This window comes from Fructobacillus tropaeoli, from assembly GCF_016860625.1.
In the GTDB taxonomy this organism is placed as follows: domain Bacteria; phylum Bacillota; class Bacilli; order Lactobacillales; family Lactobacillaceae; genus Fructobacillus; species Fructobacillus tropaeoli.
This window is the reverse complement of record NZ_BOJU01000004.1, coordinates 1-55629: the sequence shown is the minus strand read 5'-3', so window position 1 is coordinate 55629 and position 55629 is coordinate 1. Positions and strand designations below refer to the sequence as shown.

Annotated in this window: 63 protein-coding genes, 14 tRNA genes, 1 rRNA gene and 1 pseudogene (1 of these 79 only partly in view); 7 read left to right on the top strand and 72 right to left on the bottom strand. The window is 44.6% G+C overall.

The window, feature by feature from the left end:
* From FT12353_RS05925 to FT12353_RS05910, 4 genes are all read right to left on the bottom strand, one after another.
* Window positions 1-222, bottom strand: the 5' portion of a protein-coding gene (locus FT12353_RS05925) for a PadR family transcriptional regulator (RefSeq protein WP_168778939.1). The gene continues 90 nt to the left of window position 1, outside the view; 222 of the gene's 312 nt are visible here — the first part of the coding sequence; its start codon is at window positions 220-222; the stop codon falls past the left edge of the window.
* A gap of 214 nt (window positions 223-436) precedes the next feature.
* Window positions 437-2098 (bottom strand): zinc ribbon domain-containing protein, encoded by a 1662-nt coding sequence (locus FT12353_RS05920; protein WP_203619053.1) that lies wholly within the window; start codon window positions 2096-2098, stop codon window positions 437-439.
* Between the two features lie 21 nt (window positions 2099-2119).
* Window positions 2120-3094: a hypothetical protein gene (locus FT12353_RS05915; protein WP_203619051.1), complete on the bottom strand. Its 975-nt coding sequence runs from the start codon at window positions 3092-3094 to the stop codon at window positions 2120-2122.
* Window positions 3095-3436: 342 nt separating this feature from the next.
* Window positions 3437-4036, bottom strand: a complete 600-nt coding sequence (locus FT12353_RS05910) for a TetR/AcrR family transcriptional regulator (RefSeq protein WP_203619049.1) — start codon at window positions 4034-4036, stop codon at window positions 3437-3439.
* Window positions 4037-4146: 110 nt separating this feature from the next.
* Here FT12353_RS05910 and FT12353_RS05905 point away from each other — a divergent pair, with 110 nt between their 5' ends.
* Together FT12353_RS05905 and FT12353_RS05900 are read left to right on the top strand one after the other, a co-directional pair.
* Window positions 4147-6114, top strand: a complete 1968-nt coding sequence (locus FT12353_RS05905; RefSeq protein WP_203619047.1) for an ABC transporter ATP-binding protein/permease — start codon at window positions 4147-4149, stop codon at window positions 6112-6114.
* Window positions 6115-6342: 228 nt separating this feature from the next.
* Complete coding sequence (locus FT12353_RS05900) at window positions 6343-7392, top strand: Fic family protein (protein ID WP_239061188.1); 1050 nt, start codon at window positions 6343-6345, stop codon at window positions 7390-7392.
* 186 nt (window positions 7393-7578) lie between these two features.
* Here FT12353_RS05900 and FT12353_RS05895 read toward each other — a convergent pair whose 3' ends face one another.
* The 5 genes from FT12353_RS05895 to rplM form a co-directional block, all read right to left on the bottom strand.
* Window positions 7579-8607, bottom strand: coding sequence for a hypothetical protein (locus FT12353_RS05895; protein WP_203619039.1), 1029 nt, complete (start codon window positions 8605-8607; stop codon window positions 7579-7581).
* A 67-nt stretch (window positions 8608-8674) separates the two neighbouring features.
* Complete coding sequence (locus FT12353_RS05890; protein WP_203619037.1) at window positions 8675-11386, bottom strand: SEC10/PgrA surface exclusion domain-containing protein; 2712 nt, start codon at window positions 11384-11386, stop codon at window positions 8675-8677.
* 300 nt (window positions 11387-11686) lie between these two features.
* Entirely contained in the window at window positions 11687-12943 is a 1257-nt protein-coding gene (locus FT12353_RS05885; protein ID WP_203619029.1) for a hypothetical protein, read from the bottom strand.
* A 495-nt stretch (window positions 12944-13438) separates the two neighbouring features.
* Window positions 13439-13834 (bottom strand): 30S ribosomal protein S9, encoded by a 396-nt coding sequence (gene rpsI, locus FT12353_RS05880; RefSeq protein ID WP_059393905.1) that lies wholly within the window; start codon window positions 13832-13834, stop codon window positions 13439-13441.
* A gap of 18 nt (window positions 13835-13852) precedes the next feature.
* On the bottom strand, window positions 13853-14296 hold the full coding sequence (gene rplM / locus FT12353_RS05875; RefSeq protein WP_059393906.1) for a 50S ribosomal protein L13: 444 nt from the start codon (window positions 14294-14296) through the stop codon (window positions 13853-13855).
* Between the two features lie 308 nt (window positions 14297-14604).
* Here rplM and FT12353_RS05870 point away from each other — a divergent pair, with 308 nt between their 5' ends.
* Window positions 14605-14838 (top strand): hypothetical protein, encoded by a 234-nt coding sequence (locus FT12353_RS05870; RefSeq protein WP_203619027.1) that lies wholly within the window; start codon window positions 14605-14607, stop codon window positions 14836-14838.
* Between the two features lie 344 nt (window positions 14839-15182).
* Here the strand turns inward: FT12353_RS05870 and FT12353_RS05865 are convergent, their stop codons facing one another.
* From FT12353_RS05865 to FT12353_RS05825, 9 genes are all read right to left on the bottom strand, one after another.
* Entirely contained in the window at window positions 15183-15590 is a 408-nt protein-coding gene (locus tag FT12353_RS05865) for a pyridoxamine 5'-phosphate oxidase family protein (RefSeq protein ID WP_059393908.1), read from the bottom strand.
* 84 nt (window positions 15591-15674) lie between these two features.
* Complete coding sequence (gene truA, locus FT12353_RS05860; protein ID WP_059393909.1) at window positions 15675-16448, bottom strand: tRNA pseudouridine(38-40) synthase TruA; 774 nt, start codon at window positions 16446-16448, stop codon at window positions 15675-15677.
* A 27-nt stretch (window positions 16449-16475) separates the two neighbouring features.
* On the bottom strand, window positions 16476-17276 hold the full coding sequence (locus FT12353_RS05855) for an energy-coupling factor transporter transmembrane component T family protein (protein WP_059393910.1): 801 nt from the start codon (window positions 17274-17276) through the stop codon (window positions 16476-16478).
* The gene (locus FT12353_RS05850) at window positions 17269-18168 is read right to left on the bottom strand and encodes an energy-coupling factor transporter ATPase (protein WP_059393911.1); all 900 of its coding nucleotides are present in this window, start codon (window positions 18166-18168) and stop codon (window positions 17269-17271) included. Before FT12353_RS05850 ends, FT12353_RS05855 begins: the two co-directional genes overlap by 8 nt.
* Complete coding sequence (locus FT12353_RS05845) at window positions 18144-18965, bottom strand: energy-coupling factor transporter ATPase (RefSeq protein ID WP_168778925.1); 822 nt, start codon at window positions 18963-18965, stop codon at window positions 18144-18146. The genes FT12353_RS05850 and FT12353_RS05845 overlap by 25 nt, the downstream gene beginning before the upstream one ends.
* Before the next feature lie 191 nt (window positions 18966-19156).
* Window positions 19157-19549 (bottom strand): DUF3021 domain-containing protein, encoded by a 393-nt coding sequence (locus FT12353_RS05840; protein ID WP_203619025.1) that lies wholly within the window; start codon window positions 19547-19549, stop codon window positions 19157-19159.
* 8 nt (window positions 19550-19557) lie between these two features.
* Window positions 19558-20172, bottom strand: a complete 615-nt coding sequence (locus FT12353_RS05835; RefSeq protein WP_239061187.1) for a LytTR family DNA-binding domain-containing protein — start codon at window positions 20170-20172, stop codon at window positions 19558-19560.
* 19 nt (window positions 20173-20191) lie between these two features.
* Window positions 20192-21058 (bottom strand): ABC transporter permease, encoded by an 867-nt coding sequence (locus tag FT12353_RS05830; protein WP_203619023.1) that lies wholly within the window; start codon window positions 21056-21058, stop codon window positions 20192-20194.
* The gene (locus FT12353_RS05825; RefSeq protein ID WP_059393915.1) at window positions 21058-21924 is read right to left on the bottom strand and encodes an ABC transporter ATP-binding protein; all 867 of its coding nucleotides are present in this window, start codon (window positions 21922-21924) and stop codon (window positions 21058-21060) included. Before FT12353_RS05825 ends, FT12353_RS05830 begins: the two co-directional genes overlap by 1 nt.
* 243 nt (window positions 21925-22167) lie before the next feature.
* Between FT12353_RS05825 and FT12353_RS05820 the strand changes: the two genes are divergently transcribed.
* Both FT12353_RS05820 and FT12353_RS05815 read left to right on the top strand, forming a co-directional pair.
* Window positions 22168-22992, top strand: coding sequence for an NAD(P)/FAD-dependent oxidoreductase (locus FT12353_RS05820; protein ID WP_203619021.1), 825 nt, complete (start codon window positions 22168-22170; stop codon window positions 22990-22992).
* 38 nt (window positions 22993-23030) lie between these two features.
* A complete protein-coding gene (locus FT12353_RS05815; protein ID WP_203619019.1) occupies window positions 23031-23390 on the top strand; it encodes an NAD(P)/FAD-dependent oxidoreductase in 360 nt (119 codons plus the stop codon).
* Between the two features lie 146 nt (window positions 23391-23536).
* On the opposite strand, the gene rplQ is transcribed toward FT12353_RS05815, so the two are convergent.
* From rplQ to rpsL, 35 genes are all read right to left on the bottom strand, one after another.
* The gene (rplQ, locus tag FT12353_RS05810) at window positions 23537-23920 is read right to left on the bottom strand and encodes a 50S ribosomal protein L17 (protein ID WP_047975003.1); all 384 of its coding nucleotides are present in this window, start codon (window positions 23918-23920) and stop codon (window positions 23537-23539) included.
* Between the two features lie 36 nt (window positions 23921-23956).
* Entirely contained in the window at window positions 23957-24901 is a 945-nt protein-coding gene (locus FT12353_RS05805) for a DNA-directed RNA polymerase subunit alpha (RefSeq protein ID WP_047975004.1), read from the bottom strand.
* Between the two features lie 46 nt (window positions 24902-24947).
* On the bottom strand, window positions 24948-25334 hold the full coding sequence (rpsK, locus tag FT12353_RS05800; protein WP_047975005.1) for a 30S ribosomal protein S11: 387 nt from the start codon (window positions 25332-25334) through the stop codon (window positions 24948-24950).
* Between the two features lie 176 nt (window positions 25335-25510).
* A complete protein-coding gene (gene rpsM / locus FT12353_RS05795) occupies window positions 25511-25882 on the bottom strand; it encodes a 30S ribosomal protein S13 (protein ID WP_047975006.1) in 372 nt (123 codons plus the stop codon).
* A gap of 78 nt (window positions 25883-25960) precedes the next feature.
* Window positions 25961-26080, bottom strand: a complete 120-nt coding sequence (gene rpmJ, locus FT12353_RS05790) for a 50S ribosomal protein L36 (protein WP_074717856.1) — start codon at window positions 26078-26080, stop codon at window positions 25961-25963.
* Window positions 26081-26130: 50 nt separating this feature from the next.
* A complete protein-coding gene (infA, locus tag FT12353_RS05785) occupies window positions 26131-26346 on the bottom strand; it encodes a translation initiation factor IF-1 (RefSeq protein ID WP_010691205.1) in 216 nt (71 codons plus the stop codon).
* Between the two features lie 99 nt (window positions 26347-26445).
* Entirely contained in the window at window positions 26446-27012 is a 567-nt protein-coding gene (locus FT12353_RS05780; RefSeq protein ID WP_059393917.1) for an adenylate kinase, read from the bottom strand.
* Between the two features lie 23 nt (window positions 27013-27035).
* Window positions 27036-28334 carry a preprotein translocase subunit SecY gene (secY, locus tag FT12353_RS05775; protein WP_059393918.1) on the bottom strand — a complete coding sequence of 433 codons (1299 nt, stop codon included), beginning with the start codon at window positions 28332-28334 and terminating at the stop codon, window positions 27036-27038.
* 1 nt (window position 28335) lies between these two features.
* On the bottom strand, window positions 28336-28770 hold the full coding sequence (gene rplO / locus FT12353_RS05770; protein WP_047975009.1) for a 50S ribosomal protein L15: 435 nt from the start codon (window positions 28768-28770) through the stop codon (window positions 28336-28338).
* A 30-nt stretch (window positions 28771-28800) separates the two neighbouring features.
* Entirely contained in the window at window positions 28801-28983 is a 183-nt protein-coding gene (gene rpmD, locus FT12353_RS05765; RefSeq protein ID WP_047975010.1) for a 50S ribosomal protein L30, read from the bottom strand.
* Window positions 28984-28994: 11 nt separating this feature from the next.
* Window positions 28995-29501: a 30S ribosomal protein S5 gene (rpsE, locus tag FT12353_RS05760; protein ID WP_047975011.1), complete on the bottom strand. Its 507-nt coding sequence runs from the start codon at window positions 29499-29501 to the stop codon at window positions 28995-28997.
* Window positions 29502-29521: 20 nt separating this feature from the next.
* On the bottom strand, window positions 29522-29875 hold the full coding sequence (gene rplR, locus FT12353_RS05755; protein WP_047975012.1) for a 50S ribosomal protein L18: 354 nt from the start codon (window positions 29873-29875) through the stop codon (window positions 29522-29524).
* Between the two features lie 88 nt (window positions 29876-29963).
* A complete protein-coding gene (gene rplF / locus FT12353_RS05750; protein ID WP_047975013.1) occupies window positions 29964-30500 on the bottom strand; it encodes a 50S ribosomal protein L6 in 537 nt (178 codons plus the stop codon).
* A 24-nt stretch (window positions 30501-30524) separates the two neighbouring features.
* Complete coding sequence (gene rpsH / locus FT12353_RS05745) at window positions 30525-30923, bottom strand: 30S ribosomal protein S8 (protein WP_047975014.1); 399 nt, start codon at window positions 30921-30923, stop codon at window positions 30525-30527.
* Between the two features lie 127 nt (window positions 30924-31050).
* Entirely contained in the window at window positions 31051-31593 is a 543-nt protein-coding gene (rplE, locus tag FT12353_RS05740) for a 50S ribosomal protein L5 (protein WP_047975015.1), read from the bottom strand.
* A 39-nt stretch (window positions 31594-31632) separates the two neighbouring features.
* A complete protein-coding gene (rplX, locus tag FT12353_RS05735; RefSeq protein ID WP_047975016.1) occupies window positions 31633-31941 on the bottom strand; it encodes a 50S ribosomal protein L24 in 309 nt (102 codons plus the stop codon).
* 21 nt (window positions 31942-31962) lie between these two features.
* Window positions 31963-32331: a 50S ribosomal protein L14 gene (rplN, locus tag FT12353_RS05730; RefSeq protein WP_047975017.1), complete on the bottom strand. Its 369-nt coding sequence runs from the start codon at window positions 32329-32331 to the stop codon at window positions 31963-31965.
* Between the two features lie 51 nt (window positions 32332-32382).
* The gene (gene rpsQ, locus FT12353_RS05725) at window positions 32383-32649 is read right to left on the bottom strand and encodes a 30S ribosomal protein S17 (RefSeq protein WP_059393922.1); all 267 of its coding nucleotides are present in this window, start codon (window positions 32647-32649) and stop codon (window positions 32383-32385) included.
* Between the two features lie 22 nt (window positions 32650-32671).
* Window positions 32672-32878, bottom strand: a complete 207-nt coding sequence (rpmC, locus tag FT12353_RS05720) for a 50S ribosomal protein L29 (protein ID WP_059393923.1) — start codon at window positions 32876-32878, stop codon at window positions 32672-32674.
* Window positions 32878-33291 carry a 50S ribosomal protein L16 gene (gene rplP, locus FT12353_RS05715; protein WP_047975020.1) on the bottom strand — a complete coding sequence of 138 codons (414 nt, stop codon included), beginning with the start codon at window positions 33289-33291 and terminating at the stop codon, window positions 32878-32880. The genes rpmC and rplP overlap by 1 nt, the downstream gene beginning before the upstream one ends.
* Window positions 33292-33305: 14 nt before the next feature.
* Complete coding sequence (gene rpsC / locus FT12353_RS05710; RefSeq protein ID WP_047975021.1) at window positions 33306-33974, bottom strand: 30S ribosomal protein S3; 669 nt, start codon at window positions 33972-33974, stop codon at window positions 33306-33308.
* Window positions 33974-34330: a 50S ribosomal protein L22 gene (gene rplV, locus FT12353_RS05705; RefSeq protein WP_010691186.1), complete on the bottom strand. Its 357-nt coding sequence runs from the start codon at window positions 34328-34330 to the stop codon at window positions 33974-33976. Before rplV ends, rpsC begins: the two co-directional genes overlap by 1 nt.
* A 14-nt stretch (window positions 34331-34344) precedes the next feature.
* Window positions 34345-34620 carry a 30S ribosomal protein S19 gene (gene rpsS, locus FT12353_RS05700; protein ID WP_047975022.1) on the bottom strand — a complete coding sequence of 92 codons (276 nt, stop codon included), beginning with the start codon at window positions 34618-34620 and terminating at the stop codon, window positions 34345-34347.
* 16 nt (window positions 34621-34636) lie between these two features.
* Entirely contained in the window at window positions 34637-35470 is an 834-nt protein-coding gene (gene rplB, locus FT12353_RS05695; protein ID WP_047975023.1) for a 50S ribosomal protein L2, read from the bottom strand.
* A 22-nt stretch (window positions 35471-35492) separates the two neighbouring features.
* Window positions 35493-35780, bottom strand: a complete 288-nt coding sequence (gene rplW / locus FT12353_RS05690; protein ID WP_047975024.1) for a 50S ribosomal protein L23 — start codon at window positions 35778-35780, stop codon at window positions 35493-35495.
* Entirely contained in the window at window positions 35780-36403 is a 624-nt protein-coding gene (gene rplD / locus FT12353_RS05685; protein ID WP_047975025.1) for a 50S ribosomal protein L4, read from the bottom strand. Before rplD ends, rplW begins: the two co-directional genes overlap by 1 nt.
* A 28-nt stretch (window positions 36404-36431) precedes the next feature.
* A complete protein-coding gene (gene rplC / locus FT12353_RS05680) occupies window positions 36432-37121 on the bottom strand; it encodes a 50S ribosomal protein L3 (RefSeq protein WP_047975026.1) in 690 nt (229 codons plus the stop codon).
* 58 nt (window positions 37122-37179) lie between these two features.
* Entirely contained in the window at window positions 37180-37488 is a 309-nt protein-coding gene (rpsJ, locus tag FT12353_RS05675) for a 30S ribosomal protein S10 (RefSeq protein WP_047975027.1), read from the bottom strand.
* Window positions 37489-37862: 374 nt separating this feature from the next.
* The gene (locus FT12353_RS05670; protein ID WP_203619018.1) at window positions 37863-38945 is read right to left on the bottom strand and encodes an ABC transporter substrate-binding protein; all 1083 of its coding nucleotides are present in this window, start codon (window positions 38943-38945) and stop codon (window positions 37863-37865) included.
* Window positions 38942-39745, bottom strand: coding sequence for an ABC transporter permease (locus tag FT12353_RS05665; RefSeq protein ID WP_059393925.1), 804 nt, complete (start codon window positions 39743-39745; stop codon window positions 38942-38944). The genes FT12353_RS05670 and FT12353_RS05665 overlap by 4 nt, the downstream gene beginning before the upstream one ends.
* Window positions 39742-40572, bottom strand: a complete 831-nt coding sequence (locus tag FT12353_RS05660) for an ABC transporter permease (protein WP_203619016.1) — start codon at window positions 40570-40572, stop codon at window positions 39742-39744. The genes FT12353_RS05665 and FT12353_RS05660 overlap by 4 nt, the downstream gene beginning before the upstream one ends.
* Window positions 40572-41726, bottom strand: coding sequence for an ABC transporter ATP-binding protein (locus FT12353_RS05655; protein WP_059393927.1), 1155 nt, complete (start codon window positions 41724-41726; stop codon window positions 40572-40574). Before FT12353_RS05655 ends, FT12353_RS05660 begins: the two co-directional genes overlap by 1 nt.
* A gap of 133 nt (window positions 41727-41859) precedes the next feature.
* Complete coding sequence (gene fusA, locus FT12353_RS05650) at window positions 41860-43971, bottom strand: elongation factor G (protein WP_059393928.1); 2112 nt, start codon at window positions 43969-43971, stop codon at window positions 41860-41862.
* Window positions 43972-44096: 125 nt separating this feature from the next.
* On the bottom strand, window positions 44097-44567 hold the full coding sequence (rpsG, locus tag FT12353_RS05645) for a 30S ribosomal protein S7 (RefSeq protein ID WP_047975033.1): 471 nt from the start codon (window positions 44565-44567) through the stop codon (window positions 44097-44099).
* Between the two features lie 14 nt (window positions 44568-44581).
* Window positions 44582-44995: a 30S ribosomal protein S12 gene (gene rpsL / locus FT12353_RS05640; protein WP_047975034.1), complete on the bottom strand. Its 414-nt coding sequence runs from the start codon at window positions 44993-44995 to the stop codon at window positions 44582-44584.
* A gap of 254 nt (window positions 44996-45249) precedes the next feature.
* On the opposite strand from rpsL, the pseudogene FT12353_RS08655 reads away from it, so the two are divergent.
* Both FT12353_RS08655 and FT12353_RS08535 read left to right on the top strand, forming a co-directional pair.
* Window positions 45250-45483, top strand: a pseudogene (locus FT12353_RS08655) (prepilin peptidase); the annotation flags it as partial.
* Window positions 45484-45591: 108 nt separating this feature from the next.
* Entirely contained in the window at window positions 45592-45927 is a 336-nt protein-coding gene (locus tag FT12353_RS08535; protein WP_239061186.1) for an A24 family peptidase, read from the top strand.
* A 144-nt stretch (window positions 45928-46071) separates the two neighbouring features.
* Here the strand turns inward: FT12353_RS08535 and FT12353_RS05630 are convergent, their stop codons facing one another.
* The 19 genes from FT12353_RS05630 to rrf form a co-directional block, all read right to left on the bottom strand.
* Window positions 46072-48555, bottom strand: a complete 2484-nt coding sequence (locus tag FT12353_RS05630) for an ATP-dependent Clp protease ATP-binding subunit (RefSeq protein WP_059393929.1) — start codon at window positions 48553-48555, stop codon at window positions 46072-46074.
* 136 nt (window positions 48556-48691) lie between these two features.
* Window positions 48692-49810: a peptide chain release factor 2 gene (gene prfB, locus FT12353_RS05625; RefSeq protein WP_059393930.1), complete on the bottom strand. Its 1119-nt coding sequence runs from the start codon at window positions 49808-49810 to the stop codon at window positions 48692-48694.
* A 48-nt stretch (window positions 49811-49858) separates the two neighbouring features.
* The gene (gene secA, locus FT12353_RS05620) at window positions 49859-52270 is read right to left on the bottom strand and encodes a preprotein translocase subunit SecA (RefSeq protein WP_203619013.1); all 2412 of its coding nucleotides are present in this window, start codon (window positions 52268-52270) and stop codon (window positions 49859-49861) included.
* A gap of 148 nt (window positions 52271-52418) precedes the next feature.
* A complete protein-coding gene (serS, locus tag FT12353_RS05615) occupies window positions 52419-53729 on the bottom strand; it encodes a serine--tRNA ligase (RefSeq protein WP_059393932.1) in 1311 nt (436 codons plus the stop codon).
* Window positions 53730-54166: 437 nt separating this feature from the next.
* Window positions 54167-54240: transfer RNA gene (locus FT12353_RS05610), tRNA-Ile, on the bottom strand.
* 23 nt (window positions 54241-54263) lie between these two features.
* A tRNA-Gly gene (locus tag FT12353_RS05605) sits at window positions 54264-54334 on the bottom strand.
* 21 nt (window positions 54335-54355) lie between these two features.
* Window positions 54356-54428, bottom strand: a tRNA-Phe gene (locus tag FT12353_RS05600).
* A 21-nt stretch (window positions 54429-54449) separates the two neighbouring features.
* Window positions 54450-54523, bottom strand: a tRNA-Asp gene (locus FT12353_RS05595).
* A gap of 2 nt (window positions 54524-54525) precedes the next feature.
* Window positions 54526-54599, bottom strand: a tRNA-Met gene (locus FT12353_RS05590).
* Window positions 54600-54626: 27 nt separating this feature from the next.
* Window positions 54627-54716: transfer RNA gene (locus FT12353_RS05585), tRNA-Ser, on the bottom strand.
* A 22-nt stretch (window positions 54717-54738) separates the two neighbouring features.
* Window positions 54739-54812 (bottom strand) — tRNA-Ile (locus FT12353_RS05580).
* A 12-nt stretch (window positions 54813-54824) separates the two neighbouring features.
* Window positions 54825-54898: transfer RNA gene (locus FT12353_RS05575), tRNA-Met, on the bottom strand.
* 26 nt (window positions 54899-54924) lie between these two features.
* Window positions 54925-54998, bottom strand: a tRNA-Pro gene (locus FT12353_RS05570).
* A 43-nt stretch (window positions 54999-55041) separates the two neighbouring features.
* A tRNA-Arg gene (locus FT12353_RS05565) sits at window positions 55042-55115 on the bottom strand.
* Window positions 55116-55119: 4 nt separating this feature from the next.
* Window positions 55120-55203 (bottom strand) — tRNA-Leu (locus FT12353_RS05560).
* A 5-nt stretch (window positions 55204-55208) separates the two neighbouring features.
* Window positions 55209-55280: transfer RNA gene (locus FT12353_RS05555), tRNA-Gly, on the bottom strand.
* 7 nt (window positions 55281-55287) lie between these two features.
* Window positions 55288-55360, bottom strand: a tRNA-Thr gene (locus FT12353_RS05550).
* Window positions 55361-55401: 41 nt separating this feature from the next.
* Window positions 55402-55474, bottom strand: a tRNA-Val gene (locus tag FT12353_RS05545).
* A gap of 40 nt (window positions 55475-55514) precedes the next feature.
* A 5S ribosomal RNA gene (gene rrf, locus FT12353_RS05540) occupies window positions 55515-55629 on the bottom strand; the annotation flags it as partial.

Genomic DNA, 55629 nt, shown 5'->3' with positions numbered 1-55629 from the left:
CTGATAGTATTTCCGGGTTCGTTCATCAAAGATTGCCGACCGGGTGGTGACAAAGCCTTTTTGTTCGAGCCGTCGTAAGATGGGATAGGTTGTCGAATCAGAAATCGGAATGACTTCCTGTATTTTTTTTGTGATTACGTAGCCGTAAAGTTCTTCTTCGGCCAGTGTCTGTAAAACAACCGCTTCAAGAACCAGATTCGGAATCTTTATTTTCATCATCATACTCCTTAACATCTAATACTATATGTCATATAATATAGTTTGTCAAATAGGTATTAAAAAAAGCAGGTGCTAATCGAAAGATTGCATTAGCACCTGCTTTTCATTTTGTATTGTCGGTCAATTCCGTTAACTACCAAGTTTGCCTTGATAATGGCATTTACCAGCTTGATTTACCCCCGCCACCACTGGGTTTGGTAGCAAATCTTAAAATAGTTTAGTTAACATTATCATCGTCAGAAAGCTTCTTCTGATTCGAATCGATACTATCAACTAACCACTTGCCCTTCGAACTGTTATAAACCATGTGGGCAATCAACTGGAAGCGTTGCGTCTTTGTTCCAGAAGTTTGCTTGTCTGGGTCGGTGTTGGAAGTGTAGTTAAAGTCTTCCTTAATTTCAAAGATCACAGCCGCATTCTTCTTTGACTTAGCGCTGACCTGGTCAACCGTAATCTCACCGAAGTTAATCGAATCAGCATTCCGCGAAGCAGCATAACGATTACGGTGAATCATCTGGCTAAAGTCTTGATAAGACTTATTGCTTAAACCACCATTGAAGATATCACTCAGCCCAGAAGGCGTGTTATCACTGCTTGCATAAGAAGTCAAAGCAGAGGCCATATCGTCCAGCTGGCCCTTGGCTTCTGACTTACTCAAGATGCTGTCAGAATCCAAATCAACGGTGTCGCCATCATCGATATTTGATAATGGCTTAGATGGTGTCGTCATAGCATTGCTACCATTACCTGACTTGACATAGACCTTGGCACCTTGCGTCACAACAACATTCTTGATGTCGGCCTGACCATTTGAAATAGTGCCCGCCTTGTTGCCGGCAACATAAACATCCCCGCCATCAATATTACTTTCAACCGTGAAGCTGACCGTCTTGATATCCAGGTCAACAGCATCAGAGCTATTACCACCGTAGTAGTCGCTTGACTGGGCATTGACGTTCTGGCCATTCAGGCTACCTTGGGCTGTAAAATTGTACAAACCAGGCGCCTGATGCTTCAACATTTCACTATAGTCTGAGTTACTCTTGTCCGTCAAAACCTTACCGTTAACAGAAAGAGACAAGCCAGATCGGTTGGTATTAACCGTCAAATCAACAGGATCCATTTCCAACGTGTAGTGTGGGAAAATTAGCAATGTTTGACCGTCTTGAACGAAGCGGACACCCTTACCTGTTTTTTTAATCCAATCTTCAGTGTCGCTCTTGCTCATCTTTTGGTCTTGCATATAGTTGGCTAATGGTGTCAAATCAGCCGTCGTCATCTTCTTATGAGTATCTGACCACTCAGTGATGTTGTGATACTTATCTTTATCATATGTCTTCAAGGCTGTGGCTGTCCGGTCCAAGGTATTTGCGTACGAATAATAGTTGTAACCATAGCCGACCAAAACAATCAAAACGACTGCCACTGCCAACAAGAAAATCCCCCACTTATGCTGCTTCAATGACTTATTCGTACCAGAACGATGGTTGCCTACCCTCTTCTGGCCAGCATCATCCGGCTGACTTGGCTTTTGTTGACGACGGCGATCAAATTGCCCCGGCTCCTGTTGGATTGGCTCAGCCTGCTGCATTACTTGGACGGGCTGGGTTGGCTGATTTTCAGGCATTGGTTGCTGGTTGGTCACTTTTGGATCCACCGGATTTTCAGCCAAATTCTTTTGTTGCTTGACTTCTTCAACTGTTGGTCGACGATGATTGGTGCCTTCAAAATCACGAATCCAAGCCTTCAGGTCAGCCTCATTTGGTAAATCAGTCTTGGGCAAGGTGAAGCCATTTTGCTTCGCCTGCTTAAACTCCTCTAAACTAGGTTCACGACCATTTTTGTCTTTAAAGGCATTGCGCCATTCACTTTGTCCCATGCATATCGCCTCTCATTCCCATCAATATGCATTGCTAATAGCACTGGCAATAGTTGAGAACAATGACTGAAACATCGGACTAGCAATCACGTCATAAGCGATAACCAAAATAGCAGCAGTCACAACAAATTGCAATACCTGCCACCAGATTAAGTCGATTTTTGCATTATCTTCCTGGTGCTTTTGCACGAAATAGTATGCTGAATACTGATTAACAGCAATAGCCAAAACAAAAATTCCTAACACAGCAGCAAGAGTTGTTATTACGCTATTCAAAAAAAAGGGCATGTTTGAAATGACCTGAATTGAAGGTACTGAAGTAATAAATGAATAAACAAAACTAGCAGCAGCAAACAAGCTAGCAGTTGGGAACCATAGGAGGTATTGGTTCAACAAAACTTTAAAGTTAACCTTATTGCGGGTTACAATGGCCAATCCAGCTAAAGCGGCCAAAAAAACGATAATGAAAATAATCAAAAAATCAAAGAACACCGTTGGAAGAATTTGACCGCCAATGCCGCTAACCTTGCTAGCAACTGATGAACCAAATGAATTTGAGTTTCTCATGTAGTTTGCGAAAGTATCCACGGAACGACGGAAGATATTCCAAAAAACACCAGCTGACAAAACAACCGTGATGGCAAAACCAAGCCACAAAAAGGCAGTCTGTGGTTTTTCATCATTTAAATGTTTCGTTGGGTGCATGGCACGTTCCCAATACCAGCCAAAGAAGTTATTTGACTGATTTTTAAAATTATTCAAAGCGGGGTTCGGTTGTTCTTCATTGTTAACAGCTTGATCAAAATCATCACTTTCGTTGCTAACTAGAGCCTGTTGTGATTGCTGTGCTTGCTCGCGTACCGACTGCTCGGCCAGTCGCTTCAAATCCTCATCTTGAAATTCACCTTTTTGAAAGGCAGCCACAATTTCATTTTCGTTGGGACGCCGATCATTGATCAACTGAAAATACTCTTCCCACTCTGTTCTACTTGTCATGATATCTCCCGTATTATATAAATTACGTCACTCTAATAATGTTTTCATAATAACAAAGAAGAGTCCGTTTATCCAGAATCCGACTAGAAAAAAGTAGCTTTAAATCGCCCTTGTGTTTATAAAAAATCGTTCTTAATAATTAGGCTGATTTTCCAGACAGTCATTAATCCTCGGCACCTTTTTCATTATCATCGTAAGGAAATAAAATTAACTTAGAATTTTTTCTAAACATACAGGCCAATTTTTCCTGTAAAAGTATATAAAAAATAAGCAGCTTATTACCGACTAAAATTCGATAATAAACTGCCTATTTATGCAACGACGTCTACGTCTTTTATCACATCAGTCTAACGGCTTTTTCCGATCCTCTGGTCGGCCCAACGCCCCGTACTGCAAAAATAATTGGAGGCCCTCAATCTTTTGCTTACTCAAATTTTCTTCCATCTTACCAAGGTAAGTAAAGACCCACGAAGCGACCATCAACATCACATCGTCACTAGCAGGCGTATTGATTTCGCCACTTGCTCGACCCTTTTTAATCAAAGTCGATATCAAAGACATTTGGGTATTATATAAGTAATCGTAAACAATCTTGGAATGCTTAATGACTCGCTGAAATTCATAAAAAATATTCTCGCCCAAAAGCCGTTCACACTCTTTCTTCTCCTTTTTAAAGGCATTAATAATTTTGGCAAAGGTTGCATCTGACCCGTCTGCCATCGCAATAATCGGCTTAAATCGGGTTTTATAAAAGTCCAAAACGACTTGCTCGGTTAGCTCCTCTTTTGTCGGAAAATACTTATACATAGTGACGATTGAAATATCTGCTTTTGAGCTAACATCTTTCATACTGGTAGCTCGAATACCCTGGTGCGTCATCAAGTCTGTGGCGGCAGCTAAGATTTTCTGCCGGTTTAATTGTTTTAATTCTTCTCTTTTCACAGGGGTTTGTCTCCTTAGTCGATAATTTATTTTATTATAGGTTGACTTTATTTTCAATAAAAGGTTTAATATAGCTTAACAATATTAAAGTTTATTGTGAAAGGACACGTATGGCATATTTAGAATTAAAGAACATTAGGAAATCCTATTTCCTCGGAAAGGAAGAATTTCCGGTCTTAAAAGGCATCGATTTAAACTTCGACCTTGGTGACTTCGTTTCCATCCTGGGTGAATCAGGTGGTGGTAAGTCAACATTGATGAACATCATTGGTGGACTAGATCGTAATTTCTCTGGTGAAGTTTTGGTCAAGGGCAAGTTGCTCGACCACAAGCAAGAAAAGGAATTGGATCGTTACCGTCGAGAAACGATTGGCTACATTTACCAGTCCTATAACCTGGTTTCACACCTGTCCGTCTTAGACAACGTCTTAGTTTCATTAGACATGACGACGTTAAACAAGAAGGAACGTGAAGACCGAGCTAAAGAACTCTTGCAAAAGGTTGGCCTAGAAAAGCAAATCAAAAAGTATCCAAATCAGCTGTCTGGTGGACAGAAGCAACGAGTGGCTATCGCCCGTGCCTTGGCCTCTGATCCTAAAGTCATCATTGCCGATGAACCAACTGGTGCCTTGGATGCTGAAAATACGCTCGAAGTATTGGAATTATTAAACGACATCGCCAAAGAAGGTCGTTTGGTTATTACCGTTACCCACTCACAGGCCGTTGCCGATGCCGGTACGCGAATTGTCCGTTTGGCTGATGGTCAAATCGAATCTGACGAGCGTCTCAAGCCCGCCTTTGAAACGGCCGATAAAGAAATGCTCGGTTCCCGCCCATTGCCTTTGATGGCCAGTGTGCGAACAGCCGCTAAGCACTTTAAGTACAATATCAAGCACAACTCATTGATTATCTTGGGAACTGCCATCGGTTTGTTTGCCGTGGTCTTATTCTCAGGACTTGGAAATGGAATTTCCGGCTATATTGGTGATCAGATTGCCAAGGTAGCCAACCCACAGTCAGTCACCGTTTCTCGTTATAATAAAGAAACTGACGGCGAGTCAAACGCTGCCGCTCTTCTTGGTGGTGGTAGCAAGGAAGCCTTTACTGCTGACCAAATCAAGCAAATCAAAGACACTTCCCACGTGTCAAAGGTTGAAAACTCTTATAGTGCTACCAACGTCAATACGACTTATAATGGTAAATCAGCAACCGTTACCTCATTGACGAACTGGACTTCAGAAGACACGACCGACTCAATCAAGGCCGGTAACGCGCCAAAGACTAATGAAGTTCTCTTGGATGAGACAACCGTGACAAAGCGTCTTGGCTTCAGCAACTACAAGGATGCTATTGGCAAGGAAGTCACGATGACTTACCAAGTCCAAAATGGACAGTCAGCTACTCCTGTGACATTCACTGCTAAGATTTCTGGTGTAACAAAGGCAAACAGCCAAGGTATCCCACAAGGATTTACCAGCACAAAGACCATGCAAGCTGCTATGGAAAAGTCTGGCTTATCAACTGCCCCAACTTCATTGAACTTGAAGGTTGATGATATGGACAACGTCAAGGCAACCACGAAGAAGATTGACAAAATCAAGGATGGTTCTTCTAACCGCCTTTACAAGACTTCTTCGGTTATGAGCATCATCGACCAAGCTCAGACTTACGTCAACTTGGCAACTAACGTTTTGGCAACCATCGCCGGTATCTCATTGATTGTTTCAGCATTGATGATTATCGTGACGATGTACATGTCAGTTTCAGCCCGGACCAAGGAAATCGGAATTCTCCGTGCCATCGGTGAATCAAAGGGTGACATCCAATGGTTGTTCATCACTGAATCATTGATCACTGGTCTGATTTCAGCAGTCTTTGCAACTGGTTTGGCATTCCTGGCCGAAGTTGGTGTCAACGCTGCTTTGAAGGGTACTGCCGACTACGCCTTCGTTCAAATTACTGCCGGCAACGTGACAACTGCGTTCGTCTTAGCAATCTTGATTTCATTGTTGGCCGCTATGCTGCCAGCCCGTCGAGCTTCTAAGTTGAACCCAATCGATGCATTGTCAGCTGACTAAATTGAATGGATAAATAAATAATATGAACCTCAGAATTAAAGCAAAATTCTGGGGTTTTTATTATGGGTAAATTTAAGGCTACAACCCTAGACTAGTTTTATATTTTTTATCGATGTTTCTTAATATGAATGACAAATCAGCTAAATCATAATGACGGAATCTATTCGACCCATTAATTGATTTTCGATGTCAAAAAGCATAAAATGACATCGAAAGGAGAAAGTGACATTGAAAAATTTTGATTATCAAACACTCAATCACCTTGTTATTTCTCCAGAAATGATTAACAAAATGAATCAGATTTTTGAATTACGTGGTAAATTCACTGGTTTAAACAAAGTAAAAACACCCATTTTAGATCGTTTAGTCGAAGTTGCAAAAATTCAAAGTACAGATTCTTCGAATCGAATCGAAGGCATCTATACCAGTGATACCCGGCTGAAGCAATTAGTTGAAAAGAAAACCTCACCGCATAACCGAAGCGAGGCTGAAATTTCTGGGTACAGGGATGTTTTAGAACTTATCCATGAAAGTTACCCTTACATTCCGGTTTCTGGGAATACGATTTTAACCCTACACAAACGCTTGCTTAGCTTTACAGAAAGTACTTGGGGCGGTCATTTCAAAGACATCAATAATCAAATCATCACGCAATACGCTGATGGTTCAACAAAAGTCAGGTTTACTCCGCCTGCAGCTCACATGACCCCCACACTGATTGAAGAGCTCTGTACTGACTACAATGAAGCACAACAACTAAATAAATTCCCCACGATTCTCCTTTGCGGTGCCTTTATTTTTGATTTTGTTTCGATTCACCCCTTTAGAGATGGCAATGGACGCATGTCGCGCTTATTAATGCTGTTAACCCTGTATCAATCAAAATTTGATGTGGGCAAATATATCAGTATTGAAGCACTAATTGAAAAAACAAAGGCTGATTACTACGAGTCTTTAGAAAATAGTTCTACAGGCTGGCATGAAAATACTAACGATTATGCGCCGTTTCTCAATTACTTTTTAAGCGTCGTACTGCAAGCATACCGTGAATTAAACGAGCGAATTACTCTTTCAGAACAAGATAAACTCCCTGCAGAAGAGCTCATTCTACAAACATTGCAGGATCAATTAAAGCCCCTGTCCAAATCCGAACTGATTTCACTTATTCCGACGTACAGTAAAAAGACGATTGAAAGAGCCTTACTGGAATTGAGAGAAGCAAATAAAATTCAGATGACTGGTGCCGGACGTTCAACAAAATATATTCTGCTTGGGTAAAAATAATCGTCGCATCCTACCACTGTACAATCATAACGAGAAAAAAACGTGCAGGGGCACGCCCGATATTAGCCGATTGCTAAACAAAGCAAAATTTATTTTTTATCATCCAAAAGGGACCTACACAGTTTTGTGTAGGTCCCTTTTTAAATAAGCTTATAGACTCTGAATAACTAATTAAAAAAATTATTGAATCTGGAAGTTATAAGTATCGAGCATCTTTTTACCGCCAGCTTTATTAGCAAAGTCAAGAATTGTACTAATAGGAAGCAGGGCATCGTTTTCAAATTCTTTTTTCGTCTTACTCATATCATTTTGATCGGGACTTTCAGTCCAAAACGCAAAAGTACTTGGATGCACCATGACACCATTTTCGTAGTGGGCACCTTCATAATGGAAGCGTGCTGCTCCGACACCGCCTGCCTGAGAGAGTGCAACCGTATATTCTGACGCACCATCAAAACGGCAAATAAATGTAGCACCCTTATTATTTTTCAATACATTCTGATAGCTTTGCCAAAGACCGTTAGATTGCGAATTCATAATGCCATAATAAACTGCTGCTTTTAGCGTGTAATTATCATCTGCTTCCGTCACATCATTACTTGAACCAGAAGCCGAAGATGATGCCGTTGAATTAGAGTTCGTATTTCCACTCATTTCATCACTAATATTGATGCCTTTAGCATAATTATCAAGCTGTGACCGATCATAATGTCGGTTAACGTAGTCCAACACATCACTCAGTTGAACGTCTTTAAAGTGTTGTGTTGAACCATCTAAATGAGCAGCATAGAACTCAACGGTATCATGATTTTGACCACTGAGTTCGTAATAACCCACCTGATGAATATCATTCATTAAATCAGTTGTATATTTGTATTGAACATTTTTGTCACTACCATTTGTTACATGTAGTGTTGCTGTTTTATTCGTTAATCCAGCCTTTACCGGTGCCCAATAGGTCGTATCGTGCATATTATCGGCACCATAGAGACCAATGACGGCTGCTGACATCCTAGCGTTTTTCTGTGTTTCCGAAACGGTGATATCCGCTTTTTTGGTTTTAACAACTTGACTGCTACTATTGCTGTCACTTGCCACTTTTTTATTAGTAGCGAATTTTCCAGAAAAGAACAGCACACTCAGCACTAAAATAATCAAAATGATGAGCGTAATCACAATCGTTTTTAATTGAATTTTTTTATGTTTCATCTTTACTTTCCCACTGAAAGAAGCCCCCTAGAGGGGGCTTCTCAATGCACTATTTTAGAAGTTATTCTTAATGGCGACGCTTTGAAGCATAAGCAACACCGAAGAAAGTAGCAATAGAAGCTGCTAACGTTACGGCAATTGCCCCGTTGCTAGTAGTAGCCTTAACACCAGTTGCTGGCAAAGCAGTACCATTCTTAGCAACCCGTGACAACGTTGATGGTGCCACATCGGCACTAATTGACGTAGCTTGCGCAGTATTACCAGTAGCTGCAGTATCCACTGCAACTGCCGCACCATTTGTACCGTTAGCAACGGCAACATTAGTGTTTTGAGTGTTATTTGTGTTTTCGATTGCTGCAATTTGACCCAACAATGCCTTCTTGTGGTTCAAATCATCAGTATCAGTAGCTAATTGCTTTTGTGCATCAGCCAAAGTGGCCTTCAAAGCAACCAATTCATCTTGACCTGCTGCAACTGTCTTCTGTGCATCAGCAACTTGAGCTTGCAAGTTAGCTGAAACCGCTGAGTCGTCAGCCAATTGCTTTTGCAAATCAGCCAACTTGTTAACGGCATCTTGGTGTGCCTGTGTTGCAGTTGCCAAAGCTTGTTCTGCAGCGGCATAAGCTGGATTATCAACTTGAACTGGTTGACCGTCTGCCTTTGCTGCAGCCTGCAACTTATTGTAGGCGTCAGTTGCTGCTGCTGCTGCGTTGTATGCAGCAGTATAAGCGGCATTCGCATCGTTCATTGCCTTATTGGCATTGTCCAACTCTGCTTGTTGGTCAGCAGTCAACGTGGTGTTAGCAGGAATAGCTGCCAACTTGTTTTGCAAATCAGTTAACTTACTTTGTTCAGTGCCCAAAGTTGTCTTGGCAGCTGCCAAGTTAGCATTGGCAGTATCAAGAGTTTCCTTAGTTGAGGCAACCTTTGATTGATCAACCGTTGTAGTTCCAGCTGCATTTGAAGCATCATATGCTGACTGAGCAGTATTCACTTGGTTCTGCAAATCAGAAACTTTGTTGTTTGTTGCATCAAGCGTTGACTGAGCACTATCCTTAGCAGTTTGAGCTGCGTTGACTTGGTTTTGCAAAGTAGCATAGGCAGGATTGTCAACCATAGTTGGCGTCGTAGGATCATCAGTAAATGTTCCACTTGGTGTTCCATTTACATTGCCTTGAGCACCAATTGATGAATCAATAACCAAATTGAACACTTGTTTTGCAGGGTCGTAGAACTGAACTGCAGCATATGTCAACTTTGAATTATAAGCCAACAACATATCACGATGACCAAAGTGTGAATCAGAATCATCATTAATCATTCCATCCAATTGATAATCAAAAATTACCTTAGCTTGCGCCATCGTTGTAGCACGTCCTGAGCCGTCACTGAAGCTTGATACTTGTCCAAGCGATTCTGAAGCATAATTTCCAGCACCAGGCGTATTTGCAAAGTGAGCTGTAGTAGATGATGCTTCGTGGTGCATGTCCAACACTGATGCATCAGTACTACGAGCATTAACTGCGTTAAGCGCGTTTTGATTTGGTGCAAGTGTAGAATAATCGAATCCAGAAGCTTCACGATACTTCTGAATTTGTTGCAATGCATAATTATTGAATTCCCGCAATTGGTCATCAGTCATACGGTCGCCAGTGATTTTATCTGAATCACTTGCAGCGGCATTCCAAGCATTATACAATGCCGTAGTAGCATCTTGACCTGTTGGGTCAGAAGCATACTTTGAAAAATCAATCGCAGTACCAGAAATATAAATTTGTTTGTTGTGGTCTGAAGCAGCTGCAATTCCAGTTGTTGTTCCAACTTGATTTGCAGCCGTATTGTACTGAGCGGGTGTACCAGTTGAAGTTGATGTGGTTGATGATCCTGAAGCAATTTGCTTTGGCGTGTTGCTCAACTGATTTTGCAAGTTAGTCAAATTAGTAATTGCTGTTTGCAAAGCTTGTTGTTGTGTTGCTAAATCACCACTCTTCAATGATGCCAACTGTGACTTCAAATTGTTCAAGGTATTCAACTGTTGAGCAATAGTCGCTTGCTTTGATGAGTCAGTTGTTCCAGTTTGAGCAGCTTGGTAAGCAGCGTTGGCTTCATCCACAGCTGTTTGGGCTTGTTGAACAGCAGTTTGTGCGTTCGTAACAACGCCTTCTTGTGCGTTAACTGCTTGCTGGGCTGAGGCGCGTTCCATATCATGGTTGCCAGCATCAGCTTGCTTTTGCAAATCAGCTGCGTGTGCTTGCGCATTTTGCATATTCGTCTTGGCTGTATCACTCGTTGCTTGGGCATCTTGTGAAGCCTTGGCAGCATCATCCAATTGTTGTTGGGTTGGCTTTGCTACTGTTTGTTCAACAGTCTTTGGTGTGTTGTTAACAGTTGTTTGAGCAGCATCAGCAGTTGCCTTTGTTGAATCAACAGTCTTTTGTTGATTATCAACAGCTGTTTGGTCATCAGCAACCTTTTGCTTAGCAGCGTTCGCATCATCAACCGTCTTTTGTGCTGTGGTCACAGCGTCTTGCTTATTGTTGACGTTTGATTGCGCTTGGTTCACGTTTGTTTGGTCGTTGTCCACCACTTTTTGTTGGGCATCAACAGCTGCTTGCGCTTGATCCTTCGTTTGAGTAGTCGTAGTTGTTTGACCGGTCGTTGTGCTAGCCGCCTGTTGGTTTGTATCATCGGCATGAGCTGTTGTGCTTGTCGCAGCAACCCCAGTCAAAGCAGCAGTAGCGGCAGCAAGTCCAAAGGCCTTCGTCGTGTTTTTACTCATCTCAATCCTCTCCCGAAAAATATCGAATAATTTTTTGTTACTCTAGCGAAACATAAAAAACAATTCGGATTCTTCTCTCAAAAACATTTTTTAACTTTACATAATCATCATTATCATAAGTAGTTACTCTAAATCACGAATGATTAGCTTCTTTTTATGACAATATTGATTAAACAATCTCATTATACGATAACAAATGTAATTTTGCACTAAAAAAGACTCCTTTTTGTATTAAAAGAGTCTTTTTATTACTAAAATAAATAATTTTGTCTGCATTTAGTAACTTAAAATAGAATGAATTTAATTTTTGTTTAACTTTTTAGTTTCTTTACTAGCTGCTTTAAATTCGCCTAAACGATATGTCCGAACAACGATAATATCACGATCACCTAATTTTTCCCATTCGACCTTTTCTTGATTTTCATTAAAATGTATGTGAAGAGTATTCAACACTGTTTTAATATTATCATTACCAAAATTTTCATATTGATTAGTCACTTTCAAATAACGAATATAATATAAAACTGGATTTGACGCAGTCCACTTCTCTAATCCAGGAAGCTTTATCTTTTCACCATTAGTGTAATTATCCGTTATACCAGCTAAATATAAACGATTTTCATGTTTTCGAACGTCGAATTCAATTCGGTTATTTGATTGATCAACATTAATACGATGCTCGCTAAGATTATAAGCACCAACAATAGTTTTATTACTAGTTGAGACACCAATTAAATATTTTGCCTTCTCAGCATTAGCTTTTTTTAAGACCCACGCCTTTAAAATCAAATCATCATAAACATTAATATAATTTTGTAACCTTGTTCGGTCTTCTTCTGAAAATTCTTTCAGTTTATTAATATCTGCCTCATTAACAATATTGTCTAAAGCATCTTCAAAGTAATGATGCGAATCCTTAACAGTTTGAATAACTTCTTTGTATTCGTCTTTAGATAAAATAGTCTGTAATTCACGTGCAAAGTAATCATTATAATCAATGACTGCACGTCCTTTTTGATAAGTGTCATCTTCGGTTGTAGGGACCAAATCACCACGCTTATTGTCAGAAATTGTAATAGCTAATAGAATTTCGGATAAATTTTCTACTAGTTTTTCTTTGTTTTCTTGACTAATATTTTTATCCTTCACGAGTTGAAAACTAGAAAATTTAGGCATAATTTCTTTATCAATTTCATCTTGATATTGAAAGTAATCTTCGTGAGCACTGTTCTTTTGATTAATTCTTGACTGAATATAAAAAGAACTTAATGCAGCGATAATTGTGATAACTATAGGTGTCCCTGTCCAATAGTTTGTCCAAAATCCTTCTTTATGAGGATTAATGAAAAAGATGATACTTACTATGCCAAAGATAATAAAAATAACGATTGAAGCAAATAATAATGTATTTTCATAATTAAATTTACTAAGAACATGTTCTCTAAACCACGAGAGTTTAACATGATCAAATTGTTTCTTATCAGCGTCGTTATGTTGTCCTGAATTTGTATTACTTGATGAATCAGATTCCACTTTTCCATTGTTGTTTTCTACCATTTTTTTCTCCCAACATTTGTATTTGATTTCTTATGCTATTTTTTGCTTATGATAATGATGATTACGTAAACTAGAAATAATTACTGTAAGCCTTCCTATCAATATTTTTATTTTTCAAAAGCAAAAGTTCCTCTTCTCCCCCCTACAAGACGATTATAACAATTTAGTAATATTTGTAAACAAAAGCATCTCGCACTGATTAGTGTAAGATGCTTTTGCTATACTCTAAAACTATTGATTAAACGAATGTCTATGTTCCCATTGCCTCAGTGTGATTAAAGTCTTGGTCAGTAATCCCATCAAGATATCTCACAGACGTCGCATACTCACTTCCCTGTTTATATCATCAGAACATCAGTGTTACGGGTGTACTCAAAAGATTTAATTTTGCCGTCTTTTACCAACACCAGTTATTACTTAAAATGAACGACAAAAAAGCACCAACCGCAATCGGTTGGTGCTTTTCCATGTTCTCGTAAAACGATAATGTAAAGATTAACGCTTTGAGAATTGTGAAGCCTTACGGGCCTTCTTCAAACCTGGCTTCTTACGTTCCTTCATACGAGCATCACGGGTCAAAAGACCAGCTTGCTTCAATGCAGGACGGAAGTCTGGGTCAACAACGAGCAAGGCACGGGCGATACCGTGACGAGTGGCTCCGGCTTGACCAGAGAAACCACCACCATTAACGTTAACCAAAACGTCATAGTTACCCAATGTATCTGTAGCGTTGAATGGTTGCAAAACAACTTCACGCAAGTTAGGGAAAGGAATGTAGTCTTCGATTGACTTGCCATTCATAGTGATGGCACCGTTACCAGGAACCAAACGGACCCGAGCAACTGAGTTCTTACGACGACCAGTTCCGGCATATTGTACTGCTGCAGTCATATTATCGGCACTCCTTTCTTAGACCAACTTGTTGATGTCAAGTACTTCAGGCTTCTGGGCAGCATGGTTGTGGTCTGCTCCAGCGTATACGTGCAAGTTCAAGCCTTGCTTACGTCCCAAAGATGTCTTAGGCAACATACCCTTGATTGACAATTCCAACAACTTTTCTGGATCATATTGACGGTAGTTACCGGCAGTACGTTCCTTCAATCCACCTGGGTGGTTTGAGTGATGGTAGTAAATCTTGTCAGTTGCCTTCTTACCAGTCAACTTTACTTCACCAGCATTGATGATGATGACGTTGTCACCCATATCAACGTTAGGTGTGAAAGTTGGCTTGTTCTTACCGCGCAAAATAGAAGCAACTACTGTTGACAAACGTCCCAAAACGACGTCCTTGGCATCAATAATGTACCACTTCTTTTCGATTTCGCTAGGCTTTGCTAAAAATGTTGTACGCATGGCGCGCTCCTTTGATTAGTTGTTTACATGTCAGGTCGTTCCTTACCTAACTTTTACAATAAGTTTCCGGGGCTTATCGTGAGGTAAACAATACCAACAACTATTATATCCATTAAGGCCGGCACTGTCAATTATTTTCCCGATTTTCTTGCTGATTTTCCATCAAAAAAATCAGTTCTATTCAAGCTCATTTGCTTCAGAAAAGAGCCCAAAAAATTCTAATGTTCAACGTTATGTTACAAAGTATTTAATTTAATGTGACAAATAAGTCACCGTCGTGTTATAGTACCTTTATAGGAGGAATCCGTATGCTACATCTTAGAGATATATGGAAAACAAAACCCTTCTGGATTTTTATCGCCTTAATGAGCTTAATCGTCCTCGGTGGTAACACCGCCATTGCTTCAGTTGGGCCTAACCCCTTACAGCAGCAACAGCAAGCCCCCACCAAGGTCGCTCAACCAAGCACACCGATTACAAATACCAGTGCTAAGCACATCCTGATGAAGCAGGTAGATATCGCAAAAAATCATGCTGAGTAATGTGGGTGTGCATTGGTTTACTTCTGCTATCGACAAAATTCAGATTCAATAATTAAGAACACTGGCTACCCGAATGCTGCCCAGTTTGCTAACAAAGACAAATTGGAGTCCCATACTCTTCTCCCCGTCATCCCCATTAGCAAACCGTCGGCCTAGCCACGACCCTACTTCTCCTCATTAAACTTTTCAGTTCACTGGCAGCACTGATAAAAAGGAGCCCCAACCGTGATTCATCGGTTGGGGCTTTTTGTTGTTTCAATTTAAAGGTAAAAAAGATTACGATTAATCGCCTGGCCTTCGCTACTAACACCGTTACTGCTTGGCTGCAGGCTATCGCCCGCTAATTAAGCAAAAGTTACCACTTCAGTACCGGCATAGGCGGCTAAACGAGCAGACCTAAAGGTTAATTCCAACAACACTTCTTCTTCAGGGTGTGGGTGGTTCTTCAAGAAAACAGGGTTGGTAAAGTAAGATTGCACATCCTGCCAAGTCTTCTTGGAACGCACCATCGTCACCTGGTTGGATTCGATTCGGGCACCGTTTTCATTCAAAGGCGTCATGATAGCCACCTTGGCATTTTGGTCCAAATCGGCAATCTTCGCCGTATCTGGTTGTGAAACCAGGTACCAAACATTGGGGCGGTCCGGATCAGCCGCAAAGCCCATAATCCGCAGGCTTGGTTGATCATCCTTGGCCGTTGCCACAAAAATCAGTCCCCGAGCAGCCTGAATATATTCCTCAAATAATGTCATGTTAACCTCCGTGTGTCGACTACCATCACCTAATCAACCTGCAAAAGCGCAAGCTGATTTTTTAAAGCGAAAAATTATCCTAACTCACAAACTATTATACGCTACTTCATCCAAATATAAACCGGCTGCGGGCGCTGTGTAGCGCGCCTGCTCACGGTCCTTGGCAGCAATCAAAGCAGGAATGGCATCAACCGGCCGGCGGCCCGTGCCGATTTCCAGCAAAACGCCAACCATAATGCGAATCTGGTTATACAAGAAGGCGTTGCCCTCGAAGGTAAAGACCAGTTCGTGCTCGTCTTCTTTGACCTCAATTTCGGCCTTCGTGATGGTCCGCACGGTTGTCGCCGTCTGATTGCCTGAAGCAGCAAAGGTGGCAAAATCGTGTTCGCCAATCAAATCAGGCATGGCCTGCTCAATCCGTTTCGGGTCCAAATGCCAGTGGAAGTGACCGGTATACCGGCGCTTAAAGGGATCCACATAGTCTTGGGTCGAAACCCGGTAGTAATAACGCTTCTGATGGGAAGCAAAGCGGGCATGGAAGTCGTCTGAGACCTGGTCTACCTGCTTAATCAAAATGTCCCTGGGCAAAATGGTGTTTAGCCCCTTGCGGACGCCCTCACCCGGAATATTAAAAGGCAGGTCGAAGTGAACGACCTGACCATTGGCGTGAACACCAGTATCGGTCCGTGAGGCCCCGACAACCTTAATTCGTTCAGCAGGATTCTTGCCCATCTGGTTGACGGCCTTGATTAATTCCCCCTGAACTGTGCGGTGGCGTTCCACCCCATTTTTACTTTGTACTTGAAAGCCTAAAAAATCAGACCCGTCGTAAGCGACAATCGCACGATAACGCGGCATCGGCGGCTCCCTTCCTGCTAATGTTGTTTAATTGATCCATAGTAATCCGATAAAAAGAAGGACAAACAGTCCAGTACCCAAAGCAGCCACTAAGTCTTGCTTGCTAAAGGATAAGACCCGGTACCGTGTCCGGTTATCCGCAGATTCAAAACCACGAACTTCCATGGCATTGGCTAAGTCCAGTGCCCGTTGCAAGGCCCCAATAAAGAGCGGAATCAACAAGGGCAAAACGGCCTTCGACCGCTTGATAAGTGATCCAGTAGACAGTGACATCCCCCGCGACTTTTGTGCCTTCATCACCTTATCCGTTTCCAGCATCAGCAATGGCACAAAACGCAAGGCAATCGAAAGCATCAAGGCCAGTTCAGCAACTGGTACCTTAATCGCCTTCAAGGGCTTTAAGAGCGACTCGATGGCACTGGCAATGGCCGTTGGCGGTGTTGTCAGCGTTAGGGCCGTTGACATCAGGACAATCAGCACAAAGCGCAAAACTACATAGAGGGCGTTAATCAAGCCCGGCAACGTAATTTTTAAGAACTGCCAGTGGAACAAGACGGGCGTGCCACCAGTAAAGAAGAGCTGAAGGCAGACGGTAAAGATAATGAGCCACATCACGGGCTTAATCCCCCGCCAATAAAGCCCCAGGCTTTGACCCGTTAAGACCAGCGTTAGGGCCAAAAACAAAGTGGCAAGGGCATAGGCCGGCCAGGTATTGGCAAAAATTAAGAGAAAGACATAGACTACCGTGACCAAAATTTTGGTTCTGGGATCAACCCGGTAAAGCCAGGCTTTGCCAGGAATAAATTGACCAATCACGAGGTTATTCATCTCGGTCACCTCCCGTCAAAGAATTTGGCACGGTCACCCGGTCCCAATTGACCTGGACCTTAATTTGCTCGGCCAAGTCCGCCACTGATTTTGGCAAATGGTCAAAATGATAACCATGGTCTTCGAGGTCCTTGGCGAAAGCCACTGGCTCCGGCAAGTCTAAGGCGTGGTCCAAGAACCATTGTCGGTCACGCAAAAAAAGCTGGTCGGGGGCTTCGATGGCCGCCACGCGGCCGTCTTGCATCACGACCACTTGGTCTGCGAGCGCTAGCACCTGGTCCATCTGGTGAGAAATCAGGACCACCGTCTTCTGGGCAGCCTTTAACTCCTGCAGCAAATCCAAAAGTTCCTCTTGGCCCTTGGGGTCGAGACCGGCAGCTGGCTCATCAAAAACCATGGCCTGTGGGTCCATCGCTAAGACACCTGCCAGTGCCACCCGGCGCATTTGTCCACCCGAAAGGTCAAAGGGCGAGTGCTGCCAAAATTCTTCCTTCAGGCCAACCTGGATTAATGCTTTTTTCGCGAGAGCTTCCGCCTCCTCGTCATTCTTGCCAAAGTTCTTAGGACCGTACATGACATCCTCTAAAACTGTGCTGGCGAAGAGCTGATTTTCCGGAAATTGGAAAACCATTCCCACTTGCGCGCGGACTGGTCCCAACGCCTTTTCCTTGGTCTTGCTGGTGACAACTTGGTCGCCAACCACGACTTGTCCACCGCTTGGCAACAAGAGCGCATTCAGGTGTTGAACCAAGGTTGACTTGCCCGAACCAGTTTGGCCGACAATGGCGGTAATCTGACCGGGTTCAACCGTTAAATTGATATCGTCGAGAATCTGCTTTACATTTTTCCCGGCGCCATAATGAAAGCTTAATCCTTCAATGTTGATAGCCATGCTGCCAACTCCTGCTTCGTTAAATACTGGTTAGGTGCCTTTGGCAGGGCTTGAGCTAGTTGAGACTCAAACGGTTGGTCTAAACCAAGCTCTTTGAGTGCCTGCCCCTGGACAAAGAGGTCCTGTGGTCGTTCGTCAAAGGCTAACTGACCGTCATTGATGACGACCACGCGGTCTGCCAAGGCGGCCTCCGCCATATCGTGAGTGATGACGATGAGGGTTAATTGGTCCTGATACTGATTTTTCAGGTCCTTTAAAGTCTGCAAAACAGCACTCTTCCCGGCTGGGTCGAGCATGGCTGTTGCTTCATCTAAAATAATCACTTTGGGCTTCAGGGCCAAGACGGATGCCAAAGCGACTCGCTGCTTCTGGCCACCCGAGAGCGTGTGTGGTTCCCGGTCGGCAAAATCAGCCATCCCCACCTGCTTCAGGGCTGCCTCAATCATCTTCGGCATTTCCTCAGACGGTACCTGGCGGTTTTCCAGGCCAAAGGCAACATCATCGGCGACGGTAGCGCCGACAAACTGGTTATCTGGGTTTTGAAAAACCATCCCCACCTGGGCACGGGCTTCTGCCAGTGTCTCAACGGTCAGTTGCTGACCAAAGATACTAATCGTACCACTGTTGGCTTCTAAGAGGCCCAGGATTAGCTTGGCGAGCGTCGATTTCCCCGATCCGTTATGGCCGACAATCGACAGCCACTGGCCCTCTTGGACTTCGAGGTCAAAATCATGAAAGAGTGGGTCCTGGTCTGGGTACCCATAAGTCAAATTGTTAATTGTAATTGCGTTTGTCATTATCAAACATTTTACCATATTTGTAGGCTAAGGGCCGGTCGCGGTGCCTTGCTTGGCAACAAGTTTGAAATGAACCAATTTTTGTTTGACTGAGATAGTTGACGAGCGCTACTAAAAAAGCCGACCATTCTGGTCGACTTGTTATTCAATCCTTAGGCGGCAGCCCTTAAGCTTTTCGTGAAGCGCGGAGTTCATTTTGTTTGCGCCTTTTTCAAGGCGGCGTTGATTCGGTCAACCTGCGTCTGCTGGTCAACCTTGATAATCAACCAGATCACCAAGTAGGCGGTCACAAAAATCAACCAAAAGTTCAGGTTTAAGATACCATGAAAGACACCCGTCAACCGGTCAGTAAGGACGACCAAGGCAAAGGTCCCCAACAGATGAATGATAATGGCCGCCAAATAAGATAGGCGGTCAATGGTAAAAATCAAAGTTAATAGGCCAATCGCAGCACTCATCAGCAAGACGCCAACGATATCCTTTGTTGTGATTTCAATTGTCTGGACAGAAACCAGCAGGGCCAGTAAATAGGTTAACGAACCATATTCCATACCACGAATTATTTTTAAGAATATTTTCTTCATTTTGTCTCCTATAAGCCTAAGTGGGCCATCAGGGCCTTCACATAACGCCGGCTGACTAAAGCTTGATTGCCACCAGCCAATTCCGCCGTCATATTGCCAGAAAAGCTGTTTGACAGCGATTGCAAGTGGTCGAGGTTAATCACGGAGTGCTTGGAAATTTGAACAAAGTTCGCCTGACCCAACCGGTCAACAAAATGTCCTAACCGCTCCTTCGCCAAAACCTGCCGGTTTGTAGTCGTAATCACGAGCTGACCGGCTTCCACATCAATCAAAATCAGGTCGGCGACCTTCAACAAAATAATTTCATCGGCCGTTTTGACCGAGAGAATACCGGATTGGGCGGTCGTTGCCTGTTTGGCAGAAGGCGCCGAGTGGTCACCACTCTCATCCGAGTTTGAATTTGCTGGCTGGGCCGTGGGCTCCTGTGAATCCGCCAACAGGGATTGGTCAGCCATTACGACAGACGATTTTAGCGATGTGTCTGAATTAGCTACTTCTCTCGATTGGTAGCGTCGCAAATAAGCTAACAAGTTGGTCACCTCTTGGGTAGTTTCTACCGCTTCTACCGTGACCTCCACCTGGTCAACTTTCATTTGCTGATTTTTTCGAAAATGAACTTCCACTAAGCTTCTCCAACAAATTTTATTTAGTCTTCGCCCGGCTCCCACCGTCATGCAGAACCTGTGCCAATAATAAGAGACAACCGATTCCTATTAATCCTAACACAACTAGGTTGCTTTCCAGCCCCGTCAACAAGTGGCCCCATTGAGCCCGAATGCCCATTTCTTGGTCAAAGCTCTTAATGACCGTGCTCTGTCCGGCAAAAGAGGATGAAATTGTCTTGTTCATCAGTACCTGACGGAAAAGTGTCGCCACATAGAAGCTCGGGGTCAGCTTCATCAATGTCTGGGCAAAATCAGGCAAGGAGCCGATTGGAATATAACCGCCGACCAAAAAGCCACTGGCAGTCCCGACAATCGTTGCCACCTTTGACAAATTATCGACCGTTTCAATTCGGTTCAGAATCAAGGCATTCATAATCGTTGATAGAACAGCGCTTAACAGCATGACCCAAACGAGGCCCACCAAGCTTTCAACCGTCAAACTCATACCATCAACGATAATAAAGTAAACCGCCATCACTGCAAATACTGCTACCTGCATCAAGAAGCCCACAACCGCTGCACTCAAAAGATAGGCAGCACGACGGACAATTGGCTTGGTGTCCGTCAAGAAGAGGTCCGCACTGACATGGGTCTCCTTGTCCTTCACCAGCTGTGAGAGGGCTGTCAGCGTCGTTGTGACGCCCGTAATGGCCAGAGTTCCACCAATCAACCAAGTATCAAGGAGCTGATTTTTATGGGGAACACCGGTCCAATCCGAACTAATCCCCTTCTTCAGGAAAACAATGTAAAGAATAAAGGAAATCAAAGCGCCCATCAAGGACATCACCACACCACTGCGGTTACGGAAATACAATAATTGGTTTCGTTTCATTAGGGCAAACATTAGCGCACCTCCTGCCCGGTTAAGGCGATAAAGGCATCGTCCATTGTGCCTTGTAAGTATTCAAAATCAGTCACGACGTCTTTATTTTGACTCAGCAAGGCAATCACTTCGCTAGCCGTTAGTCCCTTGATCAGTAACTGGCCCTCGCCTTGGTTGCTCTCAAAGTCATATCCCTGGCTCAACAACCGTTCTGCTCCATCCTTCTGGACCTCCAAGCGCAATTGACTCGGCGCATACTGATGTTTAATTTCCTTTGAGGACCCACTGGCAATCACCTGGCCGTGATCGATGATATAAACTTGATCAGCCTGGTCCGTTTCATCCAAGTAATGCGTCGTCAAAACAATCGTGAGCTGGTCTTTTTTCTGTAAGTCCGCTAACAAGTGCCAAATTGCCCGCCTTGTCTGGATATCCAAGCCGGTCGTCGGTTCATCTAAGAAAAGAATATCCGGCTTGTTCAGCAATGCCCTGGCAATATCAACCCGTCGTTTTTGGCCACCGGATAATGTCCCATAACGTTGATCAGCAAAGGACGTTAGTCCTAAATCGTGGATTAAGATCTCTATTCGATCTGTGGGAACCCCCTTGTACTGGGCAGCCCGAATTGCCAGGTTTTCATGAACAGTTAATTCCCCGTCTAGGACACTGTTCTGAAAGACAACACCAATCTTGGTCTTTTCTGCGTAAACGACTTCTCCACCGGCTGCTTGATCCAAACCCGTCAGCATTCGCATCGTGGTCGATTTACCGGCACCGTTTGGTCCGAGCAGGGCCGTTAAGGAACCCTTTTGTATTGATAAATTTATTTGCTTAACAGCCTCAAAGCTGCCATAGCATTGACTTAAGTTAATCGCTTTTAAAATCATTTGTCTCTCCTCCAACGTCTTTATTCTAACCATATCTTAGTTTGCTGTCTCGCAATCCCCGCTAAGCGGTTTTGTTTTGGCCCCAAGCGGTTAAAAAATCAGTAGTGTTGGCTGATTTCCCATCTGTATTTTGAATATTTTTCGAATTAATTCTAATATATGCCAGTATATTCCACATTACCTGCATTTTTGTAAAAAACCTGTGTATAATAGGTCGAAATAGAGGAAAAAAGGGATCCATGAATGTCCAAAAAAACCATTGCAATCGTCGGAGCAGGATTATCTGGCGTTTACATTGCTAAGCGGTTAGCCCGCAAACTCCGCAGAACTGATCACCAAGTTCTGCTTTTTAATGATGGCAGCGACGCGATGACCTTACAAAGCGTTTTACCACAGATTGCCGTTAATACTGTTCCCATTGAAAGTGCTCGTTACGACCTCTACCAGCTTTTTAAAAACGACAAAAACGTCACCTTTATCAACCAACGAGTTGACGATATCAACTTTAACCATCACCTATTGATGACTAAGAAAAACGATTACCACTATGACTATCTGATTTTAACAACTGGTAGTATCGGTTCTGCCTTTGGTATTCCAGGTGTTGTCGAACACGCCACATTATTTAACTCATTTGATGGGGCATTGGCGGTTCGAGCTGATTTAGAGGAATTTTTGGAACAGCAAAAAACCAATCCTGAGCAAAGCTTAAATATTACAGTTGTTGGTGGTGGCCCAAGCGGGGTCGAACTAATGGCCGAACTAGCAAGCTTTAAAAATCATCACCAAATTGACCCAGAGCGCATTACATTGACCTTGGTTAATGCGAGTCAAGTTCTCTTGCCAGCCTTAACAGAGCCTGAGTTAAGTCAAAAGGCAAAAGATTTTTTGACGAGACGAGGTGTTGAAGTCTTGAATGATACGCGGGTACTGGGGATGACCAAGCATCGACTAACTCTGCTAGACGGACAGCAACTATTAACCGACAAGGTCTACTGGGCAACCGGTTTACAAGTTGAACCAATTTCTAATCGTTGGGGAATTGCCATCAACGATCATGCCAGCTAACCGTCGATAAGCACTTCCGTGTCCTCACCGAAGAAGGTGTGCCACTATCCAATGTGTTTGCGGCTGGTAACATCGCTGCCTTTACTCAAAACAATCAGGAAGGACTACCCCAATTAGCGCTAGCGGCCGAATACGCTGGTAACATCATTATCAACAGACTGATTTACCAATTAGGTTTAGCAAAGGACCATGGTAAGAGCGCCAAGGAGCAAAAGAATCCCGGCTATTTCGTTTCCCTTGGTAAGAACTATGGCCTCTCAAACGCCTATGGTCGCAATGGTTCTGCGGGACTAGTTGCTCGCTGGGCAAAGCATGCCATTAACCTATCCTTTTTCGCTGGAATTGGTTCTGCTTACGGGTTCTTCCGTTACTTCCGCTATGGTCGTCCAAAGCGATAATCATTGGGTGACAGTCAAACTTAACAACACAAAAGGTGCAAAACTTTTCTTTCGAAATGACTTGCACCTTTTTTTAGTTTAAAAACGAAGTTGATAAAAAAAGCTCGAAACCAATTAAGGTTTCGAGCTTTTTGCTTATCGAGCAATTAGTCAACTAACTCCAAGATAACCATTTGTGCAGCGTCGCCACGACGTTGAACAGTCTTTAAGATGCGAGTGTAACCACCATTACGTTCTGCAAAACGTGGTGCCACTTCTTCAAACAACTTTTGCAAAGCAGTTTGTACGCGAATGTTGTCGCCATCTTCCTTGACATCAGCAACTTCGTTACGCACGAACTTAGCGGCCTTACGACGGGCTGCCAAATCAGCGTGCTTACCAAGCGTGATCATCTTGTCAGCTGTCTTGCGAACTTCCTTGGCGCGGGCTTCAGTAGTTTGAATCCGACCATTGATCAACAAGTCAGTAGTCAAGTCACGCAACATTGCCTTACGTTGTGATGAAGTACGGCCTAGCTTACGGTATGACATCGGTTAATCCTCCTTTTTCTAAACTTTTGATGAATATTAATCTTCTTGACGGAAGCCTAAGCCCATTTCGGTCAACTTCTCTTGAATTTCGTCTAATGACTTACGTCCTAAGTTACGGACCTTCATCATGTCGGCTTCTGAGCGATCAGTCAACTCTTCAATCGTGTTGATTCCTGCTCGCTTCAAGCAGTTGTATGAACGAACGGACAAGTCCAAATCTTCGATTGGAGCGGCATCAGCTGCAGTACTTGTAGCCTTTTCCGTTTCAACCATGACTTTAGTCTCTTGGGCAACAGGGGAAATATCCGTGAACAAGTTCAAGTGTTCTGTTAGAATCTTTGAACCAAGACTCAAAGCATCGCTTGGCTTGATTGAACCGTTAGTCCAAACTTCCATGGTCAGCTTATCGTAATCGTCGCGAGAACCAACACGCTTGTTTTCAACGTGGTAGTTAACTCGTTCGATTGGTGTATAAATCGAATCAACCGTTAAAACACCGATTGGCATTTCATCACGTAATTGCTTGTTTTCTTCAGCTGAAGAATAACCCCGACCCTTTACAGCCGTAACGGTCATGTGTAATGACTTTCCAGCTGCCAAAGTTGCAATATGCAAATCTGGGTTCAAGACTTCAATGTCAGCTGATCCTGTCAAATCAGCTGCAGTAACGTCCTTTGGTCCTTGAACATCAATTTCCAAAGCGTGCTCTTCAGCTGAGTCCGTAGCGAAAACAACTTTTTTCAAGTTCAAAATCAACTGGGTCACGTCTTCTACGACACCATCAACGGTTGAGAATTCGTGGACCACACCGTCGATTTGGACTGTGTTGACCGCTACGCCAGGAAGCGATGATAGCAAGACACGACGAAGGGAGTTACCCAAAGTCGTACCATAGCCACGCTCCAGAGGTTCCACGATGAACTTACCGTAGTTGGCATCCTCTTCGATGTTATGAATATCTGGCTTTTCAAATTCAATCATCTGTTAACTCTAACCCCCTCTTTCAAAGCAAGCGCAATGAAATTAATTAAACACGACGACGCTTTGGTGGGCGTGATCCGTTATGGGGAACTGGGGTAACATCCTTGATTGACGTTACTTCAAGACCAGCTGCGGCCAATGCACGAATTGCTGATTCACGACCGGAACCAGGGCCCTTAACCGTAACAGCAACAGTGCGCATGTTAACTTCCAATGCGGACTTAGCAGCTGCTTCCGCTGCTTGTTGAGCAGCGAATGGTGTTGACTTACGTGATCCCTTGAATCCAAGGGCACCAGCTGATGACCAGGCAACAGCGTTACCTTGGGCATCGGTAATCATGACGATAGTGTTATTGAAAGTTGCGTGGATATGTGCCACACCAGATTCAATGTTCTTTTTCACACGACGCTTGCGTGTAGTACGAACTGCCATAATTTTTGCCTCCTTTTCAAATTCTTTATAATTTCTCGGGTTAGTGATGACTAACCAACATTACACAACTGTGGTTGTGATAATCATTTCTCACAAAAGTGAGGCTCTTTTAGAAAAGGACAGCAGTCTTGCGACAATATGCCGTTTTCTTGTTAAAGAGATTGGTAAAAAGTGTTTTACTTCTTCTTACCAGCAATTGCCGTAGCTGGGCCTTTGCGAGTACGGGCGTTGTTCTTCGTGTGTTGTCCACGAACGGGCAATCCCTTACGGTGACGAATACCACGGTATGAGGCGATTTCTTGCAATCCCTTGATATCAAGTGATACCTTACGACGCAAGTCACCTTCCAACTGCAAGTTCAAAGCAGCGATAGCTTCACGGATTTGATCTTCTTGATCAACCGTCAAGTCGCGAACTCGAACGTCTTCAGAAACCTTAGCAGTAGCCAAGATCTTTTGGGCAGTTGTATTACCGATTCCGTAGATGTATGTTAAACCAATGACAATTCGCTTGTCACGTGGCAAATCGATACCTTCAATACGAGCCATAACAATTTACCTCCTTTTAATATTTTGAAAGAACTTCTAAGTTCATTTTCAAGCGTTTTTTATCTTTGTAAGTAAAAATTACTTACCTGCGCGTTGCTTGTGCTTAGGGTTAGCTGGGCAAATAATCATTGTCCGGCCGTTACGCTTAATCACACGGCAAGATTCGCACATTTTTTTAACTGATGGACGTACCTTCATAATCTATTCCTCCTATTCGGTTAACTGATTATAGACCGCCCCGCTGATTTTTAGCGGAAACGGTAAGTAATACGACCCTTTGTCAAGTCGTATGGTGACATTTCAACCGTGACACGGTCACCTGGCAAGATCCGAATATAATTCTTACGAATCTTCCCGGAAACGTGTGCTAAGATGACCGCACCATTTTCAAGTTCGACTTGAAACATTGCATTTGGCATCGTTTCTTTCACTTTGCCTTCAATTTCAATGACATCGTTGGCCACGCAGATTACCTCCTATGTAACCATCATTCAACATAATCGATAAGGCGGTCAACCTTATTGATTATACCAGGGTTCCCCTGAATTATCAAGAAAAGCCTTTTAGTCCAAGGCATCCAAGACCGATTTTACATCAGCGTAAATTCGATCTAATTCACCATTACCATCGATGGTGTGCAAAACACCATGATTTTCATAGTAATCAACCAAAGGCAAGTTGGCCTTCTTGTTGACTTCCAAACGGTGTGCGATGACATCCTTTGTGTCATCGGCCCGTCCCCGGTTCATTAACCGGTCAACCAAAACTTGGTCAGGAACTTCAAAATACAAGGTAGCCGAAACCTTGTCGTTCTTTTCGGCTAAGAATTGGTCCAAGAACTTGGCCTGTTCTTCATTACGTGGGTAGCCGTCAAGCATAAAGCCATTTTCAACTACGTCAGGTTGTGATAATCGATCAGCGACCATCGCATTCGTAATTTCATCAGGAACTAAGTTTCCAGCATCCATGAAGGCTTTTGCTTTTTGTCCAAGCTCAGTTTCTTCTTTCATGTTGGCCCGGAAGATATCACCAGTACTAATGTGAACCATTGGGTAGTCAGCAATAATCTTCTCAGCTTGGGTTCCCTTACCTGCACCAGGTAGACCCAATAAAATTAGGTTTTTCGTCATGATTGAACTCCTTTTAAACCAGCTTAACGGATGAAGCCTACGTAGTTCTTCTTTTGCAAGAGACCATCAATTTGACGAATCAAATCAAGGGTAACCCCGATGGCAATCAGCAAAGAAGTTCCACCCAAGCCAATCTTTTCATTAAGTCCCCATACATCAGATGCAATCAATGGTACCAAGGCAACAAAGCCAAGGTACAAAGCCCCAACAAACGACAAGCGTAAGAGCAACTTTGTGACGAACTTTTGCGTTTCGACACCAGGACGGACATCAACAATGTAAGCCCCCTGCTTTTGCAAGTTTTCGGCCAACTTTTCAGGGTTAACCTGTACAAAGGCGTAGAAGTAAGTAAAGAGAATAATCAGAACGGTGTAGAAAATCGCTCCGGTTGTTGTTTGCATGGAGAAAATCTGTTGTAAGATTTTAAACCAACCAACATTACTATACTTACTCTGGAAGGCGAAGAGGATTGTCTGTGGTGTTGAAATCAATGACGAAGCAAAGATCACAGGAATCACCCCAGAAACATTTAACTTCAAAGGTAGGTAAGCTTCCGCCCCATAGGAAGAAGCTGACCGTGTATATTGGATTTGCAAACGACGACTTGCTTCATAGAACCAAGTCGTAATTCCGACAACCAAAATGATTGCCGTCAGCAAAACCGCCATGAAAATCCAGCCGGTAACCTTGTCGTTGCCACTAGATTGCAGAACATTTTCCTTGAAAATTTCCCACAAACCAGAAGGCATTTGAGAAATAATTCCAGAGAAGATAATCATGGAAACACCGTTTCCAAGACCCTTTTCGGTAATCATTTCTCCCAACCACATGGCAAAGAAAGTTCCAATTGTCATGACCGACCCAATCAGTAGGAAGGAGGTCACGTTATTGGTCTGCTTCACCAAACCATAGGCGGCTAAGGAGTTGAATCCAGCGGTAATTCCCACTGATTGCAAAAAGGCAAAGATAATGGTCAAGTACCGGGTAGCTTGATTCAGCTTCCGGCGACCAACTTCGCCTTGTTTACTCCATTCAACAAAACGTGGCACGATATCTAACTGCAGCAACTGCACAACAATCTGTGCAGTAACATAAGGCGAGACCCCCATCGCAAAGAGCGAGAAGTTCAGTAAGCCTCCACCCGAGAAAATATTTAAAATATTCAGCAAGCCTGAGCCAGAAACTGAATTCAAGGCAGCAGGATTAACACCTGGAACAGTGATATGAGTCCCAATGCGGTAAACAAAGAGAATCAAAATCGTCCAAAGCATCTTCTTACGAATATCTTTTTGTCGGATTGCATTAAATAGCGTGCGCCACATTTTAGATCACCTCGGTTGTACCACCAGCTTGTTCGATGGCCTTAACTGCAGCAGCAGAGAACTTGTGGGCCTTAATCGTCAACTTCTTTTCCAATTGACCATTACCCAAGACCTTGATTCCGTCTTTTTGGTTCTTTACTACACCGTTTTCAATCAACAAAGCAGGTGTTACTTCAGTGCCGTTATCGAAGTTGTTCAACTTGTCCAAGTTAACAACTGCGAATTCCTTGCGTGAGATGTTTGTAAATCCACGCTTTGGAATACGACGGTACAAAGGCATTTGTCCACCTTCGAACCCAAGACGTGTCTTACCACGGGCCTTTTGTCCCTTTTGGCCTCGACCAGCAGTCTTACCGTTTCCAGATGAAGTACCACGACCAACACGGTTACGTGTCTGGCGTGAACCCAATGCAGGTTGCAATTCGTTCAAATTCATCGTTTGGTCCCTCCTTTTTCTAAAATTTTTTTATTTTACTTCTTCAACAGCAACCAAGTGAGCAATATGGAAAATTGCGCCACGAGTAGCTGCGTTATCAGGCTTCACCACTGAGCTTGACACACGGTTAAGTCCAAGTGACTTAACAATGGCACGTTGCTTAGGCAAGCGATGAGCCGCACTCTTAATCAAAGTGATTTTCAAATCAGCCATGTTATCGCTCCTTATTCAGCCAAGTGTTCCAATGAAACACCACGTAACTTTGCCACTTGTTCAGCATCCTTCAAGTTGTTCAATGCATCAAAAGTTGCACGAACAACGTTGACAGGAGTTGATGAACCCAATGACTTAGCAGTCACATCGTTGATACCAGCCAATTCCATTACGGAACGAGTAGCACCACCGGCGGCAACCCCAGCACCTTCCTTAGCAGGCTTAACCAGGATCTTACCACCAGCCCATTCACCAAGAACTTCGTGAGGAATAGTAGTACCAACTGTTGGTACAGTGATCAAGTTACGCTTTGCGTCTTCAACGGCCTTACGGATAGCTTCTGGCACTTCTTGTGCCTTACCAGTTCCAAAACCAACGTGACCTTGCTTGTCACCAACGACAACCAAAGCACCGAAGCGCAAACGACGTCCACCCTTAACAACCTTGGTAACACGGTTAATTGCAACAACGTTTTCTTCTAATTCGCCTAATTCCTTAGGGTTTACGAATTCAACCATTTGTATTATTCCTCCTTTCCTTAGAACTTCAAACCGTTTTCACGAGCAGCGTCGGCCAAAGCCTTCACACGTCCGTGATAAACATAACCACCACGATCGAAGACAACTTCTTCGATGTTAGCAGCCTTAGCATTCTTAGCGATCATCTCGCCAACCTTAACGGCTTGTTCAACCTTTGTACCGGTAACATCGGCACTTTGTGATGAGGCACTTGCTAGCGTTACACCCGCTACGTCATCAATTAATTGAGCGTAGATGTTGACATTAGAACGGAAAACGTTCAAACGTGGGCGAGCAGCAGTACCAGAGATCTTGCCGCGGACACGCTTGTGGCGTTGTACGCGAAGCTTATTCTTATCTGGTTTCGTAATCATAGCTGTGCTTTCCTTTTCTTTAAGTGGCTAAACCACTTTCAAATAATCTTTGTTTATTAAATGTAAAACGGGTTAAGAAGCTAAAAGCTTACTTACCAGTCTTACCTTCCTTACGACGGACAACTTCGCCTTCGTAACGAATTCCCTTACCCTTATATGGTTCGGGTGGGCGAATTGCGCGAACTTCCGCAGCAAAATCACCAACTGCTTGCTTTGAAATTCCAGAAATCTTGATAGTCAAGGCATCAGGAACTTCAACAGTCAAACCTTCGCGGTCTTCAAAGTCAACGGGGTGTGAATACCCAACTGACAAAGTCAACTTTGAACCAGACTTTGCGGCACGGTAACCAACACCGACCATCTTCAAAGTCTTTGAGAAGCCGTTAGTAACGCCTTCAACCATGTTTGAGAAGTTTGCAGTAGTCGTACCGTGCAATGCACGGTGCTTCTTATCTTCCGCTGCACGAGTAAATGATACTTCAGTACCATCCATGTGCATCGTGATTTCAGGGTTGATTGTGTAGTTCAATTCACCCTTAGGTCCCTTAACAGTCACAAATTGACCATCTTGCTTAACTTCAACGCCAGCAGGGATCGTAACGATTTTGTTTCCAATACGGCTCATGGTAAGTCTCCTTTCTTAGATATATTACCAAACGTAAGCCAGCACTTCGCCACCGACTTGCTTAGCACGTGCTACCTTATCAGTTACAACACCGTTTGATGTTGAAACAATGGCGATACCAAGACCATTCAAGACCTTTGGCATTTCTTCGGCCTTAGCATACTTACGCAAACCAGGCTTTGAAACACGCTTAATACCAGTGATGACACGCTCTTGATCTTCTCCGTACTTCAAAAATACACGGATAACACCTTGCTTGTTGTCTTCCAAGTATTCTACATCACGGATGAAACCTTCTTGCTTCAAGATCTCGGCAATGCTCTTCTTCATTTTTGATGCTGGAATTTCAACGGAAGCGTGACGCGCCATGTTGGCGTTACGGATTCGAGTCAAAAAATCAGCGATTGGATCAGTCATAGACATCTATCGATATCCTCCTTTTATATTTTGAACGTCATCAAGAATTTGACACGCTCTTAAGTGTTCAAGACACTTGTCACAAACACTTAAAAACGCGCCACCCAAATGAGTGACCGCATTTTTAAATTACTTACTTAGCAAAAGGCATGCCCAAGCCAGAAAGCAATTCGAAACCTTCTTCGTCGTTTGCAGCAGTCGTTACAATAACGATGTCCAAACCACGAACGCGGTTAACCTTGTCAAAGTCGATTTCAGGGAAAATCAACTGTTCACGGATTCCCAAAGTGTAGTTTCCGCGACCATCAAAGGCCTTAGAAGAAACACCGTGGAAGTCACGAACTCGAGGCAAAGAGATGTTAATCAACTTGTCCAAGAATTCAAACATACGTTCTCCACGCAAAGTAACCTTTGTACCGATAGCCATTCCTTCACGAAGACGGAATCCGGCGATTGACTTCTTTGCACGAGTGATAACTGGTTGTTGTCCAGCAATCAACTTCAATTCTTCAACCGCTTCATCGAGGTTCTTTGAGTTTGAAACCGCATCACCAACACCCATGTTCAAAACGATCTTTTCGATCTTTGGGGCTTGCATTGGTGAAGTAAAGTTAAACTTCTTGATCAAAGCAGGTTGAACTTCATTAACATATTTTACTTTTAATTCATTTGCCATGATAATGATTTCTACCTTTCAAAATAGATTATAGCTTTTTTAGCCTAGCACATTGCCAGACTTCTTAGCAAAACGTACTTTCTTGCCATCTTCAAACTTGAAGCCAACCTTGGTTGGTTCGTTAGTTGATGGGTCAATCAATTGTACGTTTGATGCATGGATAGGTGCTTCGATATCGATAACACCACCCTGTGGGTATTCGTTAGAAGGCTTTTGATGCTTCTTAACGAGGTTTACGCCTTCGACAACGACACGGTTCTTGGCAGCAACAGTCTTAGTGATTGTTCCTTCCTTACCCTTGTCCTTACCAGCGATGACGCGAACCTTATCACCTGTTTTTACAAACATGATTGGCTCCTCCTAGTAGTATTAAAGCACTTCTGGTGCCAATGAAACGATTCGCGTAAAGTTGTTGTCACGCAATTCACGTGCGACAGGGCCAAAAATACGCGTTCCAACTGGTGACTTGTCATCCTTAACGATAACAGCAGCGTTTTCATCGAAGTTGATGTATGAACCGTCAGTCCGACGTACGTCAGATACAGTTCGTACGATGACAGCCTTAACGACGTCACCCTTCTTAACGTTACCACCAGGGATAGCTTGCTTGACAGTAGCAACAATCATGTCACCAATACCAGCAACCTTACGGCCAGAACCACCGAGCACTTTAATCGTCAAGATTTCACGTGCGCCAGAGTTATCAGCCACTTTCAAACGACTCTCTTGTTGAATCATGGTTCATCCTCCTTGTTAGCAATAGTTTACGACGATTGGATTAAAGTCCGATTAGAGGATAACTGCCTCTTCAACAACCTTTACCAAACGGAAGTGCTTCGTTGCAGACAAAGGACGAGTTTCCATGATTTCAACGATATCGTTCATCTTAGCGATGTTCTTTTCATCATGGGCCTTGAACTTCTTAGTATAGCGAACTCGCTTACCATAAACTGGGTGGTTGACATAAGTATCAACGGCAACAGTGATAGTCTTGTCCATCTTGTCAGATACGACACGACCACGGTAAGTCTTACGAGCGTTACGTTCTTCACTCATTTTTCAGCTTCTTCCTTTCGTCTTATTTGTTGGCTTCTGCCAATTGTTGTGCACGAATGATAGTCTTCACACGTGCGATGTCCTTACGAACTTTTGAAATACGGGCCGTGTTTTCCAATTGACCAGTAGCCAATTGAAAACGAAGGTTGAACAATTCTTCCTTGAATTCGGCTTCGCGCTTTTGCAAATCCGCAAGTGACAAAGCTTTTAATTCATTTGCTTTCGTCATTATTCAGCCTCCCGAGCAATAATCTTTGTACGTACAGGCAACTTGTGTTGTGCAAGACGCAATGCTTCTAAGGCAACAGGCTTAGCCACGCCACCAACTTCAAACATTACCTTACCACGCTTAACTGGGGCAACCCATCCTTCGGGAGCACCCTTACCGTTACCCATTCGAACACCAACACCCTTAGATGTATATGACTTGTGAGGGAAGATCTTAATCCAAACCTTACCACCACGCTTCATATAACGGGTCATTGCAATACGGGCAGCTTCGATTTGACGGTTGGTAATCCAGCTTGAAGTTGTTGCTTGCAAGCCATAATCACCAAAAGCCACCGTCTTTCCACCCTTAGCTTCGCCACGCATGTGACCACGGTGTACACGACGGAATTTAACACGCTTTGGTACTAACATGTCTGCTTCCCTCCTTACTTGTTCTTCTTCTTTGGCAACACATCACCACGGTAGATCCAAGTCTTGATACCCAAGTTTCCGTAAGCAGTAGCTGCTTCGTCCCATGAGTAGTCAATGTCTGCACGAAGTGTGTGGAGTGGAACAGTTCCTTCAGTATACTGTTCGATACGTGACATATCTGCCCCGTTCAAACGACCTGAAACAACAATCTTGATTCCCTTAGCACCGGCACGGCGGGCACGTTGGATAGCACCACGCATTGCACGACGGAAAGCGATACGACGTTCCAAATCACCTGCAACTTGCAAGCCCACCAAGTGAGCTGACAAATCAGGCTTCTTAATTTCAACGATGTTGATGAAGACGCGCTTGTGACGTCCACGTTCGTCAACATTCGTCAACTTAGCTAATTGAGTCCGCAACTTTTCAACTTCGGAACCACCCTTACCAATAACCATTCCTGGCTTGGCAGTGTGCAAAGTCAAATCGATACGTGACTTAGTTGAGCGTTCGATTTCTACGCGATCAACTGAAGCGTCCGTCAAGTTCTCTTCGATGTACTTACGAATACGCAAGTCTTCAAGAAGTTGGTTAGAAAAGTCTGCTTTGTCAGCAAACCACTTCGCATCCCAGTCACGGATGACACCGACACGGAAGCCAGTTGGGTTAATCTTTTGACCCATTACTTTTCCTCCTTCTCAGCAACCACAATTGTGATGTGGCTTGTGCGCTTGTTAATTGCAGAAGCAGAACCCTTGGCACGAGGACGGAAACGCTTAAGCGTTGGTCCTTCGTTGGCAAATGCTTCCTTAACGATCAAATCTTCACGGTCAAGTGAAAAGTTGTTTTCAGCGTTAGCAACTGCTGAGTTCAAAACCTTATAAATATCTTCAGTAGAAGTATTAGGCAGGAACTTCAAAATTGCGAATGCTTCGTTGACATTCTTCCGACGAATCGTGTCAAGAACTAAGCGCGCCTTACGAGGGGCAACGCGAACGATCTTGGCGGTCGCCCGAGCTGATGTTACTTGTTCAGCCATTTTTCATTTCCTCCTTACTTAGTCTTCTTATCGTCGTTCTTGTGACCCTTGAACGTACGAGTTGGCACAAATTCACCTAACTTGTGACCAACCATGTCGTCTTGGACATAAACTGGAACGTGCTTGCGGCCATCATAGACTGCAATTGTAAATCCGATAAAACTTGGGAAAATTGTTGAGCGACGTGACCATGTCTTGATCACTGACTTCTTTTCTTGGTCCGCTTGGGCCTCAATCTTCTTAAGCAAGTGTGGGTCCGCAAATGGTCCCTTTTTCAAACTACGAGCCATTAGTTATCTCCTTCCCTTACTTACTCTTCCGACCGCGAACGATGAACTTTGTTGAGTTCTTCTTCTTATCGCGAGTCTTCTTACCAGCAGTCTTCTTACCCCATGGAGAAAGTGGACTTGGACGACCAACAGGGGCCTTTCCTTCACCACCACCGTGTGGGTGATCGTTAGGGTTCATTACAGAACCACGAACGTGAGGACGCTTTCCACGCCAACGGTTACGTCCGGCCTTACCCCAGTTGATCAATGAATGTTCTGAGTTACCAACTTCACCGATAGTGGCGCGATTAGTGCTCAAAACCAAACGTACTTCACCTGAAGTCAAACGAACGATAGTGTACTTACCATCACGTCCCAAGATTTGAGCAGAAGCTCCAGCGGAACGTGCCAATTGGCCACCCTTACCGTTCTTCAATTCGATGTTGTGAATCAAAGTACCTTCAGGAATAGCACTCAATGGCAAGGCATTACCGACCTTAATGTCGGCATCAGGACCAGATTGAACCTTATCGCCAACCTTAAGTCCCTTAGGCGCCAAGATGTAGGCCTTGATACCGTCTTCATAAACGAGCAAGGCGATGTTAGCCGTACGGTTTGGATCGTATTCGATTGCCTTAACCGTTGCGAACTTGTCGTCCTTTGTACGCTTAAAGTCAATAATACGGTAGGCTTGCTTGTGTCCACCAGCCTTGTGGCGAACTGTCATGCGACCTTGTGCGTTACGCGCACCGGTCTTTGACTTCTTTGCCAACAAACTCTTTTCGGGCGTTGACTTCGTGATTTCTGCAAAATCAGAAGTCGTCATGTTACGACGTCCGTTAGAGGTTGGCTTGTATTTCTTGATAGCCAATGTCTTATCCTCCTATTAAAAATTAACCTTCGTTAAAGATTTGAATATCTTTTGAGTCAGCCTTCAAAGTAACGATAGCCTTCTTCATCTTACGAGTGAATCCAACATAACGTCCTTGACGCTTCTTCTTACCGCGAACATTTGCGGTATTCAAACGTGCAACTTGTACATCGAAGATTTCTTCGATAGCACGCTTGATTTCTGGCTTAGTAGCCCGAACATCAACTTCAAATACGTAACGCTTCATTTCTGTTTGCGCCATTGAAGCTTCGGTAATGATTGGGCGGCGGATAATATCGCGTGCATCCATTAGGCGAGACCTCCTTGGATTTCTTCGATCGCTGCTTGAACAACCACCAGCTTATCAGCGTTAACAACGTCCAAGACGTTGATACCGTTTGTTGTCATCACTTGAACGTTTGCCAAGTTACGAGCTGACAACAAAGCGTTTTGGTTACCTTCATCAACGATTACCAAGGCCTTTGAATCAACAGCCAAGTTTGCCAAAACTTCCTTGAAGTTCTTTGTCTTAGCTTCATCAAATGCCAAAGCATCAACTACGACCAACTTGTTGTCAGCCAACTTTTGTGACAAAGCTGACTTCAAGGCTAATTGATAAGCCTTCTTGTTGATCCGGTAAGAGTAAGAACGTGGGGTTGGACCGAATACGATTCCACCACCACGCCATTGTGGCGCGCGGATAGAACCTTGACGGGCACGACCAGTTCCCTTTTGCTTCCATGGCTTACGACCACCACCAGAAACAGCGGAACGGTTCTTAACCGCATGCGTTCCCTGACGCATTGATGCGCGTTGCATCAAAACTGCGTCAGTAATCACAGCATTGTTTGGTTCAACGGCGAAAACTGCTTCGTTTAAGTCCAAGTCAGCAGCCTTTGAACCATCTTGCTTTAATACAGCAACTTTTGTCATGATTGATTGTTCTCCTTTCTATAAAGTATTAAGCTTCTTCAGCCTGAGCTTCAGCAGCTGGCTTTGCGCCGGCCATCTTCACTTCAGGGTGCTTAGCATTTGTCTTAACAGTTGACTTGATTGTCAAAAGTGACTTGTTTGCTCCAGGAACGTTTCCCTTCAACAACAACAAGTTGTTTTCAACATCAACGTGAACAATCGCAATGTTTTGCATTGTCCGCTTCTGGTTACCCATACGACCAGGCAAGAGCTTACCCTTAAATACCCGGTTGATGATGGCACCCATTGAACCTGGGCGACGGTGGTAACGAGAACCGTGACTCATAGGACCACGTGATTGACCCAAGCGCTTGATAGCACCTTGGAAACCGTGTCCCTTAGTAATACCGGTAACATCAACATATTCACCGGCTTGGAAAGTGTCAACAGCAATTGCATCCCCAACGCTGTATTCGCCTTCCGCATCACGGACTTCACGAATGTAGCGCTTAGGGGCTGTGTTGGCTTTTGCAACGTGGCCTTGTTCAGGTTTGTTTGACAAAATCTCGCGCTTGTCTTGGTAACCCAACTGCAAAGCGTTGTATCCATCAGTTGCTTGCGTCTTAACTTGCAAAACAACGTTTGGAGTAGCTTCAACAGCAGTCACGGCGATCAATTCACCAGATTCAGTAAAAACCTGAGTCATACCGACTTTACGGCCTAAGATACCTTTAGTCATGACTAATCTCCTTCATTTCATCGCTAAACTATTTTATCTAGCGGGGTGGTACTTTAAATTAGAGCTTGATTTCGATTGCAACACCAGCTGGCAATTCAAGCTTACGCAATGCGTCAACTGTCTTGTCAGTAGGGTTCACAATGTCGACCAAACGCTTGTGAGTTCGCATTTCGAACTGTTCACGAGCATCCTTGTACTTGTGGGGTGAACTAAGCACCGTGTACAATGTCCGTTCAGTAGGCAAAGGAATAGGACCGGCGATTTCTGCGCCAGTACGCTTTGCTGTTTCAACAATCTTGTCTGCTGATTGGTCCAAGATACGGTGTTCGTATGCCTTCAAGCGGATACGGATCTTCTTTTGTGCCATTTTCGTGCCTCCTCGTTGATTTTGTAAATCAGCTAACTCCGATCAAAAACCGACAACACCTTTTTGCGGTGTTTTGCGCGCCCTTGGCAACGCGGCCGCGCGTGTCGCAACCTTAATCATCATCGCTAAACGTTAATACACCAGTCTTTTTGAGGGGTTTGCATCGGCAACCCCAAAAGGCGTACTTGAATATATTAACAGAAAAACCCTTGACTAGCAAGGGTTTCTACTGATTTATTTTATTTTTTTGCCAAATTCTTTTCGTTTAGAATCAGCAATCATTTTTTACCATATTCATTAATTTTAACAAAAATCCTTGGTTCTAACCACTCATGCGGATTTCTCCCATCAAAAAATCAGTAAAACTATTCATTTTATGATGGTCGTGAAATTTTGAATTCTAGGAAAGCGTCATTATAGCGTTGTGTCCACTCTTGGTTGAAGGTTTGATAAACCTGCAACCGGTCCAAAGTGGCAGCGGATGGATAAAAGGCCGAATCAGACTTTTCATCAGCCGGTAACAGCGCATAGGCGCCCTTGTTTGCCGTTGCATAGCCAACGTATTCGGCATTTTGCTTAGCGTTCTCCGGCTTATTTAAGAAGTTAATCAAGGCATAGGCCGCATCCTTGTGCTTGGCATTCTTTGGGATTACCAAGTTATCAAACCATTCGTTCGAACCATCTTTAGGTACCAGATAGGCCAAGTCCGAGTTTTGCGACATTGCCTGAGCAGCTTCACCAGAGTAAGTCACCCCGATGCTAGCTTCTCCCTGGGCCATATAAATCTTTAACTCGTCGGCCACAATAGCTTTGACGTTTGGCATCAAAGTATCTAACTTCCCCTTAGCCGCTGCCAAATCCGCAACATTCTGATCGTTAACGGACTTACCTTGGGAAATCAGGGTCATCCCCAAAATATCACGGGCTGAATCGACTAACATAATTTGCTTCTTGAATTGTGGTGACCACAGCTTCGACCAGGTATCAATCTGATCAGCACTAACCTTCTTCTTATTATAGAGAATCCCTAGCGTCCCCCAGAAGTATGGAACGGAGTATTTGTTGTGCGGATCAAAGGTCTGATTTAAGAAGCGTGAATCAATGTTGTTCATCCCCGTAATCTTGGACTTGTCTAATGGCGCCAACAAGCCTTCCTGGGCCATCTTGTCCACCATGTAATCGGATGGGACCGTTAAATCATAGTTTGTCCCACCCTGCTTAATCTTGGTGTACATGGCCTCGTTCGAGTCAAAGGTCTGATAGTTCACCTTGTAGCCAGTCTCCTTGGTAAACTTTGTCAGCAAATCAGGATCGATATAGTCACCCCAATTATAGAAGTTTAGGACTTTTTCGCCCGTCACCTCATCCTTGCGGCTATTATCAAAGACAGCCTTCCCGGCCACCAGGCCAACAACAACCAGTAATATGGCTAAAATACTTAAGAAAACTTTTTTCATTTAACCTTCTCCCTTAGTTCCGGAGCCTTTTGGCGCTGATTTAACCGGTTAATAAAGTAGTAGGCCACGGCAATTACCAGAGAAAAGAGGAAAATCAGTGCCGACAAAGCATTAATTTCCAATGAAACCCCCTGGCGAGCTCGTGAGTAGATTTCGACAGCCAAAGTGGAAAAACCGTTTCCAGTGACAAAAAAGGTCACGGCAAAGTCATCCAATGAATAGGTCAAGGCCATAAAAAAGCCCGCCACAATCCCTGGCGTAATCGCCGGAATGGTGACCTGCCCCAAGACCTGGGTTGGCCGAGCCCCTAAGTCCTGGGCGGCCAAGACCAAGTCCGGGTTCATTTCTTGCAACCGGGGCAAGACCATCAAAACCACAATTGGAATTGAGAAAGCGACATGGGCCAACAAAACCGTGACAAAGCCAAGCGAGAACTTAAAGGTCGTAAAGAGAATTAAGAACGCCGCCCCAATGATGACATCAGGCGAAACCAGTAGAACGTTGTTCAGGGAAAGCAAAGCCCCTTTAACCGCTCGCCGGTGAACACGAAAAATTGCCAATGCACCCAGTGTTCCAATAATGGTTGCTAATAAGGAGGATAGCAAGGCCACAATTCCCGTTTCAAAAACAATATCGATTAGGCGGGTATCCTGCCACAGTTCGCCGTAGTGCTTAAAGGAGAAGCCGGCAAAGCCCTGCATCGTTGTTCCCGCATTAAAGGAATAGAAGACAAGGTACAAAATTGGCAGGTAAAGAATCAAAAACATCACAATCAAATATGGGGTTCTGATTTTTTTCATGGCCGACCTCCCTTCTGCTTATCCTGTGTTAAGAGCATCGTAATCACCATCGCTACGATTAGGATGACACCAATCGTCGATCCAAAGGCCCAGTTTTGAGTCACTAAGAAATGCTCTTCGATTGCTGTTCCTAAAGTAATCACTCGGTTACCACCAATCAGACGGGTAATCATAAAGAGTGACAAACTGGGGATAAAGACCGCTTGAATGCCGGCTTTTACCCCAGGCATTGATAAGGGCCAGATTACTTTTTTCAAAGTTTGCCAAGAATTGGCCCCAAGGTCGCGACTAGCAGCCGTCAACAATGGATCGATATCATTTAAGGCATTAAAAATCGGTAAAATCATGAAGGGCAACTCCACGTAAGCCGCCACCAAAAGAAAGGACCAATCGGTAAACAGTAACTGCATGGGGTGAAAACCAACCACCGTCAAAGTCGAATTGACTAGTCCCCCCTGCCCTAACAAACCAATAAAGGCGTAGGTCTTGAGCAATAAGTTAATCCAGGTTGGCAATATGACTAACAACAGCCAAAACTGCTTATTTTTCAGCGTTGTCAAAAAATAAGCGGTTGGATAGGCAAAGACCAGTGTAATCACAGTAATCAAAAAGGCGTACCAGATTGAATTAAAGGTCATGGCCAAATAGGAACCCGAAATGAAAAAGGCTTGGTAGTTCGCCAGTGTAAAGTGGTGGTTTTGGTCCTGTAAAGACTCAAAGAGGAGCAAAAAGAGTGGTAACACCACAAAGCCTAAGAGCCACAGGCCATAAATTCCCATATAAGCAGAGGTAAAGCCCTGCTTTTGTTTTTTAAAAGACAGTGCCATTAGCCTTGTCCTCCCGATTGTGACTGATCATCCTTAGCAGCTTGCAAAGCCGCTTCGGCCTCTTCTTCATCGTAGGATTCCAGCCGGGCATCAAAGGCAGCTTCACTTTCGTTGTAGCGCATAATGTGAATATCTTCAGGGTCAAAGGTCAGGCCAACCCGAGCACCAACGGTCGCTGGGTTGGTCGCCTGGACCTGCCAGGTATTCATGTCATCATCAACGGCCGTAATCTCGTAGTAGTCCCCACGGAAAAGTTGGTCTTGGATGGTGACCACTAATTTACCATTAGCGGGATCAGTCAAATCCAAGTCTTCTGGCCGCAAGACCACTTCCACCCGTTCGTTTGGCCGCATACCAGCATCAACGTTTTCAAAATCCTTACCGACAAAGTGAACCAGGTAATCATGTTTCATAATTCCGGGCACGATATTAGTTTCCCCAATAAAATCAGCAACAAAGTGATTAATCGGTTCATCGTAAATGTCTTCTGGGGTCCCATTTTGTTGGATTAAGCCATCATGCATGACAAAAATCCAATCCGACATCGCCAGGGCTTCTTCTTGGTCGTGTGTCACGAAAACGAAGGTAATCCCCAGGCGCTTTTGGATATTACGTAATTCCTGCTGCAATTCTTTACGCAACTTATAGTCCAAGGCCGACAGCGGCTCATCCAAGAGGAGGACCTCTGGGTCGTTAGCCAAAGCACGGGCAATGGCCACACGCTGTTGCTGCCCACCTGAAAGTTCGCTGATTTCCCGGCGTTCAAAGCCTGACAACTTGACCAAGCCCAACATTTCCTTGACCTTGTCTTGAATGTCCTTTTCGGCCATCTTCTTTAAGCGCGGACCAAAGGCCACGTTATCAAAGACATTCATATTTGGAAAGAGGGAATAATTCTGAAAAACCGTGTTGACCCGTCGTTTTTCAGCCGGCACATCATTGATGACCTGGCCCTCAAAAAAGATTTTGCCCGCATCTGCCTGTAACTGACCAGAAATCAGTTTCAAAATCGTCGACTTTCCGGAACCGGATGGGCCCAATAAGGTATAAAACTTTCCTGGTTCTAAGACCAGGTCAATTTCCTTTAATACTTCCGTATCGCCAAAAGATAAGGCGACCTTGGAAAATTCAAGAATTGGCATCTTTTCAACCATGTTACTTCTCCAATCATTATTGTCACCATCTTACAACAAATGAGACAACAGACCAAACTTTAAAATTTTATCGGAAACAAAAAACCAGGCTGCCGCAGCAACCTGGTTTTCAGACAATGAGTGAAAGAAGCAATTAAGCTTCCTTACCTTGTGCTTTGATAATTTCTTCTTGAACGTTCTTAGGAACGGCTTGATAGTGGTCGAAGACCATCTGGAAAGTACCACGTCCTTGCGTAGCTGAACGCAAAGTCGTTGCATAACCAAACATTTCTGACAAAGGCACTTGTGCCTTAACAGCCAAAACAGGTCCACGGTTTTCTTGTCCTTCAATCAAACCACGACGTGCAGAAACGTGTCCCATCACATCACCAAGGTTTTCTTCAGGAACAACGATATCAACAGCCATGATTGGTTCCAAAATAACGGCACCGGCAGTCTTTGAAGCTTCCTTCAAAGCCAATGAAGCGGCAATCTTAAAGGCAGCTTCAGAAGAATCGACATCGTGGTAAGAACCATCGTACAACTTGGCCTTCAAGTCAACCAATGGGAAGCCTGCCAAAGGACCAGCGTTCAAGGCATCCTTCAAACCTGCTTCAACTGAAGGGATGTATTCACGAGGAACAACACCACCGACGATGGCATCTTCGAATTCGAAGCCAGCACCTTCTTCGTTTGGTGAGAATTCAATCCAAACATCACCATATTGTCCCTTACCACCAGACTGACGCTTGAAGAATCCACGCGCCTTAACGTCCTTCGTGAAGGCTTCACGGTAGGCAACTTGTGGGGCACCAACAGTGGCTTCAACGTTGAATTCACGCTTCATACGGTCAACCATGATGTCCAACTGCAATTCACCCATTCCGGCGATCAAAGTATCACCAGTTTCCTGGTTAGTTGTGGCACGGAATGAAGGATCTTCTTCAGCCAACTTCTGCAAAGCAGTAGCCAACTTGTCTTGGTCGGCCTTTGTCTTTGGTTCGATGGCCAATTCGATAACTGGTTCTGGGAATTCCATTGATTCCAAAACCAATGGGTGATCAACAGCAGTCAAAGAGTCACCGGTAGTTGTGTTCTTCAAACCGATCGCAGCAGCGATATCACCTGAGAAGACTTCTTCAATTTCAGTACGTGAAGTAGCGTGCATTTGGAGCAAACGACCAACACGTTCACGAGTATCTGAAGAAGTGTTTTGTACGTATGAACCTGATTGCAAAGTACCAGTATAAACACGCATAAATGTCAAACGACCAACGAATGGATCCGTCATGATCTTGAAGGCCAAGGCAGCAAATGGCTTTGAGTCATCGGCAACCAAGTCAACTTCTTCATCAGTCTTAGGGTCAGTTGCGACATAAGGACGAACTTCTAGAGGACCTGGCAAGTAATCAACAACGGCATCCAACATCATTTGAACACCTTTATCCTTGTAGGCTGAACCAGCCAAAACAGGATAGAATTCCAAATTCAATGTGGCACGACGAATAGCAGCCTTCAATTCATCGATAGAAATTTCTTCACCTTCAAGGTACTTTTCCATCAATTCTTCGTCAACATCCGCAACGGCTTCAATCAAAGTTTCGCGCTTTGTTGAAACGATGTCTTGGTAGTCAGCTGGGATTTCGCGTGGTTCCCAAGTTGAACCCAAGTCATCAGTTGGGTAGTAAGCCTTTTGTTCAATCAAGTCAATAACGGCTTCGAAGTCATCTTCTGCACCAATTGGCCATTGAATAGCTTCAGCGTTAACTTGCAAACGTTCGTGCATTGAGTTAACTGACATTTCAAAATCAGCACCCAACTTGTCCATCTTGTTAACGAAAACAATCCGGGGAACGTTATAAGTAGTAGCTTGGTGCCAAACAGTTTCAGTCTGTGGTTCAACACCAGCAGCACCATCCAACACGGCTACGGCACCATCCAAGACACGCAAGGCACGTTCAACTTCGATTGTAAAGTCAACGTGACCTGGAGTATCGATGATGTTAACACGGAATGGGTTCTTTTCGTATTGGTCGAAGAATCCACGCCAAACAGCAGTAGTAGCGGCTGATTGGATCGTGATTCCACGTTCCTTTTCCTGTTCCATGAAGTCCATTTGTGAAGCACCATCGTGTGTTTCACCAATTTTGTGAATCTTACCTGTATAGTACAAGATTCGTTCTGTCGTCGTCGTCTTACCGGCATCGATGTGGGCCATGATACCGATATTACGAGTGTGATCAAGCGGGTATTCACGCTTTGCCATGATGATCTCCTAATTTTTTATCCTAGTTGCAACAAAAAGCGAGCAATATTTGTTCGCTTTTTTAAAAATTATGAGCCTATTAGTAGGCCCGTAAAAGCGAACCAAAGTCCACTTTTACGAAAATCCTACCAACGGTAGTGTGCGAAGGCACGGTTGGCTTCAGCCATCTTGTGTGTGTCTTCACGCTTCTTAACAGAAGCACCGTTTTCGTTGGCTGCGTCAATAATTTCCTTAGCCAAACGTTCTTCCATTGTGTGTTCGTTACGCAAACGAGCGTAATTTACCAACCAACGCAAGCCCAAAGTAGTCCGACGGTCTGGACGAACTTCGATTGGCACCTGGTAGTTAGATCCACCAACACGGCGGGCCTTAACTTCCAAAACTGGCATGATGTTTTCCATTGCTTGTTCGAAAACTTCCAATGGTTCGTTACCAGTAGTTTCCTTGATGCGGTCAAAAGCTGCATACAAGATAGTTGAAGCAGTTCCGCGTTTTCCATCAACCATCAACTTGTTGATCAAACGTGAAACTAACTTTGAATTGTAAATTGGGTCAGGCAAAACTTCCTGACGCTTCGTATAACCTTTACGTGGCATGAGTTGTCCTTTCCTTACTTCTTAGGAGCTTTCGTTCCATACTTTGAACGTGAAGTCATACGGCCGTCAACACCGGCAGTATCCAAGGCTCCACGAATAACGTGATAACGCACACCAGGCAAATCCTTAACACGACCACCACGGATCAAAACAACCGAGTGTTCTTGCAAGTTGTGACCAATACCTGGGATGTAAGCAGTAACTTCGTACAAGTTTGACAAACGTACACGAGCGTACTTACGCAAAGCTGAGTTAGGCTTCTTTGGTGTCAAAGTTCCGACACGAGTCGCAACTCCACGCTTTTGTGGGGCAACATTGTTTGTTGCCTTCTTCTTCATTGAGTTGTAGCCGAAGTTCAAGGCTGGTGACTTTGACTTAGTCGCTTGAGACTTACGTGACTTACGAACCAATTGGTTAATTGTAGGCATCCTACTATACTCCTTCATTCTTGTTTTTTCACAGTTCCAGGCGTATCATTTTTGTTCATAAACAAAAGTGCTCCTGGAAGTCCTGCTTCGACTTGCCTTTACACAGGCCTTTTGCCGGTTTTACCCGCGCAAAAGGACTAATGACTTAAAAGCACGTTGAATATAATAGCAGGTTTAGAGCTAATGTCAAGGGCTTTTTGCTAGTTTTTAAGGGCCGATTTTAATTTTTAGGGTCGACTTTCGTCTAACTCCCTATGACTAACATTTTACTATATTTAACAAACTTAATCATCGTCTCACTGATTTTTTGCCTGGCCGACCGGTCCAGTCAAAATCTTTTTCTGTGGACAAAACGCTCATATTGTTTCAGTTGTCACCACATTCTGTTTTGGCATGACCTCATCCCCGTTTTCTCGGCTTGGTTTTTGAGGGGACGCTGTCGTTACTGCAAACACCACTTTGCCAACTGGCAATTACTGGCGATCCTTGAAGGAATTCTGCCGCTTTTCCTCACAGTTCTCTTTCACCAGAATAACCTGTGGGTTCTTGGTTCTGCATACCTTTTACTTTATTTAGCCAAGGAAGATTGGTCCACCATGACCTGCTCAGCATGGTTAGCCTGGCTGTGGGTTGCCGTCTTAATTTCATTCGGTCATTACCCCTATAACGGTTGGCTTCTCACTGCTTTGATTATTTTAGTCCTATGGTTGACATACCGTGATTTTCTCGGATCAGGTGACATACCAGTCTTAGCAATCGGCTTTTTTGTTCTAACCGAGCAGGCCTTCCCCCTTTTCTTACTTTTTTCCAGTACCACTGCGCTGATTTATTTAGCGTTTCAACAAGAAAATCAGCAAAGACGCCTGCCCTTCATCCCCTTCTTGTTTGTCGGTTTCGTTTTGGCCGGACTGCTTAGCCCTCTCTTAACATAGGACTGGCAGCGATTCAGGCACTTGCTGACACAAAAACAGAGGTCAAACCCTGGGGGCTTAACCTCTGTTATCAAAAGCTCGTTTTTGCTAGCTCTATGCACGCGGGCTACCAGATTGTTACCACTCTGGTGGCCATTTGTCGTGCTATTCCTTAACGAGTTCGCCCTTTTTTTCAGGCATTTCGCATTTCTTAATCTTTAACTTAATTTGACCGTGTTGGGCACCAATCGTAACAACATCTTCCGTGGTAATTTCACCGTCTAGAAGCGCCTCTGAAAGCCGGTCCTCAACCTCGGTCTGGATAACCCGCCGAACTGGCCTTGCACCGTATTCGCGGTCATAGCCAGCGTCAGCGATGGCATCGATTGCAGCCATCGTCATCTTAACCTTAATGCCTTGCTCTGCTACTCGGCGGAGCAATGACTTGGTCATCAAGCGCACAATTTGTCGAACCTCGTCCTTGGTTAATGCATCAAAGACCAAGACCTCATCGATTCGGTTGATAAATTCTGGGCGGAAAGTTTCCTTAACCGTCTCGCGAATCTTTTTGGCCACGGCCTGGTCATCATTTTTCAAATCAGTTGAGCCAAAGCCAAGCATCTTCTCGTCTCGCAACCGAGTTGCACCCAAGTTCGAGGTCATGATAATCACGGTATTGCGGAAGTTGACCTTCCGGCCCTTCGCATCCGTCAAAAAGCCATCATCAAAGACCTGCAACATCAAATTAAAGATGTCTGGGTGGGCCTTTTCCACCTCATCCAAAAGAATAATGGAATAAGGATGGTTACGGACCTGCTCCGTTAATTGCCCACCTTGGTCATAACCAACATAACCAGGAGCTGAACCAATCAGTCGTGAGGCAGAATACTGTTCCTGATACTCGGACATATCAACCCGAATCATATTGTCTTCCGAACCAAACATGATTTCGGACAGAGCCTTGGCTAACTCGGTTTTACCAACACCAGTTGGGCCCAAAAATAGGAAAGTTCCAATTGGGCGGTTCGGATCAGACAGACCTGACCGTGAACGACGGATGGCACGGGAAATCGCTGAAATCGCCTTTTTCTGACCGATAACGCGCTTACCCAATTCCTTTTCCAAGTTCACCAAATGATCGGATTCTGATTTTTCAACCTGAGTCAACGGTACCCCGGTTTGTTGAGAAATGACTTGGGCAATATTGGCCGGCGTCACCTTCAAACCAAAGCTTTGGTCCTTTTCTTGCTTCTTTTCCTTGCGAAGCAAAGCGCGGTCAATCTTCTTCCGCAAGCTCATTTCCTTCAAGCGCAAATCAGCAGCCTTTTCAAAGTCCATTGCGGCAATGGCCTCATCCTTGGCCTTTTGAATCTTGACCAGTTCAATCCGGTCCTTGTGGAGCGGTGTTGCCCGATCAACATCGTCAATCCGCACCTTTGCTGCCGCTTCATCCATTAAATCGATGGCCTTATCAGGCAAAAACCGGCCGGTAATATACCGTGATGATAGGTTAACAGCTGCTTCAACAGCTTCTGGCTCGATATCAACCTGGTGGAAGTTCTCGAACTTCTTTTTGATCCCGTTCAAGATGGTAATTGCTTCGGCCGTTGACGGTTCATTAATCGTTACCTGGGCAAAACGGCGTTCCAAGGCGGCATCAGACTCAATGTATTGTTGGTACTCATCAAAGGTAGTCGCACCCAACATTTGCAAATCGCCACGGGCAAGAGCAGGCTTTAAGATGTTGGCCGCATCAATGGCGCCCTCAGCGCCACCGGCACCAACAAGGGTATGCAATTCATCAACAAAGAGGATCACATGCCCATCCGCCTCAATTTCTTCGATAACTTGCTTCAATCGGCTTTCAAATTCACCACGGTACTTGGTACCCGCGACCAATGACCCCATATCCAAGGCCATCAGGCGCTTTTTCTTCAAAGAATCCGGCACCAAACCGGCCACAATGCGCTGGGCCAATCCTTCGGCAATCGCAGTCTTTCCAACACCTGGTTCACCAACTAAGACAGGATTGTTCTTTGTCCGCCGAGACAAAATTTGGACAACACGCCGGACCTCAGTATCGCGACCGATGACGGGATCCAAGTTACCAGCTTTGGCAACTTCGGTCATGTCCCGAGCTAATTTATCCAAAGTGGGCGTGCCCAACTCCTTGGCTTTCTGCTGTTTGGCCTGTTTGCGTAAATCAGTTACGCCCAGGCGCCGCAAAATTGCCTTGTTCATGTCTTTCAAGTTGACGTCTAAACCAATCAAAATGCGTGATGACAAGATGCTTGAATCCTGGAGCAGTGACAGGAGTAAGTGCTCCGTTCCCACTTCAGCCTGCCCCATCAAATCCGCTTGATCAGCGGCCCACTTCAAAATCGAAGCCGCCTTGGGTGAGTATGGCAAGTAGGATTCCTGGTTGGCATCCTGGTCCATCCCATAGCCCGTAAACCGCTCGATTTCCTCTTTGATTTTGTCACTATTGACGTTAAATTCAGCCAAAACTTTAGCCGCCACGCCCGCTTGTTCCAAAGACAAGGCTAGGAGTAGGTGTTCCGTCCCAACGGCACGGTGTTGAAAATACTTTGCTTGGTCTTGTGCCAATGACAAGACGTTTTCTGCAGAACTAGTATACTTGTTTTCCATTTTCCCTCCTTATATCATAACGGGGAATGTCAAATCCGATATTGGTACATATTATAACGCAAGTTTATTTTTTCGGAAATAATTCTGAAATAAGAAAAAGAAAACCAAGGATATTCCTGGTTTTCTTTTCTGTGTTTTAATCTGGATTCTTCAGACTTAGTTGCCATTGGAGATAAGCATTAATCAATGGGTCTAAATCGCCATCCAAAACTTCTTGTGGTTGGTTACTTTCGTAATTGGTCCGGTGGTCTTTGACCATCTGATAAGGGTGCATTACATAAGAACGAATCTGAGATCCCCAGCCGTTTTCCATCTTTTCCCCGGACAAGGCCGCCCGTTCCGCTTCCTTCTTCTCCAACTCTAACTGATAGAGTTTTCCCTTCAAGAGGCGCATGGCGTAATCACGGTTACCATATTGTGTTCGTTCAACGGTTGAAGAAACAACGATTCCTGTTGGTTCGTGGGTCAAACGGACACCCGTTGAAACCTTGTTAACGTTCTGTCCTCCCGCTCCACCGGAACGGAAGACATCCATCTTAATGTCATCATCGCGAACTTCGACTTCAATACTGTCGTCCAATTCCGGCATCACATCAACGGAAACGAAAGAAGTGTGCCGACGGCCAGCAGAATCAAAAGGCGAAATTCGAACAAAGCGGTGAACACCCTTTTCAGACCGCAAAAAGCCGTAGGCATTGTGGCCAGTAATCTTCAAGGTCGCTGAATCAATCCCAGCTTCATCACCGGCATGATAATCCAAAACATCAACCTTAAAGTCATGGGCTGAAGCCCAACGAGTATACATCCGGTACAAGTTGGCTCCCCAGTCGGTTGACTCGGTTCCACCAGAACCAGGATGAATTTCCAAAATGGCATTGTTGGCATCGTATTCACCCGTCAACAATTGCTCCAGGTTATAGGCCTCAACATCTTTTTGCGTCTTTTCAACCAAGTTGGTTAATTCTTCTTGGCTGTCTTCATCATCGGGGTCTTCTTCCACCATCTCGATTAAGACCTCAATTTCATCAGCCTGTTCGGATAGGTTCAAGAAAGAATCACGCCGATTTTTCAATACATTGCTTTGTTCAATGATTCCCTGGGCCTTTTCTTGGTCATCCCAAAAGCCCGGTTCTGTCATTTGGTATTCAAAATCAGCAATTTCTTCTGTTAGCGCATCCAAATCCAACGTTTTGGCAAAACGTTCGATATCCTCTTGGATGGCTGTTAGCGCCTGTTTGGCTGCCACTGTTTCCATGGCGGGTCCTCCCACATAAGAAAAGCGAACTGAGCGTTCGCTTTTTGTTTACGCTGTTAAGTTCGTACGAATCTCGGCCTTCATAAAGGTCCGGGTAGCATCGTATTCGATATCAGCAATCATTCGATTAAAGTTTGCAAAGGCTTCGTTTTGATACTCCACCAATGGGTTTAACTGGCCGTAACCACGCAAGCCGACTCCTTGGCGCAAACGATCCAAGGCATCAATATGGTCTGTCCAGTGTTGGTCAACTGTTCGCAAGATAACAATGCGCTCGAAGGCCAACAATTGTTCTGCTTCCTGCAAGTCTTGCTTCTTTTCAGCCAGGTTATCAAGGGCCAACTGGTACAAACGGTCCTTGATTTCTTGGCGGTTCAAGTTTTGCAAACGAACAGCACCGAGGTCCTTAGATGTTAATGACGTTTCTACAAAGGCAGAAAGGGCATCCAAATCCCATTCCTTTTGATCCTTACCAGGCGTTTGGGCATCAACCACACGGTTGATTGTCCGCTTAACCATTGGCAACAAAACATCATCCAAGCTCTTCTTTTCGTCCAAAACTTGGTCACGTTCACGATAAATCAGCTCACGCTGCTCACGAACAACATCATCATACTGCAAGACGTTCTTACGAGTATCGTAGTTGTTTCCTTCAACTCGCTTTTGAGCTGATTCAACCGAACGCGTAATCCAGCGGTGAGTAATCACCGTGTCTTCATCGTCCATGTTCATTCGTTGCAGCATCGTCCGCACTCGCTCGGCACCGAAACGAATCATCAAATCATCTTGCAATGACAAGAAGAATTGTGAAGATCCGTGGTCTCCCTGACGACCAGCACGACCACGCAGCTGGTTATCAATTCGACGTGATTCGTGACGTTCCGTGGCAATCACGGCCAAGCCACCCAAATCATCGATGCCAGGGCCTAATTTGATATCAGTTCCACGACCGGCCATGTTCGTTGCCACCGTGACGGCACCACGTTGACCCGCATTGGCGATAATTTCGGCTTCTTTCTCGTTGTTCTTGGCATTCAAGACGTTATGTGGAATCTTGTGCGCCGTCAACAACTTCGCCACCAATTCAGAAGATTCAACTGAACCTGTTCCCAACAAGACGGGTTGGCCCTTCTTGTGCAATTCCGCTACCTTATTGATAACCGCATTAAACTTAGTCTTCAATGATGGGTAGAGCAAATCAGGCAAGTCCTCACGTTGGATTGGCCGGTTGGTTGGAATTTCAACGACTTCCATGTTATAGATTTCGCGTAATTCTTCTTCTTCCGTCTTGGCCGTTCCAGTCATACCAGATAACTTCTTGTACATCCGGAAGAGGTTCTGGTACGTAATTTGAGCCATTGACTTATTTTCTTCACGAACCTCGACGCCTTCTTTAGCTTCGATGGCCTGGTGCAAACCATCAGACAAACGAGTCCCTTCTGAAATACGACCCGTTGACTGATCAATCAACTTAACTTCACCTTCCTGAACAACATAATCCTTATCGTTCAAGTAGTTGAAGTTGGCACGCAAAGCCTGATCCACGTGGTGAGTCAAAGCTGTGTTTTGCGCATCGTACAAGTTATCCAAGTTAAAGAAGACTTCAGCATTCTTGATTCCTTCACTCGTGAGTGAAGTATTCTTGCTTTCTTCATCGACCTTATAGTCTTCGTCACGAGTTAAGGTCTTAACAAATCGGTCAACCTGTTGGTACAAAGGTGAAACCCCTGAACCAGGACCAGAAATGATCAATGGTGTTCGTGCCGTATCAATCAAAATTGAATCCGCTTCATCAATTAAAGCGTAGTTCAAACCACGTTGCATCACGCGGTCTTCTGCCCGAGTAACCATGTTATCACGGAGGTAGTCAAAACCAATATTAAAGTTTGTTGAATAAGTGATATCAGCGTCGTAAGCAGCCCGCTTTTCATCAGGAGCCGCATCACCAACGTTCACACCAACAGTCAGACCCAACCAGTTATAGAGTTGACCCATCTGTTCCGCATCACGCTTTGAAAGGTAATCGTTCACCGTCACAACGTGGACACCTTGGCCGGCCAATGCGTTCAAATAAACTGCCATTGTGGCCGTTAATGTCTTTCCTTCACCGGTCTTCATTTCGGCTAGGTTTCCACCATGCAAAACGATGGCACCCATGATTTGTACTCGGTATGGATAAAGGCCCAAGACACGCTTAGCACCTTCTCTTGCCACCGCGAAGGCTTCAGGCAAAAGGGCGTCAAGCTCTTTTGCCGTTGCCTTTTGCTTTTCAGCTGAAGTTGTCTTGCCAGCTAAAGATGCTTGAATTTGAATTTGAAAGTCTTGCGTCTTCTTTTGCAAGGCTTCATCAGACAGGGCAGCAACCGTATCTGCGTATGACTCTACCTGGTCAGCAACCTTTTCAATCTTTTTTAATTGACGCTTTGAATTGTCGTAAAGTTTACGGACTGGATTAACCATGCTTATATCGGTGACCGTTAAAAACGGACACACTCCCTTCATCACAAAATGTTCATTAAAATTTAAGAATACTACAGCCTAGTATAGCAAAAAAGCCGTGGAAATAACAGACTTGGCAGTCTGAAATCAGCCGACAGCTTGGTTGTTTTTAATGATGTGGTGTTGCCTGCAATGTTTCTTGGCCACCCAAATATGGACGCAAAACTTCTGGAACCGTTACTGTTCCATCTTCATTTTGGTAGTTTTCCAAGATGGCAGCCACTGTTCGACCAACGGCCAAACCGGAACCATTTAAGGTGTGAACCAATTCCAACTTACCATCTTCATTCCGGTAAGTAATGTGCATCCGGCGAGCCTGGAAGTCACGGGTATTTGATACAGAAGAAATTTCACGGTACATGCCCTGGGCTGGCAACCAAACTTCCAAGTCATGCGTCTTGGCCGCGGAGAAGCCCATGTCCCCCGTTGACAGCGTAATCACGTGATATGGCAAACCTAATTTTTGCAGAATATTTTCGGCATTGTTTGTCATCTTTTCCAATTCTTGATCGGATTGGTCAGGCGTGGCAAACTTGACCATTTCAACCTTATTAAATTGGTGCAAACGAATTAATCCGCGCGTATCACGACCCGCAGCACCGGCTTCCTTTCGGAAAGATGGTGACAAAGCCGTGATGGAGATTGGCAAGTCCTCTGCAGGAATTGTTTCTCCCGAGTAGTAGTTTGTCAAAGATACTTCGGCCGTTGGGATATAGGTTTGGTTCAACCCTTCCACCCGGTAAGCATCATCTTGGAACTTAGGATACTGGCCAGTTCCAAACATGGCTGAATCGTTCACCACGATTGGCGTAATCATTTCGGTGTAACCTTCTTCACGATGCTGGTCAAGCATGAAGTTATACAATGCTCGTTCCAAACGAGCACCATCACCAACGTAGTACAAGAACCGTGCACCAGAAACCTTGGCTCCACGTTCGAAGTCCAAAATCCCCAAGTCCTCACCGATTTCATAGTGAGGCTTCAACCAGGCTGGTGCTTCGGTCTTAACCACCGGGCGGCCTTGGTAATCAGCAGGTTCCCAGGTTCTGACTTCAACGTTTGCTTCTTCATCAGGACCAACTGGCACGTCATCCTCGGCAATGTTTGGCAAGTGTGCTGCCTGGTCCTTAACCGCTTGATCTAAGCCTTCTAACTCTTGATCGAGGTCCTTGATTTCCTTGGCAACGGCTTGCATTTCCTGAATGGCAGCTGAGGCATCTTCTTTTTGACGCTTAGCAAAGGCAATCTTATCAGATGCTTCATTCCGCTTAGCCTTGAGCTCTTCCACCTTGGCAATCACGTCTCGTCGCTTCTGGTCTGCAGCTAATAAATCAGCTAAGACGCCATCTTGCACACCACGATCTGCTAACTTTTGTGTTGCAACTTCCTGATTCTTTCGTAAGTACTTCAAATCTAACATGGGTTTCTCTCCTTTTTTGGATAATAAAAAGCGCTTTTTCATCCAACTATCTCTAGTCAAGGGACGAAAAAAGCGCAATCCGTGGTACCACCCTAGTTCTGCAAGTCATGCAGCACTCAATTGAGGCCTGATAACGGTGGTAAACCGAGCGACATTACTCGCTAACGTAAATCTGTCGGAGTTTCGATATGACCCTTTACACCAACCAGAGCCTCTCTAAGTTTATCTACTTATAACAGATATTTGCTTAGCTTTAGTATAGCTATTTTGATTGAAAAAGGCAAGATAAGGTGGCGCTCAATCACCAAATCGGCAGAAAAATCTGTACATGACTTAGTAACAGACCGAAGAAGCAATTCGTATGCGGTATGCGACTTAGCAAACAGTGTGTGCACACCCCATTGCACAAAAAAAGAAGACCTACGTCTTCTTTGTCATGGGCCATCCAGGACTCGAACCTGGGACCTCTGCGTTATCAACACAGCGCTCTAACCAACTGAGCTAATGGCCCATCTTCTTTCGGCTTCTTGCCTAAGCGAATGACGGGAATCGAACCCGCATAGCCAGCTTGGAAGGCTGGAATTCTACCATTGAACTACATTCGCATCTTTTCTGGGTTCCCCCAATGGCGCTGGACGGAATCGAACCGCCGACACATGCAGCTTCAATGCATTGCTCTACCAACTGAGCTACAGAGCCAACTTTTCTTTTTTCAGAAAACGGTCACAACGGGGTTCGAACCCGTGATCTCCTGCGTGACAGGCAGGCGTCCTAACCAGCTAGACCATGCGACCAATTGCGGGAGTAGGATTTGAACCTACGACCTTCGGGTTATGGGCCCGACGAGCTACCGAACTGCTCCATCCCGCGATAATATTATTCTGGGCAACACCCGTAAGGAGAATGGGGGATTCGAACCCCCGCGCCGGTTTCCCGACCTGACGGTTTTCAAGACCGTTCCCTTCAGCCAGACTTGGGTAATTCTCCATGTTCTTTTAATCCACTTCCATGGACCATGTTGGACTCGAACCAACGACCGGACGGTTATGAGCCGTCTGCTCTAACCAGCTGAGCTAATGGTCCCAGCTCGAGTCATCGCGGCAGGGGGAATCGAACCCTCGACCTCTCGGGTATGAACCGAACGCTCTAGCCAGCTGAGCTACACCGCGATACTTTGCTGTAGTACTCACAGCGATCGGGACGACAGGATTCGAACCTGCGACCCCCTGGTCCCAAACCAGGTGCTCTACCAAGCTGAGCTACGTCCCGCTTTCTTTTTGGACTTCTTCGCCCTAGACCTTTTGGGGCCTTATGCACCTAGCAGGAGTCGAACCTGCAACCTTCTGATTCGTAGTCAGACACTCTATCCAATTGCGCTATAGGTGCATTATGCCGGCGACCGGGATCGAACCGGTACGATGTTTCCATCGCAGGATTTTAAGTCCTGTGCGTCTGCCTATTCCGCCACGCCGGCATCCAAGCGAACGACGGGATTCGAACCCGCGACCCCCACCATGGCAAGGTGATGTTCTACCTCTGAACTACGTTCGCATAATCATGCCGACTAAAGGATTCGAACCTTCGACCCCCGCTTTACAAGAGCGGTGCTCTACCAGCTGAGCTAAGTCGGCTGGATTGCCCGACGCGGCGTGCATATCTTGGCCTTCGCCAATGGACGATACAGGGATCGAACCTGTGACCCCCTGCTTGTAAGGCAGGTGCTCTCCCAGCTGAGCTAATCGTCCAAAATAAAAAAAGAAGTCCCCTTCTTTTTTATATGTATCGGCATCGCGTCGTCCTATCCTCGCAGCCAGCGTTCCGGCAACTACTTTCGGCGCTATAGAGCTTAACTTCTGTGTTCGAGATGGGTACAGGTGGTTCCTCTATGCCATCAACACGA

Coding starts and splice junctions, on each gene's coding strand:
- rplN (WP_047975017.1), bottom strand. CDS start 32,331: ATGATTCAACAAGAGAGTCGTTTGAAAGTGGCTGATAACTCTGGCGCA.
- rpmC (WP_059393923.1), bottom strand. CDS start 32,878: ATGACGAAAGCAAATGAATTAAAAGCTTTGTCACTTGCGGATTTGCAA.
- rplD (WP_047975025.1), bottom strand. CDS start 36,403: ATGACAAAAGTTGCTGTATTAAAGCAAGATGGTTCAAAGGCTGCTGAC.
- serS (WP_059393932.1), bottom strand. CDS start 53,729: ATGTTAGATTTGAAGTACTTACGAAAGAATCAGGAAGTTGCAACACAA.
- prfB (WP_059393930.1), bottom strand. CDS start 49,810: ATGGAAACAGTGGCAGCCAAACAGGCGCTAACAGCCATCCAAGAGGAT.
- rpsS (WP_047975022.1), bottom strand. CDS start 34,620: ATGGCTCGTAGTTTGAAAAAGGGACCATTTGCGGACCCACACTTGCTT.
- FT12353_RS05820 (WP_203619021.1), top strand. CDS start 22,168: ATGTCCAAAAAAACCATTGCAATCGTCGGAGCAGGATTATCTGGCGTT.
- rpsQ (WP_059393922.1), bottom strand. CDS start 32,649: ATGAGTGAAGAACGTAACGCTCGTAAGACTTACCGTGGTCGTGTCGTA.
- FT12353_RS05905 (WP_203619047.1), top strand. CDS start 4,147: ATGGCATATTTAGAATTAAAGAACATTAGGAAATCCTATTTCCTCGGA.
- FT12353_RS05865 (WP_059393908.1), bottom strand. CDS start 15,590: ATGACATTATTTGAGGAATATATTCAGGCTGCTCGGGGACTGATTTTT.
- rpsJ (WP_047975027.1), bottom strand. CDS start 37,488: ATGGCACAAAAGAAGATCCGTATCCGCTTGAAGGCATACGAACACCGT.
- rpmD (WP_047975010.1), bottom strand. CDS start 28,983: ATGGCTGATTTGAAAATCACTTTGATTAAGAGTGCGGCTCATCGCTTG.
- FT12353_RS05915 (WP_203619051.1), bottom strand. CDS start 3,094: ATGACAAGTAGAACAGAGTGGGAAGAGTATTTTCAGTTGATCAATGAT.
- FT12353_RS05890 (WP_203619037.1), bottom strand. CDS start 11,386: ATGAGTAAAAACACGACGAAGGCCTTTGGACTTGCTGCCGCTACTGCT.
- FT12353_RS05870 (WP_203619027.1), top strand. CDS start 14,605: ATGCTACATCTTAGAGATATATGGAAAACAAAACCCTTCTGGATTTTT.
- FT12353_RS05830 (WP_203619023.1), bottom strand. CDS start 21,058: ATGTTTGCCCTAATGAAACGAAACCAATTATTGTATTTCCGTAACCGC.
- rplQ (WP_047975003.1), bottom strand. CDS start 23,920: ATGTCATACCGTAAGCTAGGCCGTACTTCATCACAACGTAAGGCAATG.
- truA (WP_059393909.1), bottom strand. CDS start 16,448: ATGCCGCGTTATCGTGCGATTGTCGCTTACGACGGGTCTGATTTTTTA.
- FT12353_RS05855 (WP_059393910.1), bottom strand. CDS start 17,276: ATGAATAACCTCGTGATTGGTCAATTTATTCCTGGCAAAGCCTGGCTT.
- rpsK (WP_047975005.1), bottom strand. CDS start 25,334: ATGGCAGTTCGTACTACACGCAAGCGTCGTGTGAAAAAGAACATTGAA.
- rpsE (WP_047975011.1), bottom strand. CDS start 29,501: ATGGTTGAATTCGTAAACCCTAAGGAATTAGGCGAATTAGAAGAAAAC.
- rplE (WP_047975015.1), bottom strand. CDS start 31,593: ATGGCAAATGAATTAAAAGTAAAATATGTTAATGAAGTTCAACCTGCT.
- rpmJ (WP_074717856.1), bottom strand. CDS start 26,080: ATGAAGGTACGTCCATCAGTTAAAAAAATGTGCGAATCTTGCCGTGTG.
- rpsC (WP_047975021.1), bottom strand. CDS start 33,974: ATGGGTCAAAAGATTAACCCAACTGGCTTCCGTGTCGGTGTCATCCGT.
- FT12353_RS05665 (WP_059393925.1), bottom strand. CDS start 39,745: ATGAAAAAAATCAGAACCCCATATTTGATTGTGATGTTTTTGATTCTT.
- rplP (WP_047975020.1), bottom strand. CDS start 33,291: ATGTTAGTACCAAAGCGTGTTAAATTCCGTCGTGTACACCGTGGTCAC.
- secY (WP_059393918.1), bottom strand. CDS start 28,334: ATGTGGCGCACGCTATTTAATGCAATCCGACAAAAAGATATTCGTAAG.
- rplM (WP_059393906.1), bottom strand. CDS start 14,296: ATGCGTACAACATTTTTAGCAAAGCCTAGCGAAATCGAAAAGAAGTGG.
- rplV (WP_010691186.1), bottom strand. CDS start 34,330: ATGGCTGAACAAGTAACATCAGCTCGGGCGACCGCCAAGATCGTTCGC.
- FT12353_RS05805 (WP_047975004.1), bottom strand. CDS start 24,901: ATGATTGAATTTGAAAAGCCAGATATTCATAACATCGAAGAGGATGCC.
- rpsI (WP_059393905.1), bottom strand. CDS start 13,834: ATGACTGCAGCAGTACAATATGCCGGAACTGGTCGTCGTAAGAACTCA.
- FT12353_RS05850 (WP_059393911.1), bottom strand. CDS start 18,168: ATGGCTATCAACATTGAAGGATTAAGCTTTCATTATGGCGCCGGGAAA.
- rplX (WP_047975016.1), bottom strand. CDS start 31,941: ATGTTTGTAAAAACAGGTGATAAGGTTCGCGTCATCGCTGGTAAGGAC.
- rplW (WP_047975024.1), bottom strand. CDS start 35,780: ATGGATGCACGCGATATTATCCGCCGCCCAATCATTACCGAAGCTTCA.
- FT12353_RS05655 (WP_059393927.1), bottom strand. CDS start 41,726: ATGGTTGAAAAGATGCCAATTCTTGAATTTTCCAAGGTCGCCTTATCT.
- FT12353_RS05660 (WP_203619016.1), bottom strand. CDS start 40,572: ATGGCACTGTCTTTTAAAAAACAAAAGCAGGGCTTTACCTCTGCTTAT.
- rpsH (WP_047975014.1), bottom strand. CDS start 30,923: ATGTCTATGACTGATCCAATCGCTGATTTTTTGACTCGAATCCGTAAC.
- FT12353_RS05895 (WP_203619039.1), bottom strand. CDS start 8,607: ATGAAACATAAAAAAATTCAATTAAAAACGATTGTGATTACGCTCATC.
- rplF (WP_047975013.1), bottom strand. CDS start 30,500: ATGAGCCGTATTGGAAACAAAATCGTTACGATCCCTGCTGGCGTTGAA.
- FT12353_RS05630 (WP_059393929.1), bottom strand. CDS start 48,555: ATGGAAAACAAGTATACTAGTTCTGCAGAAAACGTCTTGTCATTGGCA.
- rpsG (WP_047975033.1), bottom strand. CDS start 44,567: ATGCCACGTAAAGGTTATACGAAGCGTCAGGAAGTTTTGCCTGACCCA.
- rplC (WP_047975026.1), bottom strand. CDS start 37,121: ATGACTAAAGGTATCTTAGGCCGTAAAGTCGGTATGACTCAGGTTTTT.
- rplO (WP_047975009.1), bottom strand. CDS start 28,770: ATGAATTTGAACGAATTGCAACCTGCATTGGGTTCACGCCAGACACGT.
- FT12353_RS05780 (WP_059393917.1), bottom strand. CDS start 27,012: ATGACGAAAAACCTAATTTTATTGGGTCTACCTGGTGCAGGTAAGGGA.
- rpsL (WP_047975034.1), bottom strand. CDS start 44,995: ATGCCTACAATTAACCAATTGGTTCGTAAGTCACGTAAGTCTCAAGCG.
- FT12353_RS05825 (WP_059393915.1), bottom strand. CDS start 21,924: ATGATTTTAAAAGCGATTAACTTAAGTCAATGCTATGGCAGCTTTGAG.
- FT12353_RS05885 (WP_203619029.1), bottom strand. CDS start 12,943: ATGGTAGAAAACAACAATGGAAAAGTGGAATCTGATTCATCAAGTAAT.
- secA (WP_203619013.1), bottom strand. CDS start 52,270: ATGGTTAATCCAGTCCGTAAACTTTACGACAATTCAAAGCGTCAATTA.
- FT12353_RS05845 (WP_168778925.1), bottom strand. CDS start 18,965: ATGACAAACGCAATTACAATTAACAATTTGACTTATGGGTACCCAGAC.
- FT12353_RS05840 (WP_203619025.1), bottom strand. CDS start 19,549: ATGAAGAAAATATTCTTAAAAATAATTCGTGGTATGGAATATGGTTCG.
- FT12353_RS05920 (WP_203619053.1), bottom strand. CDS start 2,098: ATGGGACAAAGTGAATGGCGCAATGCCTTTAAAGACAAAAATGGTCGT.
- FT12353_RS05670 (WP_203619018.1), bottom strand. CDS start 38,945: ATGAAAAAAGTTTTCTTAAGTATTTTAGCCATATTACTGGTTGTTGTT.
- rplR (WP_047975012.1), bottom strand. CDS start 29,875: ATGATTACGAAACCAGATAAGAATAAGCTTCGCGTACAACGCCACAAG.
- FT12353_RS08535 (WP_239061186.1), top strand. CDS start 45,592: ATGACCTGCTCAGCATGGTTAGCCTGGCTGTGGGTTGCCGTCTTAATT.
- rpsM (WP_047975006.1), bottom strand. CDS start 25,882: ATGGCTCGTATTGAAGGTATCGATTTGCCACGTGACAAGCGAATTGTC.
- fusA (WP_059393928.1), bottom strand. CDS start 43,971: ATGGCAAAGCGTGAATACCCGCTTGATCACACTCGTAATATCGGTATC.